Annotated in this window: 62 protein-coding genes (1 of these 62 cut by a window edge); 15 read left to right on the plus strand and 47 right to left on the minus strand. The window is 73.1% G+C overall.

Annotated features, from left to right (window positions below):
* The 7 genes in view from ACVWWH_RS15945 to ACVWWH_RS15975 are tightly spaced (at most 7 nt apart) and all read right to left on the minus strand, a layout consistent with a single transcriptional unit that may run on beyond the window.
* Positions 1 to 35 carry the 5' portion of an EscU/YscU/HrcU family type III secretion system export apparatus switch protein gene (locus tag ACVWWH_RS15945; protein WP_457317219.1) on the minus strand. Its footprint begins 1,171 nt before the window's first position, so the window shows 35 of its 1,206 coding nt (coding positions 1–35); its start codon is at positions 33 to 35; its stop codon lies beyond the left edge, outside the window.
* Positions 35 to 793, minus strand: coding sequence for a flagellar biosynthetic protein FliR (locus ACVWWH_RS15950; RefSeq protein WP_066495396.1), 759 nt, complete (start codon positions 791 to 793; stop codon positions 35 to 37). Before ACVWWH_RS15950 ends, ACVWWH_RS15945 begins: the two co-directional genes overlap by 1 nt.
* A 7-nt stretch (positions 794 to 800) precedes the next feature.
* A complete protein-coding gene (gene fliQ / locus ACVWWH_RS15955; RefSeq protein WP_457317220.1) occupies positions 801 to 1,076 on the minus strand; it encodes a flagellar biosynthesis protein FliQ in 276 nt (91 codons plus the stop codon).
* A complete protein-coding gene (fliP, locus tag ACVWWH_RS15960) occupies positions 1,073 to 1,951 on the minus strand; it encodes a flagellar type III secretion system pore protein FliP (protein WP_457317221.1) in 879 nt (292 codons plus the stop codon). Before fliP ends, fliQ begins: the two co-directional genes overlap by 4 nt.
* Positions 1,948 to 2,391 (minus strand): flagellar biosynthetic protein FliO, encoded by a 444-nt coding sequence (gene fliO / locus ACVWWH_RS15965; RefSeq protein WP_457317222.1) that lies wholly within the window; start codon positions 2,389 to 2,391, stop codon positions 1,948 to 1,950. The genes fliP and fliO overlap by 4 nt, the downstream gene beginning before the upstream one ends.
* The gene (gene fliN, locus ACVWWH_RS15970) at positions 2,392 to 3,075 is read right to left on the minus strand and encodes a flagellar motor switch protein FliN (protein ID WP_457317223.1); all 684 of its coding nucleotides are present in this window, start codon (positions 3,073 to 3,075) and stop codon (positions 2,392 to 2,394) included.
* Entirely contained in the window at positions 3,072 to 4,061 is a 990-nt protein-coding gene (locus tag ACVWWH_RS15975; protein WP_457317224.1) for a flagellar motor switch protein FliM, read from the minus strand. The genes fliN and ACVWWH_RS15975 overlap by 4 nt, the downstream gene beginning before the upstream one ends.
* Positions 4,062 to 4,165: 104 nt before the next feature.
* On the opposite strand from ACVWWH_RS15975, the gene ACVWWH_RS15980 reads away from it, so the two are divergent.
* The gene (locus ACVWWH_RS15980; RefSeq protein WP_457317225.1) at positions 4,166 to 4,405 is read left to right on the plus strand and encodes a CsbD family protein; all 240 of its coding nucleotides are present in this window, start codon (positions 4,166 to 4,168) and stop codon (positions 4,403 to 4,405) included.
* Between the two features lie 49 nt (positions 4,406 to 4,454).
* Here ACVWWH_RS15980 and ACVWWH_RS15985 read toward each other — a convergent pair whose 3' ends face one another.
* From ACVWWH_RS15985 to ACVWWH_RS16005, 5 genes are all read right to left on the minus strand, one after another.
* A complete protein-coding gene (locus ACVWWH_RS15985; RefSeq protein ID WP_457317226.1) occupies positions 4,455 to 4,754 on the minus strand; it encodes a hypothetical protein in 300 nt (99 codons plus the stop codon).
* A gap of 137 nt (positions 4,755 to 4,891) precedes the next feature.
* Positions 4,892 to 5,380, minus strand: coding sequence for a hypothetical protein (locus ACVWWH_RS15990; protein ID WP_457317227.1), 489 nt, complete (start codon positions 5,378 to 5,380; stop codon positions 4,892 to 4,894).
* A gap of 109 nt (positions 5,381 to 5,489) precedes the next feature.
* A complete protein-coding gene (locus ACVWWH_RS15995; protein ID WP_066495371.1) occupies positions 5,490 to 6,287 on the minus strand; it encodes an OmpA/MotB family protein in 798 nt (265 codons plus the stop codon).
* Entirely contained in the window at positions 6,284 to 7,084 is an 801-nt protein-coding gene (locus tag ACVWWH_RS16000) for a motility protein A (RefSeq protein ID WP_457317228.1), read from the minus strand. The genes ACVWWH_RS15995 and ACVWWH_RS16000 overlap by 4 nt, the downstream gene beginning before the upstream one ends.
* A 12-nt stretch (positions 7,085 to 7,096) precedes the next feature.
* Positions 7,097 to 7,387, minus strand: coding sequence for a flagellar FlbD family protein (locus ACVWWH_RS16005; RefSeq protein WP_066501953.1), 291 nt, complete (start codon positions 7,385 to 7,387; stop codon positions 7,097 to 7,099).
* A 488-nt stretch (positions 7,388 to 7,875) separates the two neighbouring features.
* Between ACVWWH_RS16005 and ACVWWH_RS16010 the strand changes: the two genes are divergently transcribed.
* Positions 7,876 to 8,352, plus strand: coding sequence for a hypothetical protein (locus ACVWWH_RS16010; protein WP_457317229.1), 477 nt, complete (start codon positions 7,876 to 7,878; stop codon positions 8,350 to 8,352).
* Between the two features lie 157 nt (positions 8,353 to 8,509).
* Positions 8,510 to 9,745, plus strand: coding sequence for a phophatidylserine decarboxylase associated domain-containing protein (locus ACVWWH_RS16015; protein WP_457317230.1), 1,236 nt, complete (start codon positions 8,510 to 8,512; stop codon positions 9,743 to 9,745).
* Between the two features lie 21 nt (positions 9,746 to 9,766).
* Here ACVWWH_RS16015 and ACVWWH_RS16020 read toward each other — a convergent pair whose 3' ends face one another.
* From ACVWWH_RS16020 to ACVWWH_RS16030, 3 genes are read right to left on the minus strand one after another with little or no spacing between them, the layout of a single operon-like run.
* A complete protein-coding gene (locus tag ACVWWH_RS16020) occupies positions 9,767 to 10,942 on the minus strand; it encodes a flagellar hook protein FlgE (RefSeq protein WP_457317231.1) in 1,176 nt (391 codons plus the stop codon).
* Positions 10,943 to 11,002: 60 nt separating this feature from the next.
* Positions 11,003 to 11,440, minus strand: a complete 438-nt coding sequence (locus tag ACVWWH_RS16025) for a flagellar hook assembly protein FlgD (RefSeq protein WP_457317232.1) — start codon at positions 11,438 to 11,440, stop codon at positions 11,003 to 11,005.
* A gap of 13 nt (positions 11,441 to 11,453) precedes the next feature.
* Complete coding sequence (locus tag ACVWWH_RS16030; RefSeq protein WP_457317233.1) at positions 11,454 to 12,071, minus strand: flagellar hook-length control protein FliK; 618 nt, start codon at positions 12,069 to 12,071, stop codon at positions 11,454 to 11,456.
* 442 nt (positions 12,072 to 12,513) lie between these two features.
* Here ACVWWH_RS16030 and ACVWWH_RS16035 point away from each other — a divergent pair, with 442 nt between their 5' ends.
* On the plus strand, positions 12,514 to 12,732 hold the full coding sequence (locus ACVWWH_RS16035; RefSeq protein ID WP_457317234.1) for a hypothetical protein: 219 nt from the start codon (positions 12,514 to 12,516) through the stop codon (positions 12,730 to 12,732).
* A 193-nt stretch (positions 12,733 to 12,925) separates the two neighbouring features.
* On the opposite strand, the gene ACVWWH_RS16040 is transcribed toward ACVWWH_RS16035, so the two are convergent.
* The 13 genes from ACVWWH_RS16040 to ACVWWH_RS16100 form a co-directional block, all read right to left on the minus strand.
* The gene (locus ACVWWH_RS16040) at positions 12,926 to 14,056 is read right to left on the minus strand and encodes a C40 family peptidase (RefSeq protein WP_457317235.1); all 1,131 of its coding nucleotides are present in this window, start codon (positions 14,054 to 14,056) and stop codon (positions 12,926 to 12,928) included.
* Positions 14,053 to 14,502: a flagellar FliJ family protein gene (locus ACVWWH_RS16045; protein WP_457317236.1), complete on the minus strand. Its 450-nt coding sequence runs from the start codon at positions 14,500 to 14,502 to the stop codon at positions 14,053 to 14,055. The genes ACVWWH_RS16040 and ACVWWH_RS16045 overlap by 4 nt, the downstream gene beginning before the upstream one ends.
* Positions 14,499 to 15,815 carry a FliI/YscN family ATPase gene (locus ACVWWH_RS16050; RefSeq protein ID WP_457317237.1) on the minus strand — a complete coding sequence of 439 codons (1,317 nt, stop codon included), beginning with the start codon at positions 15,813 to 15,815 and terminating at the stop codon, positions 14,499 to 14,501. The genes ACVWWH_RS16045 and ACVWWH_RS16050 overlap by 4 nt, the downstream gene beginning before the upstream one ends.
* On the minus strand, positions 15,812 to 16,477 hold the full coding sequence (locus tag ACVWWH_RS16055; RefSeq protein WP_457317238.1) for a FliH/SctL family protein: 666 nt from the start codon (positions 16,475 to 16,477) through the stop codon (positions 15,812 to 15,814). The genes ACVWWH_RS16050 and ACVWWH_RS16055 overlap by 4 nt, the downstream gene beginning before the upstream one ends.
* The gene (fliG, locus tag ACVWWH_RS16060; protein WP_457317239.1) at positions 16,467 to 17,504 is read right to left on the minus strand and encodes a flagellar motor switch protein FliG; all 1,038 of its coding nucleotides are present in this window, start codon (positions 17,502 to 17,504) and stop codon (positions 16,467 to 16,469) included. Before fliG ends, ACVWWH_RS16055 begins: the two co-directional genes overlap by 11 nt.
* The gene (gene fliF / locus ACVWWH_RS16065) at positions 17,501 to 19,108 is read right to left on the minus strand and encodes a flagellar basal-body MS-ring/collar protein FliF (RefSeq protein ID WP_457317240.1); all 1,608 of its coding nucleotides are present in this window, start codon (positions 19,106 to 19,108) and stop codon (positions 17,501 to 17,503) included. The genes fliG and fliF overlap by 4 nt, the downstream gene beginning before the upstream one ends.
* Positions 19,108 to 19,437, minus strand: coding sequence for a flagellar hook-basal body complex protein FliE (fliE, locus tag ACVWWH_RS16070; protein WP_457317241.1), 330 nt, complete (start codon positions 19,435 to 19,437; stop codon positions 19,108 to 19,110). The genes fliF and fliE overlap by 1 nt, the downstream gene beginning before the upstream one ends.
* Positions 19,434 to 19,829, minus strand: a complete 396-nt coding sequence (locus tag ACVWWH_RS16075) for a flagellar basal body rod protein FlgC (protein WP_066495332.1) — start codon at positions 19,827 to 19,829, stop codon at positions 19,434 to 19,436. Before ACVWWH_RS16075 ends, fliE begins: the two co-directional genes overlap by 4 nt.
* The gene (locus ACVWWH_RS16080; protein ID WP_447421106.1) at positions 19,829 to 20,170 is read right to left on the minus strand and encodes a flagellar basal body rod protein FlgB; all 342 of its coding nucleotides are present in this window, start codon (positions 20,168 to 20,170) and stop codon (positions 19,829 to 19,831) included. Before ACVWWH_RS16080 ends, ACVWWH_RS16075 begins: the two co-directional genes overlap by 1 nt.
* A gap of 145 nt (positions 20,171 to 20,315) precedes the next feature.
* The gene (locus ACVWWH_RS16085; protein WP_457317242.1) at positions 20,316 to 20,684 is read right to left on the minus strand and encodes a hypothetical protein; all 369 of its coding nucleotides are present in this window, start codon (positions 20,682 to 20,684) and stop codon (positions 20,316 to 20,318) included.
* Positions 20,677 to 21,102 carry a flagellar export chaperone FliS gene (gene fliS / locus ACVWWH_RS16090; protein ID WP_447421104.1) on the minus strand — a complete coding sequence of 142 codons (426 nt, stop codon included), beginning with the start codon at positions 21,100 to 21,102 and terminating at the stop codon, positions 20,677 to 20,679. Before fliS ends, ACVWWH_RS16085 begins: the two co-directional genes overlap by 8 nt.
* 22 nt (positions 21,103 to 21,124) lie before the next feature.
* Complete coding sequence (fliD, locus tag ACVWWH_RS16095; RefSeq protein WP_457317243.1) at positions 21,125 to 22,534, minus strand: flagellar filament capping protein FliD; 1,410 nt, start codon at positions 22,532 to 22,534, stop codon at positions 21,125 to 21,127.
* Positions 22,535 to 22,650: 116 nt separating this feature from the next.
* On the minus strand, positions 22,651 to 23,529 hold the full coding sequence (locus ACVWWH_RS16100) for a flagellin N-terminal helical domain-containing protein (RefSeq protein ID WP_457317244.1): 879 nt from the start codon (positions 23,527 to 23,529) through the stop codon (positions 22,651 to 22,653).
* Between the two features lie 206 nt (positions 23,530 to 23,735).
* Here ACVWWH_RS16100 and flgN point away from each other — a divergent pair, with 206 nt between their 5' ends.
* The 4 genes from flgN to ACVWWH_RS16120 are packed head-to-tail and all read left to right on the plus strand — an operon-like array spanning position 23,736 to position 26,909.
* Entirely contained in the window at positions 23,736 to 24,221 is a 486-nt protein-coding gene (flgN, locus tag ACVWWH_RS16105; RefSeq protein ID WP_457317245.1) for a flagellar export chaperone FlgN, read from the plus strand.
* 17 nt (positions 24,222 to 24,238) lie between these two features.
* Positions 24,239 to 25,660, plus strand: a complete 1,422-nt coding sequence (gene flgK / locus ACVWWH_RS16110; protein ID WP_457317246.1) for a flagellar hook-associated protein FlgK — start codon at positions 24,239 to 24,241, stop codon at positions 25,658 to 25,660.
* A 2-nt stretch (positions 25,661 to 25,662) separates the two neighbouring features.
* Positions 25,663 to 26,547 carry a flagellar hook-associated protein FlgL gene (gene flgL, locus ACVWWH_RS16115; RefSeq protein ID WP_457317247.1) on the plus strand — a complete coding sequence of 295 codons (885 nt, stop codon included), beginning with the start codon at positions 25,663 to 25,665 and terminating at the stop codon, positions 26,545 to 26,547.
* On the plus strand, positions 26,544 to 26,909 hold the full coding sequence (locus ACVWWH_RS16120; protein WP_457317248.1) for a flagellar assembly protein FliW: 366 nt from the start codon (positions 26,544 to 26,546) through the stop codon (positions 26,907 to 26,909). Before flgL ends, ACVWWH_RS16120 begins: the two co-directional genes overlap by 4 nt.
* 24 nt (positions 26,910 to 26,933) lie before the next feature.
* Here the strand turns inward: ACVWWH_RS16120 and ACVWWH_RS16125 are convergent, their stop codons facing one another.
* Positions 26,934 to 27,761, minus strand: a complete 828-nt coding sequence (locus ACVWWH_RS16125) for a hypothetical protein (RefSeq protein ID WP_457317249.1) — start codon at positions 27,759 to 27,761, stop codon at positions 26,934 to 26,936.
* Between the two features lie 119 nt (positions 27,762 to 27,880).
* Here ACVWWH_RS16125 and ACVWWH_RS16130 point away from each other — a divergent pair, with 119 nt between their 5' ends.
* Genes ACVWWH_RS16130 through ACVWWH_RS16140 form a run of 3 tightly spaced genes read left to right on the plus strand, consistent with a single transcriptional unit; the run spans position 27,881 to position 29,758 of the window.
* Positions 27,881 to 28,366 carry a hypothetical protein gene (locus ACVWWH_RS16130; protein WP_066495308.1) on the plus strand — a complete coding sequence of 162 codons (486 nt, stop codon included), beginning with the start codon at positions 27,881 to 27,883 and terminating at the stop codon, positions 28,364 to 28,366.
* Complete coding sequence (locus ACVWWH_RS16135; protein ID WP_447421097.1) at positions 28,363 to 29,325, plus strand: hypothetical protein; 963 nt, start codon at positions 28,363 to 28,365, stop codon at positions 29,323 to 29,325. Before ACVWWH_RS16130 ends, ACVWWH_RS16135 begins: the two co-directional genes overlap by 4 nt.
* The gene (locus tag ACVWWH_RS16140; RefSeq protein WP_457317250.1) at positions 29,318 to 29,758 is read left to right on the plus strand and encodes a hypothetical protein; all 441 of its coding nucleotides are present in this window, start codon (positions 29,318 to 29,320) and stop codon (positions 29,756 to 29,758) included. Before ACVWWH_RS16135 ends, ACVWWH_RS16140 begins: the two co-directional genes overlap by 8 nt.
* A 128-nt stretch (positions 29,759 to 29,886) precedes the next feature.
* Here ACVWWH_RS16140 and ACVWWH_RS16145 read toward each other — a convergent pair whose 3' ends face one another.
* The 7 genes from ACVWWH_RS16145 to ACVWWH_RS16175 form a co-directional block, all read right to left on the minus strand.
* A complete protein-coding gene (locus ACVWWH_RS16145) occupies positions 29,887 to 30,246 on the minus strand; it encodes an SPW repeat protein (protein WP_447421095.1) in 360 nt (119 codons plus the stop codon).
* Between the two features lie 154 nt (positions 30,247 to 30,400).
* The gene (locus ACVWWH_RS16150; RefSeq protein WP_457317251.1) at positions 30,401 to 30,901 is read right to left on the minus strand and encodes a universal stress protein; all 501 of its coding nucleotides are present in this window, start codon (positions 30,899 to 30,901) and stop codon (positions 30,401 to 30,403) included.
* 75 nt (positions 30,902 to 30,976) lie between these two features.
* A complete protein-coding gene (locus ACVWWH_RS16155) occupies positions 30,977 to 31,609 on the minus strand; it encodes a DUF6328 family protein (RefSeq protein ID WP_457317252.1) in 633 nt (210 codons plus the stop codon).
* On the minus strand, positions 31,590 to 31,859 hold the full coding sequence (locus tag ACVWWH_RS16160; RefSeq protein ID WP_447421092.1) for a DUF7218 family protein: 270 nt from the start codon (positions 31,857 to 31,859) through the stop codon (positions 31,590 to 31,592). Before ACVWWH_RS16160 ends, ACVWWH_RS16155 begins: the two co-directional genes overlap by 20 nt.
* A gap of 72 nt (positions 31,860 to 31,931) precedes the next feature.
* Entirely contained in the window at positions 31,932 to 32,822 is an 891-nt protein-coding gene (locus ACVWWH_RS16165) for a glycosyltransferase family 2 protein (RefSeq protein WP_457317253.1), read from the minus strand.
* Entirely contained in the window at positions 32,819 to 34,258 is a 1,440-nt protein-coding gene (locus ACVWWH_RS16170; protein ID WP_457317254.1) for a PfkB family carbohydrate kinase, read from the minus strand. Before ACVWWH_RS16170 ends, ACVWWH_RS16165 begins: the two co-directional genes overlap by 4 nt.
* Positions 34,259 to 35,734: an aldehyde dehydrogenase family protein gene (locus tag ACVWWH_RS16175; protein ID WP_169803041.1), complete on the minus strand. Its 1,476-nt coding sequence runs from the start codon at positions 35,732 to 35,734 to the stop codon at positions 34,259 to 34,261.
* A gap of 281 nt (positions 35,735 to 36,015) precedes the next feature.
* Here ACVWWH_RS16175 and ACVWWH_RS16180 point away from each other — a divergent pair, with 281 nt between their 5' ends.
* On the plus strand, positions 36,016 to 37,128 hold the full coding sequence (locus tag ACVWWH_RS16180; RefSeq protein WP_457317255.1) for a glycosyltransferase family 9 protein: 1,113 nt from the start codon (positions 36,016 to 36,018) through the stop codon (positions 37,126 to 37,128).
* 198 nt (positions 37,129 to 37,326) lie between these two features.
* On the opposite strand, the gene ACVWWH_RS16185 is transcribed toward ACVWWH_RS16180, so the two are convergent.
* The 9 genes from ACVWWH_RS16185 to ACVWWH_RS16225 all read right to left on the minus strand — a co-directional run bounded on the left by ACVWWH_RS16185 (position 37,327) and on the right by ACVWWH_RS16225 (position 47,187).
* On the minus strand, positions 37,327 to 39,225 hold the full coding sequence (locus ACVWWH_RS16185) for a DUF222 domain-containing protein (RefSeq protein ID WP_457317256.1): 1,899 nt from the start codon (positions 39,223 to 39,225) through the stop codon (positions 37,327 to 37,329).
* An 86-nt stretch (positions 39,226 to 39,311) separates the two neighbouring features.
* Positions 39,312 to 40,295 (minus strand): DUF2332 domain-containing protein, encoded by a 984-nt coding sequence (locus tag ACVWWH_RS16190; RefSeq protein ID WP_457317257.1) that lies wholly within the window; start codon positions 40,293 to 40,295, stop codon positions 39,312 to 39,314.
* Positions 40,296 to 40,315: 20 nt separating this feature from the next.
* Positions 40,316 to 41,047, minus strand: coding sequence for an SDR family oxidoreductase (locus tag ACVWWH_RS16195; protein WP_457317268.1), 732 nt, complete (start codon positions 41,045 to 41,047; stop codon positions 40,316 to 40,318).
* Between the two features lie 58 nt (positions 41,048 to 41,105).
* Positions 41,106 to 42,515: a PfkB family carbohydrate kinase gene (locus ACVWWH_RS16200; RefSeq protein ID WP_457317258.1), complete on the minus strand. Its 1,410-nt coding sequence runs from the start codon at positions 42,513 to 42,515 to the stop codon at positions 41,106 to 41,108.
* A complete protein-coding gene (locus ACVWWH_RS16205) occupies positions 42,512 to 43,273 on the minus strand; it encodes a D-sedoheptulose-7-phosphate isomerase (protein ID WP_457317259.1) in 762 nt (253 codons plus the stop codon). The genes ACVWWH_RS16200 and ACVWWH_RS16205 overlap by 4 nt, the downstream gene beginning before the upstream one ends.
* 2 nt (positions 43,274 to 43,275) lie before the next feature.
* Positions 43,276 to 44,562 carry a glycosyltransferase gene (locus ACVWWH_RS16210; protein WP_457317260.1) on the minus strand — a complete coding sequence of 429 codons (1,287 nt, stop codon included), beginning with the start codon at positions 44,560 to 44,562 and terminating at the stop codon, positions 43,276 to 43,278.
* The gene (locus ACVWWH_RS16215) at positions 44,559 to 45,563 is read right to left on the minus strand and encodes a glycosyltransferase (protein WP_457317261.1); all 1,005 of its coding nucleotides are present in this window, start codon (positions 45,561 to 45,563) and stop codon (positions 44,559 to 44,561) included. The genes ACVWWH_RS16210 and ACVWWH_RS16215 overlap by 4 nt, the downstream gene beginning before the upstream one ends.
* Positions 45,563 to 46,588 (minus strand): glycosyltransferase family 9 protein, encoded by a 1,026-nt coding sequence (locus ACVWWH_RS16220; RefSeq protein WP_457317262.1) that lies wholly within the window; start codon positions 46,586 to 46,588, stop codon positions 45,563 to 45,565. The genes ACVWWH_RS16215 and ACVWWH_RS16220 overlap by 1 nt, the downstream gene beginning before the upstream one ends.
* Positions 46,585 to 47,187 (minus strand): D-glycero-alpha-D-manno-heptose-1,7-bisphosphate 7-phosphatase, encoded by a 603-nt coding sequence (locus tag ACVWWH_RS16225; protein ID WP_066495262.1) that lies wholly within the window; start codon positions 47,185 to 47,187, stop codon positions 46,585 to 46,587. Before ACVWWH_RS16225 ends, ACVWWH_RS16220 begins: the two co-directional genes overlap by 4 nt.
* Before the next feature lie 116 nt (positions 47,188 to 47,303).
* Here ACVWWH_RS16225 and ACVWWH_RS16230 point away from each other — a divergent pair, with 116 nt between their 5' ends.
* Positions 47,304 to 48,281 (plus strand): glycosyltransferase family 9 protein, encoded by a 978-nt coding sequence (locus ACVWWH_RS16230; protein WP_457317263.1) that lies wholly within the window; start codon positions 47,304 to 47,306, stop codon positions 48,279 to 48,281.
* 146 nt (positions 48,282 to 48,427) lie between these two features.
* Here ACVWWH_RS16230 and ACVWWH_RS16235 read toward each other — a convergent pair whose 3' ends face one another.
* Positions 48,428 to 49,120: a sigma-70 family RNA polymerase sigma factor gene (locus ACVWWH_RS16235; protein WP_066495257.1), complete on the minus strand. Its 693-nt coding sequence runs from the start codon at positions 49,118 to 49,120 to the stop codon at positions 48,428 to 48,430.
* 708 nt (positions 49,121 to 49,828) lie between these two features.
* Between ACVWWH_RS16235 and ACVWWH_RS16240 the strand changes: the two genes are divergently transcribed.
* Entirely contained in the window at positions 49,829 to 50,236 is a 408-nt protein-coding gene (locus ACVWWH_RS16240) for a hypothetical protein (RefSeq protein ID WP_457317264.1), read from the plus strand.
* A 77-nt stretch (positions 50,237 to 50,313) separates the two neighbouring features.
* Here ACVWWH_RS16240 and ACVWWH_RS16245 read toward each other — a convergent pair whose 3' ends face one another.
* Positions 50,314 to 51,297: a DNA topoisomerase IB gene (locus ACVWWH_RS16245; RefSeq protein WP_457317265.1), complete on the minus strand. Its 984-nt coding sequence runs from the start codon at positions 51,295 to 51,297 to the stop codon at positions 50,314 to 50,316.
* Positions 51,298 to 51,377: 80 nt separating this feature from the next.
* Here ACVWWH_RS16245 and ACVWWH_RS16250 point away from each other — a divergent pair, with 80 nt between their 5' ends.
* Complete coding sequence (locus ACVWWH_RS16250; RefSeq protein WP_457317266.1) at positions 51,378 to 52,262, plus strand: SDR family oxidoreductase; 885 nt, start codon at positions 51,378 to 51,380, stop codon at positions 52,260 to 52,262.
* The last annotated feature ends 166 nt before the right edge of the window (positions 52,263 to 52,428 follow it).

Genomic DNA, 52,428 nt, shown 5'->3' on the forward strand with positions numbered 1-52,428 from the left:
GTGGCCTTCTCGGTGCGCTCCTGGGAGTCCGCCATCACCTCACCCCTAGCAGGAGGGAGGCGGCCTGCTCGGCGAGGGCGGAGACGACCCGGGGCAGGGCGAGGAACATGACGCCGGAGAGGCCGAGCGTGATGAGGACCTTGAGCGGGAAGCCCATCTGGAACGCGTTGAGCGCCGGGGCCACGCGGGTGAGCAGCCCGAGCCCCACATCGGCGAGGAAGAGGACGGCCATGAGCGGCCCGGCGATCTGGACGGCGGAGACGAACATGCCGCTCGCGGCGGTGACCATGGCCGCGACGGGCTTGGCCAGGTCCAGGCCCCCGCCGAGTGGGATGGCCGTCACACTGCCGGTGAGCCCGGCGAGGACCACCTGGTAGCCGTCCGAGGAGAAGAGGAGGGCGAGGGCCGCCATCTGCACGAGCCGGGTGAACTGGGCGCCGTTGACCATGCTCTGCGGGTCGTAGCCCTGGGCGAGCTGGAACCCGCCGGAGAGGTCGATGAGGGAGCCGGCGGCCTGGAGCGCGGCGAACACGAGGTAGACGAGGAAGCCGAGGGCGAGGCCGGTGACGAGTTCGAGGACGAGTCCCGTCACGAAGCCGGCCGTATCGAGCGGCTGCCGGCCGGCTGCCGCCCGGGCGGACACGGCGAGCCCGAGCCCCACGCCGAGCATGGCCTTGATGCGGGCCGGGAACGCGTTGTGGGAGAACGGGGGCGCGATGAAGAGGAACGCCGTCATGCGGACGGCGGCGAGCATGACGGCCTCGATCCAGCCCTGGTCGATGGGGATGTCCATGGTCCCCTCACGCCGATCCGAGGAGGGAGGGCAGGCGGGCGAAGAGGTCGTTGGTGAAGGAGACCATCTCGGAGATCATCCAGTGCCCGCAGACCACGAGGGCCACGGCGACCGCGACAGCCTTGGGCACGAAGGAGAGCGTGGCCTCCTGCAGCTGGGTGATCGACTGCACCAGGGAGACCGCGAGCCCCACGACCAGGGCGGTGACGAGGACGGGCGCGGAGAGCTTCGCGGCGGCGATGAGGCCCTGGAGGAGGATGTCGAGGACGGCGGAGGTGTTCATGGGCTGCCGCCGTGGTAGCTCTGGATGAGCGAGGTGATGATGAGCCCCCAGCCGTCGACGAGGATGAACAGCAGGATCTTGAACGGCAGCGAGATCATCACGGGCGGGAGCATCATCATGCCCATCGACATGAGCGCGGCGGAGACCACGAGGTCGATGATGAGGAACGGGATGAAGATGACGAACCCGATGATGAAGGCCGAGCGCAGCTCGGAAATCATGAACGCCGGGATGAGCGTCTGCAGCGGCGTCGCGGCGGCGCTGGCGGGGTTCTCGAGCCCGGCGGCCCGGGTCATGAGCGCGATGTCCTCCTGGCGCGTGTGGGCGGACATGAACTTGGACAGCGGCCCGCTGGCCGCCGAGAACGCGTGGCCGAAGTCGAGGTGGCCGCCCAGATAGGGCTGCACGGCGAGGTTGTTGATGTCGCTGACCACCGGCCACATGATGAACAGCGACAGGAACAGGGCCAGCCCCGCGAGGACCTGGTTGGGCGGCACCGAGGTGAGCCCGAGCGCGTTCCGGGTCATCGCCAGGACCACGAAGATCTTGGTGAACGAGGACATCATGAGCAACAGCGCGGGCGCGACCGAGAGCAGCGTGATGCCGATGAGGGTCACGACCGCGGAGGACGGCGCGTTGTCCGGGGTGTTGATCTGCAGCGTCAGGCCGCCGCTTCCGCCGGGCGTGGCGGGGGCGGTGGGGTCGCCGGGGCCGGCGGGCCCTGTGGGCTCGAGCGGCAGCCCGGCGGCGTGGCCTGCCGCCGCGGCGGCGAGCTGGAGCACGATCGCGGCGAGGGCCGCGAGGACGAGGAGCACGAGCGCGCGGGCGGCCCAGGCGGGCACCCGCACCCCCCGCGCGTCCGCGGCGAGGGTCACTGCCGCCGCCCGCCGCGCAGCGCGGCAGCCGCGAGCCGCCATGTGCCGGGGTCGAGGAGGGAACCTGCCAGCGGCGCCGGCTGCCCGGCGAGGCGTCCCTGCTGGGCCGCCAGCTCCGCGTCGAACGACGCCGCGTGGCGGGCCGCCCGGCGCGTCGCCGCCGTGGGGGCCTCGGCCTCGGCGGGCTCCGGCGCGGGGGCCTCGGCGGTGTGCAGGACGCTGATGCCGTGCTCGGTGACGCCGAGCATGAACCGCTTCCCGTCCGTGTCCACGAGCACCACGGAGGCCTTCGGCCCCACGCTCTGCCGGGAGACCAGGCTCAGGGGCCGGCCCTTCGCCGCCGCGGGGCCGCGGCGCAGGCGCCGGTACAGGAGCCACATGACCCCCAGCACGGCGCCGAGCGAGACGAGGACCCGCAGGCCCAGCATGAGCGAGTCCATTCAGCGCTGGGCGTCGGCCGTGTCGAGGATCCGCGAGATGCGCACGGCGTAGTCCTGGTCGACGACCACGATCTCGCCGAGCGCGATCCGGCGCCCGTTGAGGAGCACGTCCACGGGGGCCCCGGCCGAGCGGTCGAGTTCGATGATCTTCCCCGGCTCCATGGCGAGGGCCTCGCGGATGCTCATCCGGGTCCGGCCGATCTCCACGGTGAGCGCCATCTCGACGTCCTGGATGCGGCCGAGCCTGTCGGCGAAGGTCCCCGGGTCCTCGCCCTGCCCGGCCGGCTCCGTGAGCCGGACCGCGAACCAGCCGAACGGCGCGGCGCCGTCGGAGATCTCGAAGACGGCGACGCCGGGGGCGCCGGACAGGAGCCCAGCGGGGTCTCCCTCGACCAGCTCGGACAGGACGCCGTCCCCGAGTGCCGCGGCGGCGCGTTCGAGCGCGGGCCGCAGCACCGCCGTCGTGCGCGCGGCCGGGCCGCCGCCGGCCTCGGCGACGAAGCCGGTGTCCGCGAGGGCGAGCACGAGCTCGGCGGCGGCCGGCCCGATGAGCGAGGCCGAGACCACGGCCGCCGCCATCGGGGCGGGCGAGCCGGTGAGCTGGCCGGAGACGCGCAGGCCAGGGACGGGGAGGGTGGCCGCGAGCTGCTCGGCGGCGGAGGCGGTGCGGGCCGGGGTGCTCACGGGCGGTGCTCCTTGACGGGGACGATGGCGGGGCGGGGGTCAGCAGGGTGCGGGTCAGCTGGGTGCGGGGCCGGCGGGCCCTGGGACGCGGCGCCGGGCGGGGGTGCCGTGAGCGCGACGATGCGGGCCGCGGCGCGGGACCCGCTGCGGACCACCATCGCCTGGGCGAGGTCCCGGCCGCCCACGCTCACGTGGAACGGCTCGCGCTCGTGGTGCGGCAGCGGGATGGTGTCGCCGACGGCGAGGGCGAGCACCTGCTCGGGGGTGATGGTCGCCTCGGCGAGCCGGACGGCGACCTCGACGGGGACCTCGGCGAGCTGGCGGCGCACAAGCTGGGGGGCGTCCTCGGCGCTGGCCACCGGGTTCACGGCGCCCAGCTGCGGCAGCAGCGCATCGGCGGGGATCGCGACCGTCACGGCGGTGGCGGACTCCCCCACCCGGACGGTGAACGCGACCACGACCATGAGGTCCGCGGTCGCGGCGGCCTGGGCGAACTGGGAGTTGTGCTGGATGGACTCGACCCGGGCCGTCGCGGGCAGCAGCGGGCCGAGCGAGTAGGCCAGGACGTCGAGGGCCTCGTCCACGAGGTTCTTCACGAGCGCGTGCTCGAGCGGGGTGAACTTGCGCTCGAGGCCGGCCTTGTCCACGTGGCCGCCGAGCATGCGGGCCACCCAACCGAGCGCTGCGGGGGTGGGGAACTGGACGACCATCTTGGCCGGGTGCTCCCCGAGGACGCAGCGGACCATGGTGGTCACGGGCACCAGGGAGGCCACGTACTCGTCGTAGGTCTGCACGAGCAGGGACTCCGTGGTGACCGTGGACTTGGTGCGGACCTTCGCGGTCAGCTGGGTGCCCCATTGGCGGGCGAACGAGTCGAAGGCCGCCTCGAGGATGCGGCTGTGCTCGCGCGCGAGAGTGGTGGGGCGCCGGAAGTCGTACGGCTCGGCGATTCTGGCCTGGGGCATGCCGAGGTCCTGCGCAGTCACGCCCCGGACTATCGGCAGCCGGGGACCCGCGGTAAGGGGCTCTGGCCGGTTCCGCGCTCCCGGGAGTAGCGTCGTCCTCATCCACACCGTTGGGAGGATCAGCCATGGGACTCGAAGACAAGTTCGACGCGGCAGCGGACAAGCTCAAGGGCAAGGTCGAAGAAGCCGTCGGCAGGGTTACCGACGACCGTTCGAAGGTCGTCAGGGGCAAGGTGGACCAGGCCAAGGGCGGCCTGAAGGACACGGTCGCGGACCTCAAGGCCCACACGAAGGACAGCGTCGACGAGGCCGACGCGGACCGCCGTCGCACCGGCGAGGCGGGCGGGGACGGGCTCGTCCCCTAGCCCGCCCGCCCGGGCCCGCTCCTCCGGCCCGTTCCTCCGTCTACTCTCGCTACTCCTCTGGCCCCTCGTCGCCGCCGGCCGAGGGGTACTCCTCTTCCTCGGCGCCGGGCGGGTAGTCCTCGTCGCTGCCCGGGATCCCCTCGGCCTGCTCGAGCAGGTCTGCCTCGGAGGCCTCGGCATCCATGCGGGGCCGCGACGTCTCGCCGGTCGGGAGGGCCGGGGCGTGCTGCTCTGCGTAGTCTGCCTCGGGGGCCTCCACCGGCGGGGTGCCGACGGGATCGGCCTGCGCGGCGGGTTCCGCGGGCAGGGCCTGCTCGAAAGCGTCGGCCTCGGGCTTTTCCTCAGTCATCGCGATGCCTCCTGCTGTGAGTCGTGGAGAGTCCGGCGGGCTCTCCCCCTGTCCTTGACCTCCCTGAGCGTTCCCGGCCCGAGCCGTCCTCAAACCAGCGCGGGCCCATCCGGCAGAGTGCTGTCCATGACGGGAATCTAGCCTGCGAACGTCAGGCTGACGGTGAGCGGCGCCGAGGGGAACTGGGTGCCGAGGGTGAAGGACTGGGCGCCCAGAGCGGCGGCCACCGGCCCCAGCGGGCCAGCGAGCACGGTGGTGATCGAGCCGAGGACCGCGACGGCCGCCTTGGCCGCGGTCGCGAGACCGTGGTGCCACGGGCTCTTGGGGGCGTAGACCCGGGCCACGACGTAGGAGGCGAGGGCCGCCCAGGCTTGGACGGCCGCATAGCGGTCCAGCGCGCCGTCCCGTCCCAGGGCCTCGCCGCCGGACGCCTGCGGCCCGTGGGACTCGACGTCGAGCCGGCATTCCGCAAGGACCCGCGCGAGCAGCCGGACGACGTCCTCCTCGATCTCCCGGACCCACTCGCTGATGTCGGGAAGCCTCTGGTCCGCCTCCGCAAGCTCGCGTTCGAGGGAGTCGATGCGCCGCTCGACCTCGGCGCGGAGCTCCTCGCTGGGCCCGTTCATCGCAGTCCTTTCGCATCTGTGCAGCCAGAATTGTGCTCTATGTCCGAGCCGCTGGTCCAGAGGCGGACGGCCCGCCCGCAGCGGCCAGCCGGTACCGCCCTGAGGGCGCCTACTTCTGCCCCGCCCGGGCCTTGAGCGCCTCGGGGATGAGGGCCCGGACCTCCTCGGACTGGTCGGAGAGCACGACGACGTCGACGCGGCGGTTCTGCTCGTAGTCGGCATCGCTCGTGCCCGTGTTCGCCGGGCGGGAGGATCCGTAGCCGGTGGCGCCGATACGCGCCCCCGGCAGGCCGTCCCGCTCGACCATCACCCGCAGCACCTTCGTGGCCCGTTCGGAGGAGAGCTCCCACACGGACGGGTAACCCGTGATGAGGTTCGCGGCGTGGCCCTCGACCGAGACGTGCAGCGGGGTCGGGACGATCACGGGCGTGACCGCATCGAGCACGCTCACCGCGCGCGGGGTGAGGGCCGAGCTGTCCGGGCTGAAGAACGTCTGCGATCCGACCAGCCGGACGGTGAGCCCGCGCTGGTCGATCGTGAACTGCACGTCCCCGAGGAGGCCCTTCGCGTCGAGGCGCGCGGCCATCTGCTCCTTCAGGGCAGTGAGCCGGTCCACCTCCTTGGTCGCGAGCGCGAGGCTCGAGAACCCCTCGGTGTCCTTGCTGGCCTGATCGGGCGGGACCACGGTGCCCGTGGCCGTATCGATCTTCTGGGTGACGGTGGTGCCGAAGCCGGTCGCCAGGGAGTTGCGGAGCTTCTCGAAGCGGTTCTGGTCCACGGAGGACATCGCGTAGAGGACCACGAAGAGGCAGAACAGGACCGTGATCATGTCCATGTAGGAGATGGCCCAGCGCTCGTCGACGTGGAAGGGCTCCGGGGCCCTGCGCGGGGTGCGGCGTCGGCTCACGCGGCGGCCCTCATCTTCTCCTTCGCGTCCGCCCGCCCCCGGTCCTTGACGTGGTGCTCCGGGACCATGGCCCGCAGGCGGTCCGCGAGCAGCATGGGCTGGGCGCCGCCCTGCACGGCGAGGATGCCCTCCATGATGAGCGTCATGCGCTCGATCTCGAGCTCGGACAGGCGGGCGATGCGGGCGGAGATGGGGAGCCAGATGAAGTTGGCGGAGAGCAGGCCCCAGAGGGTGGCGATGAAGGCGCTGGCGATCATGGGGCCGAGCGAGGTGGGGTCGGAGAGGTTCTCGAGCACGTGGGTGAGGGAGACGACCGTGCCGATGATGCCCATGGTGGGGGCGTAGCCGCCGAGGGCGGCGAAGAACTTGGCATCGGCGTGGTCGGCCCGGGACTTCGTGCCGATCTCGTCCTCCATCATGATGCGCAGTTCCTCGGCGTCGGTGCCGTCGGCCACGTTCTGCAGGGCGCGGGAGAGGAAGGGGTCCTCCGTGTCGGTGGCCTCGGCCTCGAGCGCGAGGAGGCCCTCCGCGCGGGCCTTCTCGGCGAGCGCGATGATCTTGTCGATGCTCTCCTGCGGCTTCGGGGGCCGGCCCATCGCGGCGCGCGGGACGGCGCGGAAGGCGCGCAGGGTGTCCTTGAGGGTGTTGCCGGCCAGGCCCACCGCGAGGGTGGCGCCGAAGACGAGGATCATGGGCGGGGGCAGGATGAGGGCGGTGACGCTCGCGCCCTCCATCGACACGATCGCGACGACGGACCCGAACGCGAGGACGAGTCCGACGATGAGTGACGGGTCCATGGTGCTGTTCTCCTAGCGCTGGGTGGGGCGCAGGGGCGTGGCCCCCGGGCCGGGATCGTTCTCCTCTGTCCCCCGCACGAGGCTGAGCTGCTGCCCCTGGCCCACCGTGAGCCCGCGCGCCGTGGCCAGCACGAGGGCGCGGTAGTCCGCGATGAGCCCGATGATCTCGGCCAGGCTCTCCCGCACCACGTAGGTGGCGCCCCCGACCATCACGAGGGTCGTGTCAGGGTTCTCCTGCACTCGCTCGATGAGGTCGGGGTTGACTGCGAAGCGTGACCCGTTGAGGCGGGTGACTGCGATCATGGGGCCGTTCTTCTGCTCGGGGGCGAGGCTCACGGCCTCGCCCCCCACTATCGGCCGCCCCGTCCGCGGCGTAAGGCCAGTGCTTTGATCGACAAAGGGGTGTCTGTCTTCCCCCGAATCTGATGACATCCGGACGGAGACTCGGACGGGCGGGGTGTACGGAAGGCGTCCCAGCCGGCCAATGGCCTCCCTCCGGACCGGGCGCCAGCCGGACGCCTCCCGCACGTGCGCGCATGCGGACCGCCAAAGCAGGAGCCAGGGGCCGTCGCACGCTCGGCACCGTGTCTACCAGAGCGGCGCCGACCGGCGACAGGGCGGGACGGGCGTGTCCCGGTGTGTCGCACCACGGGCGCCGAGCCCCGCACGCGCCAGCACGCCCTCCGAGGGGGACCCGACAGCAGCCGGGTGCGTGCTCTCTGTTCATCGTTCTGCGGCTCCGGTTCGCGCGCGTCCCCTGCCACGGGGCGCCTGGTGCGTAGGATCCGGGCGTGAGCACGACCCAGCCCCGCCGCCCGACCCTGAAGGACCTCGGCCTCGATGCCGCCTGGCTCGCCGCCCGCATCGAGGAGAGCCCGATCCTGCTCGACCTCACCGACGGGATGCCCAAATTCGAACGCACCGTCCCCCGCACCGGCCCGGACCAGTTCGCCGTCCTCCTCTTCGACCCGGCCGACGGGACCCGCTTCATCGTCGAGGTCCAGCTCGGGGCCGCCGACACCGACCAGCTCACCCGCGCGCTCGCGCTGTGGGAGGCCGAGCGCACCCGCCTGCCCGTCGCGCACCGGGTCGTTGTCGCCGCCGAGCATATCCCCGCCGACGTCGCCCACGCCGCCGCCCTCGCCCAGGCGACCGCCCCCGTCGGGCTCCTCGAGCTCCACGCCGAGAAGACCGGCAACATCGTCATCGTTCACGGCGAACCCGTCCCCCTCCCCGGCCCAGACGACCCCATCGCCCCGGGGCCCTGACCGAGGAACAGACATCCCGCCACGGTTCAGGGACGCAACCGTCGGGTAATCCCTCTCCGGTGGAGCACACGGGTGCTCGCAGACCCGGCGCGCGTCCGCGCGTCCAGCACTCATCGGACCGCGCGCAGATGCAGTCCCTTAGGAATGAACGAGGACCATGGCGGAACAGGACCACAAGCAGCAAGGCGGATGGCTTCCGGGGCAGGAGGACCTCGAGGCATGGCTTCAGGGGCATGCCGAGCGCACGGCCGGCTCCGAGGCGGAGACCCAGTGGCATCCGGCCGTTCAGCGGTTCCACCGGCTCGTGACGTCGGACCCGATCCTGCGCATGTACGCGACGCAGATGATCGAGCAGGTGCCCTCCGCGAAGCCGTACCAGCAGCGGCACCTGCACAGCTTCGAGCAGATGCTGTCCCTGGTCAACGCCGTCCTGACCATGGCACCGGAGTTCAGCGACGGGTCGATGGTCACGACCCCGATGGCCGGCATCCTCGACTGGACCATGGGCACGCCCGCCGGCTTCGCGTTCTACCGCGACCCGCGGGTGAATGAGAGCCTCAAGGACGTCCTCAACGCCTGGTGCGCCTTCCTGGACAGCGAGGAGTCCTTGTACGTGCTCAACGACTCGGACACGGGCTGGAAGAGCGACACGGCCCAGCGGGTCGTGGGCATGAGCCAGTTCGCCCATGACCCCGACGACCCGCACTGGGGATTCACGTCCTGGAACGACTTCTTCACCCGCCGCTTCGCCGACGGGCAGCGGCCGGTGGACCGCCCCGACGACGACCGGGTGATCGTCAGCGCCTGCGAATCCACGCCGTACAAACTCAGCACCGGGGTGCAGCGCCGGGACGAGTTCTGGGTCAAGAGCCAGCCCTACTCGCTCGAGGACCTGCTCGCGAACGACCCGGCCGTCGACGAGTTCGTCGGCGGGACCGTCCACCAGGCGTTCCTCAGCGCCACGAACTACCACCGCTGGCACAGCCCGGTCGCGGGCACCGTGGTCCGCGCCTACGTCCGGCCCGGCACGTACTTCTCCGAGGCCGACTCCGAAGGCGCGGACGCGGTGGAACCGACCAACTCCCAGGGCTACCTCGCCCACGTCGCCAGCCGCGCCATCATCCTCATCGAGGCAGACAACCCAACGATCGGGCTCGTCGCCGTGGTGCCCGTCGGGATGATCGAGGTCTCCTCCTGCGTCATCGGCGAGCAGGTGGTCCCCGGACACCACCTCGAGAAGGGCGAGGAGCTCGGATACTTCCAGTTCGGCGGCTCCACCCAGTGCCTTCTCTTCCGGCCCGGCGCCGTGGAGTCCTTCGCCCTGCAGGCCATCCCGCAGACCGCCGCCGCACCCGTCCACGTCCGCTCCCACGTGGCCACTGCTGCCCGCTGACGTCTCCGGTTCGCGTCCTTCTTAGCGCTTGAGGTCCACGAGCTCCTGGAGCACCTGGTCAGAGGTGGTGATGATGCGCGCGTTGGCCTGGAAGCCGCGCTGGGCCACGATGAGGTTGGTGAACTCCTGGGACAGGTCCACGTTGCTCATCTCGAGCGCTCCCCCGGCCAGGGTGCCGAAGCCCGGGTCGCCGGCCTGGCCGATCTGGGCGGTGCCGGAGTTCGCGGTGACCGTGTAGGCGGAGTCGCCGGTCTTCTCGAGCCCGGAGGGGTTGGTGAACTTCGCCAGGGCGATCCGGCCGACGGTCTGCTTCAGGCCGTTGCTGAAGGAGCCGATGAGGGAGCCGTCCGAGCCGAGGGTGAACGCCTCGAGCGTGCCGGCGGAGGAGCCGTTCTGGCTCGTGGCGGCCACGGTGGTCATCCCCGCATAGCCGGTCACCGTCCCGAGGTCCACCGTGATGCCGCCGACGGCGAGCGTCCCTCCCGCCGTCTGCCTGCCGCCCGTGAAGGCGAGGGAGCCTGCCCCGGTGGCCCCGTCGGCGTCGGCCGCGGCGACGTTCCACCCGCCGGCCGTCTTGGTGAAGGTGAGCGCGAGGTTCCGGGCGGTGCCGGTCGCGTCGAAGACCTTGATGTCCCGTTCGAGGGAGGTGCCGGCCGCGGCGTCGGAGGGCAGGTTGCCGTCCACCCCGACCTGGCTCGTGGCGACCGCGGGGATCGTGGCTGTCGGCGAGAGCGCGACGTCGCCGATGGGCGAGCCGGTGTTGACCACCCCGGCGGCGTCCGCGGTCCAGCCCTGGAGGATGCCGCCGTCGGGCCCCGCGAGCCGGCCGCCGGCATCGAAGCCGAACGAGCCCGCGCGGGTGTAGAGCTGCTGGCCGCCGCGGCTCGTGATGAAGAACCCGTCCCCGGAGATCATCATGTCGGTGGCCTTGCCGGTGGTCTGGGCCGAGCCCTGGGTGAAGTTCGTGGTGACGGCCGCGACCTTCACGCCGAGGCCGATCTGGGCGGGGTTGGTGCCGCCGGTGGCCGGCTGCGGGCCGCTCGCGCCCTGGGTGAGCTGGGAGAGCGTGTCCTCGAACTGGGTCGAGGAGCCCTTGAAGCCGGTGGTGTTGACGTTGGCGATGTTGTTGCCGGTGACATCCAGCATGGTCTGGTGGGCGCGCAGGCCCGAGATGCCGGAGTAGAGCGAGCGGAGCATGGTGGCTGCCTTTCGTCGGGCGGTCGGGTGGTGAGGGGAGGGCGGGGAGGCGATATGAGGTCAGGCGGTGGCGATGCCGGTGATCGCATCGAGCGGGACCGAGGCGCCGCCGATCGTGACCGTCGGCGCGGAGCCGGTGTAGGAGACGCTGCTGGGGGTGCCGACGGAGGAGGTGCCGTCCGCGGCGAGGTAGGTCACGGCCCTGCCGACGAGGGCTGCCGCGGCAGCGCGCTGCTGCATGCTCAGGCCCTGGGCGCTGTCCGTGGCGAGCTGGGTGAGCTTCTCCATCATGGACAGCTGCGTGGTCTGGTTGATCATCGCGTTGGTGTCCATGGGCGAGCTCGGGTCCTGGTTCTTCAGCTGGGTGACGAGCAGGTCCATGAAGACGGTCGAGTCCATGGTCTGCTTCGGTGCCCGGACGGCCGCCGAGGAGGTGAGGCTCGTGCTCCCGACGGTGCCGATGGGGCTTCCGACCGAGCCGATGGGGCTGGTGCTCATGCGTGCCTTTCTCTCAGACGAGGATGTCCAGGCCGGCGGCCGTGGGCGCTGTGGTGGGCGATGCGGTGGGCGACGCCGCGAGGCCCGGCGGCCCGCCCGGGTCTCGGAGGGTGCCGCCGCTCCCCCGCCCGGAGCCGTGGCCTCCTGGCTGGCTGCCGGGTTGGCCCTGTCCCTGGCCGCCCGGCTGCTGCGGCGCGCCGCGCTGGGAGAGGTCGAGGCTTGCGCCGAGCCCGGTGCCGGCGAGGTCGCGGCGCAGGTCGGCGAGCACGGAGTGGACGGCGGCGCGGCCAGCGTCGGTCGGGGCGAACAGCTCGATCCGCACCCCATCGGCACCGATGCGCGCCTGCACGGTGACCGGGCCGAAGTTCTCCGGGGTCACCTTCACGGTCATGAGGTGCTCGCCCGGGCCGGCCTGCGCAAGCGTTGCCACGGGCCTGGAGAGCTGGTCCGCGAACCCCTGCGGCGGCGCCGCCGGCGGAGGCACGACGGCGGCCGGCGGCGCCGCGTCGGGCCTCGCCGCCGGGAGGGGCACCGCTGCGGGGAGCCCGGCGGCGGCCGCCGCGGACGACGCCGCGGGGTCGCCCGCGGCACGACCCGCCAGAGCGGGACCGGCCAGAGGAGGACCGGCCAAAGGCAGACCGGAGCCCGTCGAACCGGCCACGGCGGATCCCCCGATAGCCGAACCGGACACCGCCGGACCGGAGACCGTCGAAATGGATGCAGGCGCACTAGGCAGGGCCGAGCCAGGCGCCCTGACGGCGGGGCTCCCGGAGCCGGGCGTGAGAGCCGAGGCAGGGAGCGTCTGTGCGTCGGCACCCCCTGGCCACGCGGCTCCCGCCGGCGTCGTCCCGGCGACCCCGGCGGGGCCGAGGGCGCCTGCGGTGGATGATCCCGGAGTGCCGGCCCCCATCGCCGGCACTCCGGAAGCCTGTCGGGGCCCCGCTGCGCCTGGCGCCGCTGCGGCCGCGAGCCCCGCCGCAACGGGCACGGTTCCGGAGGCGCCGGGACCGCCGGTGCCGGGCGCGCCGGCGCCCGGACCGCCGGCGCCGGGCGCGCCTGCGCCCAGGACCCCAGTGGCCAGCACCCCAGCGCCCAGCACCCCAGTGGCCAGCACCCCAGCAGGCGAGGCCGCCGCTGCGGCGAGCGCCGGCGTCGTGCGTGGAGCGCCCGAGGGGGACGCCGTGACCTGTGCCGGGACGAGCCCGGCCAGCGCGGCCGGGTCCGCGCCGCCGGCGGCCGTCTCGGTGCCCGGCTGCCCGGCGGAGCGCCGCGGGCCGGCCGGCCGGACCTGAGCGTGCGGGGCCGGAACGTGCGGGGCCGGAGCGTGCGGGGCCGGAGCGTGCGGGGCCGGCGGCCTCTGGACGTCGGCGAGCGTTGCGGCGAACTGCCCCGGCCCTCCGTCGGAGGCCGGGCCGGGCCGCTGCGGCGGCCGCATGGACGCTGCGGCCACGGGGACGGCGGACGCCGCGGACATGAGCGCTGCCATCAGGCGGCTCCGGGATACAGCGCGGCGACGACCGCGCGGGCCGTGGGTTCCCATCTGGCGTAGGCCTCGGGGTAGGCGGAGCGCTGCACGGCCTGGTCCGCGGCGGTGACGGACATGCCCTGCCACCCGGGAATCGCGGTGAGGCGGTCCAGGAACATCCGGGTCGAGGTCCGGGGGTCCATGGCATCCGCGACGCTGCCCCACGAGAACTGGGCGCCGTTGACCTGCTGCTGGAACAGGCCCACGGAGTAGCCGTCGGCGCCCACCGCGGAGGGGTCGGGGGCGAGCGCCTGCGACCCGGCGACCTTGGGGTTCCAGTACATCCTGAGCGAGGACTCCTGCAGGGCGGTGGAGATCGCGTTGACGGCCGCCTGGGCGGGCAGGCCGCGGGCCCGGACCTCGCCCACGATCGTGCGGGCGTAGCCGAGCTGGGACGCGTCGAGGCCGGCCACGCCCGAAGGCGCGGACCCTCCGGCCACGCCGGCCGGACCGGCCGCGCCCGCGGCGCCGCTGTCCGGCACGATCCGCCGGATGGCAGTGAGGCCCGTGTACTTCTCCCACGCGTCGCGGACCTGGATGGTCTTGCCCGGCTCGGGCGCGTCGATGGCCTTGCCGTTGCCGAGGTAGATGGCCACGTGCTCGCCGCCGAAGTCGATCAGGAGGTCGCCCGGCCTGGCGTCCGCGAGGGAGGCGACGGGCGCGCCCTGGGTCATCTGGTCGTGCACCACACGCGGCAGGGAGATGCCGAGGTCCTGATAGACGCGCTGGACGAATCCGGAGCAGTCCATCCCCCGGGCCGGGTCCGTGCCGCCCCACACGTACGGCACGCCCACGTACCTCTGCGCCGCGGCCGCGACTTGGTCCCCCGTGACGCCGCCGGCGCTCCCGGCGGCGAGGGGACCGGCTGCGTCAGCGGCGGAGGTCGGGGCCGCGTCCGAGGAGGCGGGGGCGAGGAGGCTGGCGAGCGTCTGGGCGAAGGCCGCGCCGGTCTGGGGCGTGGCCGCCGTGCTGGCGGCACCCTGCGCGCTCGAGGGGGCGGACGACGCCGTCCGTGCGGCCGCCGTCGGGTCGAATCCCGCGATGGTGGTCTGGATCTGGGCCACGCGGCCCATGGCCTCGGTGATGCTCATGCGTCCGCGCCTCCGGGTCCAGGCTCGTGGGCGCCGCGGAGCCGGGCGGCGGACCCGAGCTCGTCGAGGACCACCTGCTCGGCGGCGAGCGCCGAGGCCGCGGCGGCGGCCGCGTGGCGCGCCTCGAGCTTCTCCAGCCCCACGGTGCGGGCACGCGCGGCGCCGAACTCGCGCTCGGCCTCGGCCCGCTCGGCCTCGGCCGTGGCGGCGAGGCCGCGCAGCTCGGTGAGCATGCTCATCGAGGAGGCCCGGGCGGCGGCGACGGCCAGCAGCGCGGCCGAGGTGTCGGCGTCGGACGGGATGAGCTCGGTTTCCGCCACGGCCCGGCCCTCGCGCGCGGCGAGGGCGGCCAGGCGGGAGTTCGCGGCGCCGAGGTGGCCGGCGGCCTGGTCCTGCTCGAGCCGGCGCAGCCTGAGCAGTCCGGCGAGGGGGAAGGGTGCCGTCATCGGGGACCTCCGAGGGTCGTGGCGAGTCGGGAGAGCCGGGCCCACGCGTCCTCGGACGCGGTGCGCTCGTCGAGGCCCTGGCGCAGGAACGCGTCGATCTCCCCTGCGTGGTCGAGGGCGGCGTCCACGAGGGGGTTGCCGCCGCGCTGGTAGGCGCCCACGTCGATGAGGTCCTGCGCGGCGGTGCGGGCCGCGAGCACTCGGCGCAGGGCCGCGGCCCAGGCCGTGCGCTCGGGCGGGTTGACCTTGGCCGCGACGCGGGAGACCGAGCCGAGGACGTCGATGGGCGGGAAGTGGCCCATGACGGCGAGCCTGCGCTCGAGCACCACGTGCCCGTCGAGGATCGAGCGGGCGGCGTCCGCCACGGGCTCGTTGTGGTCGTCGCCGTCCACGAGCACCGTGTAGATGCCGGTGACCGACCCGGTGCGGGCGGTCCCGGCCCGCTCGAGGAGGCGGGCGAGGAGAGCGAAGGCCGACGGCGGGTAGCCACGCGTGGCGGGAGGCTCGCCGGCGGAGAGGCCGATCTCGCGCTGGGCCATCGCCACGCGGGTGAGGGAGTCCATCATGAGCAGGGCATGGGCCCCCTGCTCGCGGAACGACTCGGCGATGCGCGTGGCCGTCGAGGCCGCCCGCAGCCGCATGAGTGCCGGCTCGTCGCTCGTGGCGACCACCACGACCGAGCGCGCCAGGCCCTCGGGGCCGAGGTCGTCTTCGAGGAACTCGCGCACCTCGCGGCCGCGCTCCCCCACGAGCGCGATCACGGAGACCTCGGCCTCGGTGCCGCGGGTCACCATGGACAGGAGCGAGGACTTGCCCACGCCGGACCCGGCGAACAGGCCGAGGCGCTGGCCTCGGCCCACGGTGGCGAGCGTGTCCAGGGCGCGGACCCCGGTCTGCAGGGGCGTGTCGATCCGGGCCCGCTCGAGGGCGGACGGGACGCTGCCCTCGTCCGCGACCCGCGGGCCGGCGAGGCGGCCGCGCCCGTCGATCGGGCGGCCGAGTCCGTCGAGGACGCGGCCCAGCAGCGCCGGGCCGGTGGGGACGAGGGAACCGCCGCGGCGCGCGCGCACGGGATGGCCCACGCGGAGGCCGCTGAGGGGACCGAGCGGCATGCAGGTCAGGGTGCCCCGCGCGGAGGCGACCACCTGCGCGCCGGTGACCAGGCCGGCGTCGCCCGTGATCTCGACGAGGTCCCCGACCGCGCAGCCCAGCCCGGCGACCTCGAGCCCGAGGCCGCGGACGGCGGCCACGGTGCCGACGCGCTCGGGGGCCGCGGCCGCGACGGCGGCGGGGAGGCCCTGCAGGAGGCTCATGGCCGGGCCTCAGCTCTCGCCGGGTCGTCGGAGCCCGTGAGGGCCGCTGCGGCGCGAGCGAGGGCGGTGCCGATCCGGGCGTCGAGCTCGCCGTCGGGGTAGACGGCCACGGCATCCCCGCGGGCCAGGGACGGGTCCGGCTCGAGGGCCACGCTGGCGGGGACAGAGCCCGCGGCCTCGCCGAGGAGGGCGAGGTCCGCCGGGTGGAGGCGGACGGCGAGGACGGCGGCGGCGTCCGATGCGGACAGGGCGCGGGCGAGGGCGGCCCGGGCGCCGCCGGGGGCGTCGCCCAGTTCCCGCCCGATCGCGGCCTCCGCGACAGCGAGCGCCGCGGCGGCGATCTGGGACTCGGCCTCGGCGAGGACGGGGGCGGTGCGGGCCTCGAGGGCGCGGGCGGCCGCGGCGAGGACGGCCACGGTGGCCTCGGTCCGCGCGCGGGCGGCGGCGAGCGCGGCCGCGTGCTCGGCCCGACGCTGCTCCTGGCACGCGGCAGCCTCGGCGGCGGCCCGGCGCAGTCCCGCGGCGTACCCTGCCGCGTGGCCGCGCGCGTAGCCCTCGGACTCTCCGGCCGGATCCAGGTCCGGGAAGACGACCGGGCGCACCGGCGCCCCGGGGACATGCGCACTGGGCAGCGGCGCGCCGGTCACGGTGTCAGTAGACAAGGTCGTCCTCCTCGCCGCGGCGCATCGTGATGGCCCCGGTGGCCTCGAGCTCGCGGATCGAGCGCACGATCTCGGCGCGCGCCTCCTCCACCTCGGAGGCCCGCACCGGCCCGAGGGCCGCGATCTCGGAGGTGAGGATGTCCCGGTTGCGGTCGGAGACGTTGCCCGTGATGGCGTCCAGCACCGGCTGGGTGGCGCCCTTCATGGCCCGGGCGAGCACGCCGGCGTCGACCCCGCGGAGGATGAGCTGGATGTCCTTGCGCTCGAGCTTGACGATGTCCGCGAAGGTGAGCATCTTCGATCGGACCTCCTCGGCCAGCTCGGGGTCCCGCTCGGCGAGCCCGTCCAGGACCGTGCGCTCGGTGGCCACGTCGGAACGGTTGATGATGTCCACGAGCGGCTGGACGCCGCCCATGACCTCGGCCTGCCGCTGCCCCGGGGCGAGGGCCGTCCCCGTGCGGGCGCGCAGGCACTCGGCCACGACGCTCACGGCCTCCGGGGTCGCGGAGCCCATGGTGGCCAGGGCATGTGCCACGTCGGTGGCTTGCGCCGCGCCGAGCCCGGCGACCACCTGGGAGGCCTGCTCGGGGCGCAAGTGGGCGAGCACGAGGGCGATCGTCTCGGGCAGCTCGCCGTCGAGGAGGGTCAGCAGCTGCGCGGGGTCCACGGTGTCGAGGAACTCGAACGACTTCCCGGCCATGGTCGAGGCGAGCCGGTCCATGACCCCCGCCGCCCGGTCGGGGCCGAAGGAGGACTCGAGGAGGCCGACGGCGAAGTCGCGGCCTCCGCGCGCCATGCGCCGCCCCGAGACCGCGATCTCGTGGAACTCGGCGATGACCTCGTCGGAGACGGCCGGGGCCACGCGGCTGAGCCGGACGATCTCGGCCGCGATGTCCTCCGCCTCCGCCTCGGTGAAGTGGGCCATGACCTTCGCGGCGGACTCGGGGCTCATCTGCATGAGCACGATCGCGACCTTCTGCGTCCCGGTGAGCCTGAGCTCTCCGGGCGCTGCGAGCGCGGGCGTCATACGGTCTGCCTCTCGTCCATGAGCCCGCGCAGGTACTCGGCGGTCTTCTGCGGCTCGGTGGCACCCAGCCGGTCCACCTGGGCCCGGCGCCGCTCGGCGTCGAGCACCTCCTCGGCCGGGTCGGGCAGCGCGGGGACGAGCGGCTCCACCGCAGGGAGGGCCGTGGTGACCGAAGGTTCGATGGCCACGGGGACGGGCAGCTCGTCGAGGAGGATGTCGCCGCCGAGCTCCATCGGCTCGCGGGCGGCCATGCGGCGCCGTCGCATCCACAGCAGCACGGCCGTGACGATGAGCGCCAGCAGGGCCACCCCGGCCCAGATCATGGTGGTCAGCAGCTGGCCCTGGAGCCTGGCGGCCTCGTCGGCCTGCTGCTGGGCGAGCGCGGCCTTGGCCTGGTCCGCGGCGGCGGTGCTGAACGGCACCACCTGCATCGAGAGGACGTCCCCGCGGGTCGTGTCGATCCCGGCGGCGGCGGAGACGAGCGCGTTGAGGTTCTGGATGTTCACCCCGCCGGCGGCCGTGGAGTTGACGGCGACCGAGACGGACTGGCGCTTGAGCGCCCCGGCAGGGATGGTGCGGTCCTCGGTGACCTTGTTCACCGCGTTGTCCCGGGTGTCCTTGGTCGAGTCGTAGGTGCCGTTGCCGCCGGCCCCGCCCGAGGGCACGGCGATGTTGTCCGGTCCGAGCACCCCGGAGGCGCCCGAGGCTCCGGTGCCGCTGTACTTCTCCGTGGTGGTGGACTGGCTCAGCGGGGCTGCCGAGGCGCTCGCGTACGTCTCCGACTTCTGCTGCGCGGACTGCTGGTCCACCTCGGGCACCACCGCCACGGTCGCGTTGCCGGGGCCGAGCACGCGGTCGAGCACCGCCTGGACGGCGGCCTGCGTGCGCTGCTGGTAGTCGGCGGCCTGCTTCGCGCCGTTCGCGCTCAGGCCGGCGCCGACGGCGGAGAGCACGTTGCCCTGGGCGTCCACCACGGAGACGTTGGCGGCCTTGAGGCTCGGCACGGCCGCGGAGGTCAGGTGCACGATCGCCTCGACCTTGTCCGCCGAGAGGGTCTGCCCGGGCACGGTCTCGACGAACACGGACGCCGTGGGGTCGACCTGCTGGGACGTGAAGACCGTCTTCTGCGGCAGGGCCAGCTGCACCGTGGCCGTCTTGACCCCGTCGAGGTGCGAGATCGTGGTGCCCAGCTCCCCCTCGATGGCCCGCTTGTAGGTGACGTCCTGCTGGAACTCGGAGGAGGTCACGCCCATCTTGTCCAGGAGCGAGTAGCCCGTGGCGGGCGCGGCCGGGAGGCCCGCGGAGGCGGCCTTGAGCCGCTCGTCGTAGACCTTCTCCTGCGGCACGAGCACGGTCGCCCCGCCGTCCGCGAGCTGGTACGGCACGTTGTCCTTGCCGAGCTGGGCCACCACGGCGCTCGCGTCCGAGCTCTGCAGGCCGGTGAACAGCGGGGCGTAGGTGGGCCGGGTCAGCCACGCGACGAGCGCCACGGTGCCCAGGGCCAGGACGGCGATGCCGATGACGGCGAGGGTCCGCTGCCCGGTCGTGAAGCCCCTGACGGTGACCGCGAGGCGCCTGCCCGCGGCCAGGAGGAACGGCGGCATCAGCCCTGCATCCTCATGATCTCGTTGAACGCGTCCACGCCCTTGTTGCGCACGGTGGCCGCGAGCTCGAGGGTGACCTGGGCCCGGGTCGCGGCGATGGTCGCGTTGTGGATGTCATCCAGGTTCCCGGTCACCGCCTGGACGGAGAGCTGGTTGGAGGTGGACTGGAGCTGCTGCAGGTTGTCCACGGCGCCGGCGAGGCTCGCCGCGAAGCCGCCGCCCGCCGTCGTGTCCGCCGTCGTGCCGGTGACCCCGGCGCTGCCGGTGACTCCGTCGAGGCCCTGGACGCCCTGCAGCGGGGAGACCGGTCCGATGGGTGCGATGCTCATGATGACTTGCCGATCTGCAGCGCGGACTCGTACATGGTGCGGGCCCGGTCCACGACCTGGGCGTTGGCCTGGTAGCCGCGCTGGGCCATGATGAGCGAGCCCATCTGCTCGTTGAGGTCGATGTCCGGGTAGCGCACGTAGCCCTGCGCGTCGGCGACGGGGTTGGAGGGCTCGTACACCATGCGCCCGGCCGCGCTGCCCTGCGGGGTGCTCTTGACGTACACGCCGGAGGTGCCCGGGCCGGCCTGCGCCTCGATGAACCTGGCCTGGAACGCCGGCCCGCTGGTCGGGGAGGCGTCGTTGACGTTGGCGAGGTTGTCCGAGATCGCATCGAGCCACTTGCGGTGAACGGTGAGGGCGGTGCCGGCGATCCCGATCGCGTCGAAGGTCATCAGGCCGTCCTCATCGCCGTGCGGACCCCGGTGAACTGCGCGTTGATGGCCTGCGAGGCGAACTGGTAGCGCAGCACGGTGTCGACGTTGGAGAGGGTCTCCGTGTCGAGGTTGACGTTGTTCCCGTCCGTGCGGGTCGGCTCCGCGGAGATGGAGGTGGTCGCGGACGCGCGCCCGTCCCCGGCCTGCACGGAGGCGGCGAGCGCGGACTCGAAGGACACGCGCTGGGCGTGGTAGCCCGGGGTGTTGACGTTGGCGATGTTGTCCGCGATGGCGCGCTGGCGCTGCGAGAGTCCGTCGAGGGCGCTGGTGAGCGCGGCGGACGTCACGGATTCGAGCACAGTTCTCCTGCCACAAGGAAACGTGAGGGAGGCCGATCCGTGGCCTGGTCTGCGAGCAATCCGTGCTCGCAGGGGACTATCGGCAGGGGGTGCCGGGGCGTTAGCCGGTGATGTCTGTGATGCCGGATCAGCCCGTGATGCCGGATCAGCCCGTGACGTCGAGGTACACCGGGGCGTCCTGCCGTGCCGACGGCACGGCGCGCAGCGCGGCGAGGTGGGTGGCCGCGCTCGAGCGCGCCGCGGCCAGCCGGGCGGCGAGGCCGCGCTGGGCGGCCTCGAGGGCGCGGGCGCGCGCCGCGAGGGACTCGGGCAGCGGTCCGAGGCCCGGAGGCGGGGCCCAGTGCACGACGGCGGGTGGGAGCCCCGCGTGGTCCGGCCCGCCGGCGTCGTGCCCGCCCACGGGAGGCCCACCCACGGGTGGGCCGCCGAGCAGCCGCTCGGAGGCGGCGAGGTCCGCCTCGAGGGCCGCGAGGACCGACTCCCAGCCGTCGGGGCGAGCCGCGGCCTCAGCCAACGGCGTAGCCCCGGGTCGCGTCGACGCCAGTGGAGTCCTCCTCGGCGACGACCCCTGCCGCGGCGTGCCAGGACTGCTGGAGCGGCTCGAGCAGGGTGATGGCCTCGCGGGTCCGGGCAGGATCACGGTGGATGTTCGCGTTGACGAGGGCCACGCGCACGTACTCGTAGATGGCGCGCAGGCCATCCGCGCCGTCCCACACGCCGGGCCTGAGCGTGGCGGTGAGCTCGGCGATGATGTCCTGCGCGTGCAGGAGGTGGTCACTGGCCGCCTGCCAGTCCGCGGACCCCTGGGCCAGCTCGGCGCGGCGCAGGTCCAGCAGGAGCCGGTCGTAGAGCATGGTCAGGAGCCGGGCCGGGCTCGCAGACAGCACGGCGTCCCGGGTGTACTGCTGGCGGGCGAAGGCTGCGCTTCTCACGGATGGTGTCCTTTCTTCGGACTCACTTCGACGTCGGGCTGTAGCTGGGGAGCCCGGCGATCTGGCTCGTGAGCCACGTCTGCTGGGACTTGAGCGTGCCGAGCGCGGTGTCCATCGCGTTGTAGACCGCGGTGAGGGAGGCCCTGCGGTCGGCGAGCCTCAGGTCCCAGTCGCTGATCTGGGTGCCGAGGTCGCTCACGGTGCTCTGGTGCCCCTGGATGAGCGACGTGATCGATCCGGTCACGGGGTCCGAGGCGTTCTTCGCGGCGGTGGCGACGCGGCCGGCGATCTCCGCAAGGGCCGACTGCGTGCCTGCCGGGTCCGCCGCGAGCGCGGCGGAGAACTTCGCCGAGTCGAACGTGAACGTCCCGTCGCGCTGGATCACGATCCCGATCTGCGACGGGGACTGTCCGTTGGACGTCGGCAGGTAGAGCGCGTCGGTGACCGAGTCCCCTACGCCCCGCACGCTCGAGTCGCCGGTGAAGAGGCCGCCGCTGGCTGAAGAGGTGCCGGAGGAGGTGCTGGTCGTCGTGACGGCCGAGTTGCTCGCGATGGTGCCGAGCAGGTCGTTGACGGAGGCGACGAGGTCGCTGGCCTGCTTCGAGATGCCTGCTGAATCGCTCGCGACGGTGACGGTCACGCTGCTCCCCACGGCCCCCGCGGCGGCGGTGACGTTCACCCCCGGGAGGAGGTTGGTGAACGTGTTCGTGGACGAGGTGATGGTCTGCTGCGCGGCGGTCCCCGCGTAGAGGGTCGCCTTCGCGTCCTGCGCGGTGGTGACGACGGCGGCACCCGGCTGTGACATGAGGTCGGTGGCCGTGCCGGCGCTCACGTCGGCGGACGTGCCCTGGTACGCCGTGAACGCGCCCGCGGCGCCGGACTGGGTTGCCGTGAGCTGGAGCCGGTAGAGCGGGTTGCCGCTCGCGTCGGTGCCGGCCGCGACCTTGAGGGCCTTGGCGGGGCCACCGGAGGCGTTGATGGCCGTGACCACGTCATCGAGCGAGGTGCTCGCGGGGGTGATCTGGGTCTGCTTCCCGGTCGAGTCCACGATGGTCAGCGCAGAGGGCGCTCCCGTCGAGTCGGTGGGCCACGAGGTCATCGCGGCGGTCACGTCGACCTGGGTCTGCGCGAGCTGGTTGACCGTGAGACTGAAGGTCCCCGCGGTAGCCGTGGTCCCGGCGGTCGCGGTCACGGCCGTGTTGTCCGTCGTCGCGGTGAAGAGGTTGGTCGCCCCGGGCGCCGAGATCTTGGTGGCGAGGTCGCTGAGCGCAGACGCCTTGGTGTTGAGGCCCTGGAGGGCCGTGATCATGCTCTGCTCGTCCGACTGGGCCTGCTTGAGCTGCTGCTGGGGCAGGGCCTCGACGTTCATGAGCGAGGTGATGATGGAGGTGATGTCCAGTCCGCTGCCGAGTCCGTTGACCGAGACTCCCATGGTGGTGCTCCTTGGGTCCGGCGCGGTGCCGGGCGATGCCGCGCCGCGTCAGGGGTGGGACGCCGAGGGCGGCCAGGCCGTGGAGGGCCTGGCCGCCGCCGGCGCTACTGCACTGATCAGCCGAGGAGCTTGAGGATGCCCTGGCCGGACTGGTTGGCCTGCGCGAGCATCGCCGTGCCGGCCTGCGAGAGGATCGAGTCCTTCGTGTAGTTGACCATCTCGGACGCCATGTCGGTGTCCGTGATGTGCGACTGCGCCGCGGCGAGGTTCTGCGCCGAGACGTTCGCGATGTTCATCGCGTGGCTCAGGCGGTTCTGAGAGGCGCCGAGGTCGGAGCGCTGGGCAGAAATGTTCGCGATGGCGGTGTCGATCTTCGCAATCGTTGCTTGAGCGTTCGTGCTCGCGGTTCCGTCTCCGGCCACCGTGTCGGTCACCTTGAAGTCAGTCCCGGCGGTGGTCCCGTCCGCAGAGGCGAGGGCGCCCACGCCCGTGGTCGCATTGGCCACATCCGCGAGGTTCACCGTGATCGTGGAGTTCGCATCGCTTCCGGTGCCAATCTGGAAGTTCTCGGTTCCACCCTTGAGCAGGTTGTTGCCGTTGAAGTTCGTACCGTTGGTGATGCGGTAGAGCTCCTTGCTGAGAGCATCCGCCTCCTTCTGGATCGAGGCTCGCGAATCCGCGTTGTTCGAGTCGTTGGCCCCCTGCACCGCGAGGTCGCGCATGCGCTGCAGGATGGAGTGGACCTCGCCGAGGGCGCCGTCGGCGGTCTGGATGACGTTGATGCCGTCCTGGGCATTCCGGGCGGCGACACCGTAGCCGTTGACCTGGGACTTGAGGCCCTCGGAGATCGAGAGGCCCGCGGCGTCGTCGGCGGCGGTGTTGATGCGGAGACCGCTCGAGAGCTTGGCCATGGAGCTGGCCATCTCGATGGAGGTCTTGTTGAGGTTCTGGTAGGCCTGCATGGCCGAAAGGTTGGTGTTGACGGTCAGTGCCATCGTGGGTTCCTCCGTGACTGGTGATGTGTACTGCTCCGGGTCCATCCGTGGACCCTCAACCGCACCTATCGGCGGGCTGCACGAATGCGTTAGCTGGGAGTTCGCCTAAAGATTCCGGCCGCCCTGCCGACAGGTACAGATACACGGCGCGCATGTGCGCCACGCACCCGGCACTGTTGCCTCATGGATGAGGAGTTGGCCAAGGAATGGCGATCCACGACCTGTCGGCCCAGCTCTGGCGTGAACGCGAGCTGCTGGACCTGCTGACGTTCAAGCTCGAGGAAGAGCAGCTGCTGCTGACCGCGGGCAAGACGCGGTGGCTCTCGCACGCGACCCGCGAGGTCGAGCACGTCCTCGAGCGACTCCAGGCGGTGGGGCTCGAGCGCGCGGTGACGGCCGCCGCCGTCGCCCGCGAGTGGGGCCTGGCCGAGGAGGCGACGCTCCGCGACCTCGCCGCCGGCGCGCCCGACGCCGCGTGGGCGGACATCCTCTCGGCCCACCTCAAGGCGATGACGGACCAGGCGGCGCTCATCCGGCAGCTGCGCGACGCGAACGCCCAGTTCCTGCGCGCCGCCGCACGGTCCACGCAGGAGACCCTCGCGGAGACCGAGGCCTCCGCCGCAACCCTCTACGACGCCCACGGACGCTCGGCTGCCCAGGGCAGCGCGCGCCTGTTCGACCAGGAACTCTGAGCGGAAAAGGATCCCCTGTGAGCACCTTCGGCGCCCTCAACACCGCCTACCGCGGGCTCTCCGCCGCGCAGCAGGCCATGGACCTCGCCGGCCACAACATCTCCAACGCCGGCACCGACGGCTACACCCGCCAGCGGATCGAGCAGTCCGCCGTGGCGGCGCCCGCGGCGATGGGCCTTGCAGCGGCCGGGCCGCAGGTGGGCCAGGGAGTCTCGGTGGACCGGATCGCCCGGCTCGGCAATGCCCTGCTGGACGCCTCGGCCCGCACCACCGCGGCCACGGCCGGGTACACGGCGCAGCGCTCGTCCGCCTACCAGCAGATCGAGGCGACCCTGAACGAGCCCGGTACCGACGGCCTCTCCGCGCGGCTCCAGTCGTTCTGGTCGGCGTGGCAGGACGTGGCCAACCAGCCCGGCGCGCCGGCCCCGGCGAGCGCCCTGATCCAGGCCGGCAACCAGGTGGCCTCGACGCTCTCCGCCGGCTACGCCGCGCTGGACGCGCAGTGGACCGCCACCCGCTCGGACGCGCAGTCCATGGTCGCCTCGCTCAACGACGCCGCTGCCCAGGTCGCGGCCCTGAACAAGAGCATCCGCTCGACACTGGGCGCGGGCGGCTCGGCGAACGAGCTCATCGACGCCCGCGCGAGGCTCACCGAGACCATCGCCTCCCTCGCCGGCGGCACGGTGCGCGAGGAGGCCGACGGCACCGCCACGGTCTATCTCGGCGGGAACGCACTCGTGAGCGGCGACTCCGCCCGCGCGGTGCAGCTCGCGGGGGCGAGCACGATGGCGGACGCGGCCTCGGGCGCCCCCACCCTGGTGTGGGCGGACCGGCCCGGGCAGGCGGTGGGGCTCGACGGCGGGTCGATCGCCGGGGCGCTCTCCATCCTCGCCCCCGCGAACGGCGGGAAGGGCGGGGCGATCGCCGAGGCAGCCGCCCAGTACAACGCGGTCGCGGCGTCCCTGGCCTCCTCGGTCAACGCCGTCCACGGCGCGGGACAGACGCCCACCGGCGCCGCGGGCGGGAACTTCTTCGCCCTCTCCGCCTCGCTGCCCGCCGCGCAGGGGCTCTCCGTGGTGCCGGCCGGCGCCGCGGGGATCGCTTCCGGCGCCGCCGGGGCGGGTGCGCTCGACGGCTCGACCGCGGATGCGATCGCCCAGCTCGGCCTCGCCCCGGGATCACCGGACGCGAGCTGGGCCGCGTTCGTCACGGCCACGGGGTCGGCGTCCCGCGCCGCCCAGCAGCAGGGCGACCTCGCGGACACCGCCGCGGCGAACGCGAAGCAGGCGCAGACCTCGAACGCGTCGGTCAGCCTCGACGAGGAGAACGTGAACCTCCTCGCGGCGCAGCACGGGTACCAGGCTGCGGCCCGCGTCCTGACGGCGGTCGACCAGGCCCTCGACACGCTCATCAACCACACCGGAACGGTAGGACTGTAGCCATGCTCCGCGTGACCGACCAGACCATGACCCTCGCGGCCCAGCGCGCCCTCGGCGCCCGGCAGGCGAGGCTCGCCGCGGCCCAGGCCACCGCGTCCTCCGGCACCCGCATCACACGCCCGTCCGACGACCCGGTGGGCACGGGCGAGGCGCTGCGGGTACGGGCACAGCTCGCCGCGGGCGCGCAGTACCAGCGGAACATCGACGACGGCACCGCCTGGCTCAACACCCTCGACTCGGCCCTCGGCTCCGCCACCGGTCTGCTCCGGCAGGTCCGCGACGCCGCCATCCAGGGCGGCAACGGCTCGCTGAACCAGGACGGCCGCAACGCCCTCGCGACCCAGATAGACTCCCTCCGGCGGGACCTGCTGGCCACCGCCAACACGCAGTACATGGGCCGCAGCGTCTTCGCCGGGACCTCGGACGCCGCGAGCGCGTTCACGGACGGGACCCCGCCCACCTACAACGGCACCCAGGGAGGCACCGTGCAGCGCCGGATCGGCCCCGACCAGACCGTCCGCGTGGACGCCGACGGCGGTGCCGCGTTCGGAACCGGCCCCGGCTCCGTCTTCGCGGTCCTGGACGGCATCGCCGCCGATCTCCGCTCTGGCGCCGACCCGACGTCGCGCCTCACCGCCCTCGACGCCGGGATGAGCGCGGTCGCCGCCGCCCGCTCCGACGTGGGCGGCCGGCTCTCCGAGCTCGCCCGCGCCGGCCAGGCCACCGCGGACACCGCCACCTCGCTCGAGGCGCGCCGCAGCGGCATCGAGGACATGGACCTCGGCAAGGCCGTGCTGGACCTCCAGCTGCAGCAGACCGCCTACCAGGCCGCCCTCGCGGTGACCGCCAAGGTGCTCCAGCCGAGCCTGACGGACTTCCTCCGGTGAGCGCGCTCGCCTTCGCGGAGCCCCTCCCCGGCCTCGCCCCGCACACGGACTACCTTCTCGAGGCGGTCGACGGCGCCCCCGGGCTCTTCAGCCTCTGCCCGCCGGGGGATCCCGAGATCCGGCTCTTCGTCCTCGACGCCGCGGTGTACGTGCCGGGCTACTCCCCCGACATCGCGGCGCAGGCCGCCCGGATCGGCCTCGGCGAGCAGGACCGCCCGCGGATCCTCGTCGTCGCGACGCCCGCTGGGGGCGCGACGACGGTCAACCTCGCGGCCCCGGTGCTGGTCAACGAGGTGGACGGGCGGGCCGTCCAGGCCGTGCTCGAGGGCTGGCCCGTGCGGGCCGGACTCGGCGCGCAGTAGGCCCGGCTTTTCTGCTGGTCCGGGCTAGTCCTGGTGTCCCCGGCCGCCCTGGCCGTTGCCCTTGCCCTGGCTCCGGCCGCCGCCCTGGTTGCCCTGGCCGTTCCCTTTGGCCGGCGCGTTTCCGCTCCCCTGGCCCCCGGAGACCGAGATCCCGTAGGGGTCCGTCAGCCCGAGGATCCGGTCGAGGGTGCTCGTGAGCGCTCCGGCGGCAGACACGTTGCCGTCGCCCTGCCCCCTGCCGCGGCCGTTCGCACGGCCCTGGCCGTTCCCGCTGCCCTGGCCGATCCCGCTGCCCTGGCCGCTCGCATCCGCTGCCGCCGCACCGTCCTGGCCTCGGCCGCTCGGCCCTGCGCCGTCCCGGCCGCTGCCCTTCGTGTCATCGCCGTTCGAGCCTGCGCTGTCCTGGCCCTTCCCCACCGCGAGGGGCTGGCCACCCGGGGAGTCGGGGCCCTGACCTGACGCGCCGTCCGTCCCCGCGTCGTTGGCATCGCCGTCGGCGCCTGCCGCGTCGCCGCCTTGGCTGCCGCTCTGGGCTGCGGCGGCCGGGGCCGTCGCCGCCGGGGTGAGCACGACGGCGGGGCGGGCGCCGCAGAGGGCATGGATGCAGGGGTCGATGGGCGGCATCGCCGCGGCGTCAAGGCTGCCGGCAGCGTTCGCGGCGCGCGCCGACGAGGCGGAGGCGGGTATGGCACGGAGCGCGGCGGCCGATGCGCTGGCCCGCGCCGACTGGACGGTGGCACCGTACTGCTGGAGCGGACCGTTCATGGCCGCCTGCAGGGTGCTGACGCCGCAGAATGTCAGAACAGCTGTCCCGCCGACCACGGCCGGCAGCTGCCACATCAACTTCTTCATTTTTCAGCCTTGATGTCGCGCGGCCGTTCATCCGGCCCCCACGCAGACCTTACACTGTGTCGAGTGGTGCTGGTGCCACTGGTGCTGGCGGGACCACGGGGGACTAAGGGGGTTGTGTCATGGACACAGGTGTTCTCCGGCGGCAGGCGGCCGCCGCGTTCGAGGCGCTCGGGGCGCCGGACCATCTCACGCTCGACTCGCTCGCCGAGCGCATCGAAGAGCATCGCGGCCGGAAGATCGTGGTTCGCGCGGTCGACCATCTCGGCGCAGACAAGATCTCCGGCCTGTGGCTCTCGCTGCCCGCGGCCGAGCTGGTGCTCCATGCTAAGACCGGTTCCGAGCTGCACCGCGAGCAGATCATCCTCCACGAGCTGGCCCACATGGTGCTCCAGCACGACCTCCTGGTCGGCGAGGACCGCCATGTCGCCTCCCTGCTGCCGGACCTGGACCGCAGCATCGTGTCCCGTGTCCTGGCGCGCTGCCGGCGGCAGTCGGAGCCGGAGATCGTCGCGGAGTCCCTGGCCGACCTGTTCGCCGGGGCCATCGCCCGCGGCCGGCGCGCCCGCCGGGACGAGCCCCTCAACTTCCGGGGCGTGTTCGGATGACCCCGCTCGCGGCCGCGACGGCGGCCCTCTGGATCCTCGTCCTGACCCGGCTCGGGCCGTTCCTGCGCAAGCGCGGGGACCTCGTCTTCTGCGCGGCCCTCGCCGGGGCCGCGGCCGCGGTACTCATGGCGCCCGCGGTGAGCAGCACGGTCTTCGGCGGCGGCGCGGCGGTGCCCACGGTCGGCTCCCTCATCATGCTCGCGCTCGGGCTCGTGCGCGCGGCGATCGTCCGCGCCGTCGTGCTCCCTGCGGACCAGGGCCCGGTGCTCCAGCGCGGTCTCCTCCAGACGGCCGCGGCCATGACGGCGTACTGCTCCGCCTACACCTGCGCGGCCCTCGTCGGCGCGGTCCCGCTGCGCGGACTCCCTGCGGTTCCCGAGGCCCAGGTGGACGTCGGGGTGTTCGTGTTCACCACGACCCTCTCCATCTACGTCATCTTCGCCGCCGTCCAGATCGCGCTCGTGTGCCTCCGCTACGTGCCGCAGATGGCCTCGGGCCTGTTCAGAATCGGGTTCACCACGGTGGCCGTGGGATGCGGCTCGGCGATCGCCGGCATGGCGGCCAACGTGCTGCGGGAGGCTGGGGACCTCACCTCGATGGGCCTCGATGCCGGGCCCGCCCTCGAGGCCTCCTTCGAGTGGTTCGCCGGCTGCGCCGGGGTGCTGCTGCCGCTCGGCCTCGCGCTCCCCTCGCTGACGCGGTGGGCCGATGCCTGGCAGGTCTATGAGCGGTACTGCCTGCTGCGGCTGGACCGGGTCTGGCGGCGCGCGGCCGACTCCAACCTCGTGATGGACGCCCTCACGGCGCCCCTCAGCGGCGTCGTCAGCAGGGATCCCAGGTCGCGCCTGCACCGCGCCCTCGTCGAAATCATGGACAGCGAACTCGCCGCCGGCGGCTCGCTCCTGACATCATCTGAATCGAGACTCGTCAAGAAATCGGAGGAAGCCTTCTATGCCTGAGAATCTCCCGCCGGAGCCACAGGAAGTCTTGGCGGAACGCCTCAACACGCTCCTCGACGTCGTGGCTGCCGAGGGCGGCAGCCGCTACACGTTCCCGGAGATCAAGACCGCCATGGAGGCCCGCGGCGTCCACATCTCCCGCCAGCGGTGGCACTACATGCGCGCCGGCACCGGCCCCATGACCACGGACACGCCCCTCCTCGAAGCCCTCGCGGACTTCTTCGGGGTCCCCGTGTCCTTCCTGACCGAGGCCGACGCCGAGGTGCCCTCGCGGGTCACAGCCCAGCTCGAGCTGCTCCGCACGCTCAAGGAGGCCGAGGTCAAGAACTTCGCTGCACGTGCCCTCACGAGCGACCTCTCCCCCGAGACGCTCCTCGAGATCCGCGACATCATCGACCAGACCCTCAACCGCCAGTCCCACGACCAGGACTGAAGGCGGCAGAACGGCCTCGAGGATGTGAATCGGCGCCAAGGATCTGAAACGGCCGGAGGCGCCAGGGGCAGGACATGAAAGGGCCGCGGCCCCTGCGGGGGCCGCGGCCAGTGTGTAGGATGACTCGCTCAGTGCGAGGGCATCACGCGGTGGTGCCTGGCGTCGTTGGCCGGTTTGAAGGCCGCAGCTGTCACTCCAGCGGCGATGATGCCGGCGATCCACGAGGTCCAGGACGCTCCCGTGTGATCCGTGTACGCGCCCATCCACGGGGACACGAACAGCAGGACGCCGAGGGCGCACTGCACATATTCGAGCCACGGTGTGCCGGGCAGCGACAGGTTGAGGACGCCCGAAACGATCAGCAAGATGCCGAACACGAGCATGAGCGAGGTCGACGACGCGGTCTGCGCCGTCCACATCACTGCAAGCGCCGCGTAGAGGCCGCACACGATCGCGACGTAGTCCTCCCAGCGCGTCCACTTGTTCATGGGTTGCACTCCTCCCAACTTTCCATACCCCCGGTCCCCCCGGGGAACGGCGGTCAGTGCTCGGGCTGGTCGGTGCATCCGCGCCGGCGCGAGAGGCGCTGGCCACTTCCAGTACACGCCGGAGAACGCAGGCTGTAAAGGGCGCAAGTCCCTCCTAGCTGCGGGTCAGCTCCTGTGCGTCGAGAGACTCGCCCGCCTGCTCGTCGCCCTGCGCATGCAGCACCATGACAGGGCACGAGGCGTGCTCGGCCACCGCCCGGCTCACCGAGCCGAGGAGCATCCCCATGAAGCCGCCGAGTCCGCGGGAACCGACCACGAGCATGGTGGCATCCTGGCTGGCCCGGACGAGGACCTGCGCCGGGCGCCCCTCGACCGTGAGCGCCCGCAGCCCCTCCGGCTGCTGGTCCCCGTAGGCCTCCTTGAGGGCAGACTGCAGCACCGTCGCCGCGTCCTCCTCGGGATTCCAGTCGATGCCGGGGTAGGAGACGTACCCGGCGCTGCTGGCGGGAATGTGCCATGCGGCGATCGCGGTGATCGGACCGCCCACCGTCGGCTGGAGCCGCGCGGCCCACTTGAGGGCCTCGATCGAGAGAGGCGAACCGTCGACGCCGACGACGATCCCTTGGACGGGGGCAGGAACCTGTGCTTCGCTCATGGCCAGAGCCTAGGTCCGCGGGTCCGGCCGGACTAGGGAACTTGTGCCCGCAAGCAGGGCCCGCCGCTCCCGGCCTCACTCCGCCGGGCTACCCTCGGCCCCGTGGCCGCGCGGCTCGTGTGCCTCTCGGGTGCCGTGGCCCTGTTCGGCGTCCCGCTCCCGGTCCGCAACCTCCGTCTCGGGCAGCTTGGTCGGCTCCGGAAAGCGCGAGATCGCGGCCGGCACGGCGAGGAACATCATGATGCACAGCAGGCACAGGACGCCGCCCGCCACGAGGGACTGCCACCGTCCCAGCACCACATCGAAGATCAGCGACGAGGTGCCCATGATGAGCAGGGCAGCCAGCCCGAGGGCCACCTTCGCTGCCCACGCCCCGCTCGCCACGAGGCGGTCCTTGACCTGCTTGCGGAAGAGCCACCGGTGCACGCTCAACGGCGTGAGCACGACGAGGAGGGCTACGGCAGCGATCACCACCAGGACGAGGTACAGCGTGCGGGCGTACTCGTCCAGCATGGTGAAGCGGGCCTGGAACGGCAGCGTCATGAGGAAGCCCGCGATGAGCTGAAGGCCCGTCTGCAGGATGCGCAGCTCCTGCAGGATCTCGGCCCAGTTCCGGTCCAGCTTCTCCGCGTAGGTTTCGCGCCGGTGGTAGAGCAGGTGCCGCTGGGACTTGCGTTCGGTGGCCCGCTCAGTGGTTCCGGAGGGCATCGATGAGCTCACTCTTGCGCAGGGAGGAGTACCCCTTCAGGCCGAGCTCCTTCGCGCGGTCCCGCAGCTCGCCCACGGTGCGATCCTCGTAGTCGCCGGCCTTGCCCCCGCGGTGCCCCACCTTCCCGCGGCCTTCCTTCGCGGCGGCGTTGGAGACCCGGGCGGCCTTCTGCTTCGAGGCTCCCTCGTCGCGCAGCTCCTCGTACATCTGTGGATCCTTGATGCTCGGAGGCGTCTTCTTCGCCGGCATGGCGGTTCTCCTTCCATCGCGGGCCGCGCCTTCCGGCCCGGTTGAGGTCTTCTTTCCCGTCCGACAGGGTGTTCACACCTCGTCGGGACCGCGGCGCGCGTCTCCCGCCAGGACGACGGACGCCTCGACCGAGCGCTCCGTGACCGTCGTGGGGCTCTCAAGGTGCACGGCCTGGGACGGGATGATGCCTGCACCGCCGTAGCGCTCCATGACGCGCCACTGCGCCACGACGTCCTCGCCGGCGTGGGCCGGCGGAAGGTCACGCCAGAACGCGAAGGCGCCGCATTCCTCGAGGGCCTCCCTCCGGTAGAGCACGCATCCCCCGACCCAGGCGATGCGGTACGGGAGCCACTCCCCCGCGCGCAGCCGGCCGGTGCGGCGGAGATCGGCTGCGAGATGGGCCAGGTTCGCCGCGTTGTGCAGCCGCCAGCGTTCGAACCCGGGAGCCTGGCGGTCCATCCGTTCGGGCTGCACCGGCCCGTCCCACACCGAGAATGCCCCGACCTCGTCGGGGCGCGGGTCGTCGAGGTAGGACAGGCCCTGGACGGCCATCCCCACGAATCCGCACCCGAGGGTTGCGAGCGCCTCTCCCAGGGTGCGGACAGCGCCCGGGGCGAGCCACACGTCGTCGTCCAGGAAGAGCACGCGCGGCGCGGAGGAGGCCTCGAGGAGGAACTGGCGATGCTCGGCCAGGCCCCTGCGGGGGTGGTGCCGGAGCGTGCGCACCGCGCGGCCCTGCGCCTCGAGCAGCCGCAGCATCGCGGCAGGCCCCTCGTACTCCCAGCCCGCCGGTCCGTCGCTCTGGTCGCTCACGACCACCCCGAAGTCGTCCGCATCCTGCCCGGCGAGCCCGGCCAACGTGGTGGCGAGCTCGGTGGGCCGGTTGCGGGTGGGGATGAGGATCTCGAGGAGCGGCTCGCCGGGCGGACGTGGCGCTGCCCAGTCCTCGGGCCCGCGGTTCACCGGTCCACCACCCTGGTGTCGATCGGGCGGCGGTCCGCACGCTCGGTCCAGCCCAGCGTCTCGAGGCGGCCGCCGACGGCCTCCACGGCGCCGGCCTCGGCCAGCATGCCCGGAAGGTAGTCGCCGCCCTTGACGTACACGTCGGGGGCGAGGGCCTCGATGAGCGGCACCGCCGTTTCGGAGTCGAAGACGAGGGCGTGGTCCACGGACGCGAGGGCCGCAACCACGGCTGCACGGTCGTCCTCTGTGGTAGACGGCGGGGTCCCGTGGAGGCGGTGCGCCGACTGGTCCGAGTTCACCCCGACCACGAGGAGGCCGCCCATCCGTGCGGCGTCCTCGAGGAACGCGGTATGGCCGCGGTGCAGCCCGTCGAACACGCCATTGGTGAGGACCACCGTCTGGCCCGCTGCCCGGGCGGCGGCCGCAGCCTCGCGCGCCGCAGCCAGAGTGCTGACGCGGCGCGCCGGCTCCCCGCGGAGCGCGGCCGCCAGTCGCTCCCCGGTGCAGGTGCTCGTCCCCGGAAGGCCGACGACGACGTCCGCGGCCGCCTGCCCGACGTCCGCGGCCGCCTCGACGGGCAGCCCCAGCGCGAGCGCGTACGCGAGTCCCGCCACGAAGGTGTCCCCGGCGCCCACCGCGTTCTGCTCGGGGGCGGGGCGGGCTGCGGTGGCGTGCACAGTGCCGGGTGGCCCGAGGAGCACCGTCCCGTCACGGTCCAAGGTCACGAGCGTGTGCTCGGCGCCGGTCGCGGAGCCGAGCTCGCGCGCGTGCCCCTCCGCCCAGGCACGGCGGTCCCCGTGCGGCGTGGGCTCGCCGAGGAGGTCGGCCGCCTCCTGGGCGTTGGGAGTGGCGACGTCGGCCCGCAGGCTCGCCCACTCGTGGAAGCGCCGGGCGTCCACCACGAGGGCGTGGGCCCCGCTGCGGACGGCGGCGCGGTCCAGCGCCGCGAGTGCGCCGAGGCCGTAGTCGCACACCACGACCGCGTCCGCCCCGGCCAGCGCGGCAAGGGCACGGTCCGAGACCTCCCGGGCCTCGTCCGGCTCTGCGGGGCGGCACGAGTCCACCCTGAGGAGCAGCTGGCCGCCCGCCAGCATGCGGGACTTCACCGACGTGGAATGCCCAGCGCGCTGCACGAGCGTGTCCCGGGTGCTGATTCCCGCACGGTCCAGGCACGCGGTGAGCGAGGCGCCGGGTCCGTCGTCGCCCGCCACCCCCGCGAGCACCACGTCGGCACCGAGCGCGGCGAGGTTCATCGCGGTGTTGCCCGCCCCTCCCGGCGCGTCGACAACGCGGGCCACGTCCAGCACCGGGACCGGGCCCTCGCGGCAGAGCCGTTCGGCCCCGCCCTCGCACCAGCGGTCCAGGAGCACATCCCCGAGCACGAGGATCCTGGGACGGCGGCGCTGAAGGGCGGCAAGGATCTCCTCGGCGTCCACTCAGATCACCAGCCCCGGGCCCGGGCGGGAGACGACGGGCGGCTCGAGGTGGATCACCTTGGGACGGCTCAGCTCGTCGAGCAGGCGTGGGCCGAACCCGACCGGGCTGCCGGTCTGCGGCAGGCCCGGCGCGTCGGTCCCCGTGGCCCCCTGCGCCACCCCGTTCACCACGACAGTCCCGACCGGCAGCTCGGCAGCGGCGATCTGGGCGTGCGCGATGTCCCGGGTCAGCACGGTTGCGGAGGCACCGCAGGGGCAGTGGGCGGCCTCGGCAATTGCCTCGCCGAAGCTTCCCACCGGGACGACGGCGGCCACCGGACCGCGCACCTCTCGCGTGAAGCATTCGAGGGCGGCGGCGGGGCCGGCGAGGATGGTCGGCGGGTAGTAGGACCCGGGGCCGTCCGGGATGGTGCCACCGGCGATCCGGCGGGCGCCGCGATCCACGGCGCGGGTCACCGCGCGGTGGACGTCTTCCCGTGCCGAGGCGTCAACGAGTGGGCCGACCCGCTCGTCGTCGCCCCATTGCCGCGCCTGGCCGGCGAAGGCCGTGAGGAAGTCTTCGGCGATGTCCTCGAGCACATAGATCCGGCTCGCGGCGGAGCGCAGCTGGCCTGCATGCCGGAAGGCCGCCTCGGCCGCGCACGCCGCGGCCCAGCCGGGATCCACCTCCCGGTCCACGAGGAACACACCGTTTCCCGGGCGGCCGCGGACCAGGTGGGCATCTGTCCCGCGGGCGAGGTGAGCGAGGCTGTCGGCCACCTCGGAGGACCCGAGGTGGACGATCGCGTCGACGCGTCCGTCCTCGGCGAGGGCCGCGCCCACGGCGCCGCTGCCCGTGACGGTGCCGATCACCCCGCCGGGGACCGCGGAGGCGAAGAGCCGGCCGAGGCGCCGGCCCAGTGCGGGGCAGCGGCCGCTCGGCTTGAGGAGCACGGCATTGCCCGCGGCGAGGGACGCCCCGACGATCGCGCAGGACACGGCGACGGGGTCGTCCCAGGACGTCAGCCCCAGCACGACTCCGCGGGGTTCGAAGACCGTGAAGTCGAGTCCGGAGAACGCCCCGGCGAGGCTCGGACCTGACCGCAGCAGGCCCAGCTCCGCGAACCGGCGGAGGGCCTCGGCTCCCGAGCGCACGCCCTCGAGCGCGTCGTCGAACAGACGGCCGGTCTCCTGGGAGTTCAGGTCGGCGAGCTCGTGCGCGGCGGACTCCACGGCTGCTGCAATCTCGCGCAGCGCCGCTGAGCGCTCAGCCTGCGGCGTGCGTCGCCACAGCGCTGAGGCCCGGCGCGCCGCCTGGAGTGCGCTCTCGACCCGCTGGGCGTCCGGCGCTGCGAGGGTCCCTGCCTCGGTGTCCGTTCCGGGGGCGGCGGCCTCTCCTGCTACGCCCATTCCGGCGGATTCCGGTCGGGGCATCTCCGTTCCTGATGGGTGCGGCGCACCCGCGTAGTCTGCCTTGCCCGGCAGGACAGCGCTCATGTCAACCTCCTGTGCGACTTCTCTGGGCCTACTACCCCTGCCTCCCTCTCCCAAGCGGCCCCTTCCGGGGACTTCTCTCGCGCGTGCTGAGGACTTCTTTGAGCGCGTTTGCACATCGGCGGTGGGGGTAGCGGATCCGCACGGTGCCGTCTGCGGCGGCGCGCGGACCGGCGGACCGGCGGACCGGCGGACCGGCGGACCGGCGGATACCAGCGGACCGATGCTGGCCGGCGCTGGCCGGCGCTGACGGGTGGAGAACCGGCAAGGACCAAGGAGGAATGATGGCGCGAGCCGCCCACGGTGAGGACGGACCCTTCGACGACGTGGACCGCATCGCGGTGCTCCGCGGCGGCGGGATCGGCGATCTGCTCTCGGCCCTCCCCGCGCTCGACGCGCTGTCCCAGACCTACCGGCCGGCGCACCTGACCCTGCTCACGACGCCGCTGCTAGCGGCCCTGCTCGAGGACCGGCCGGGCCCGTGGGACCGCGTTGCCGTCGTGCCGACCTTCCCCGACGCGCCCGACGCGTCCGGGCACACGTGGAGGGACGACCCGCGCACGGGCGAGCTCGTCTCGGCGCTGCAGGCCGAGCAGATCGGGCTCGCCGCCCAGCTGCACGGCGGCGGCAAGAACTCGAACCCGTTCGTCCTCGCCCTGGGCGCCGCCCACACCGTGGGCTGCTCCACCCCTGACGCGGACCCGCTCGAACGCCAGCTCACACACCTCTACTACCAGCGGGAGGTGGACCGCTGGCTCGAGGTCGTCGCGCTGGCAGGGGCAGAGACGAGCCGCCTCGAACCGCGGCTGGCGGCCGTCCCCGCCGACGCCGAGGCTGCCGCCCCGTGGCTGCAGACCGAGGCGAGGGGCCTCGTCGTCGTCCATCCCGGGGCGACCGATCCGCGGCGGCGCTGGCCCGCCCATCGGTTCGCCCATGTGGCAGCGGCGCTCGCCGAGGAGGGCTGGCAGGTCCTCGTGGTCGGCGATCCGGGCGAGCGCGAGCTCGCCGAGGGGATCGCGCACGACGCCGTGGCGACGGCTCCCAGCGCCGCGCACCGGATCGGGTCGGCGGCGGGGCAGACCGACCTGCACGCGCTGGTGGGGCTGCTCGATGCCGCGCGGCTCGTGGTCGCCAACGACAGCGGTCCCCGGCATCTCGCTCAGGCGCTGGCGACCCCGACGGCCTCCGTCTACTGGGGGCCCAATCTGGTCAACGCCGGCCCGCGCCAGCGGAGGATGCACCGCGTCCAGATCTCCTGGCGCCAGCTGTGCCCTGTGTGCGGGGCCGATGGCACCGACCCGTTCGGCAGGTCCTGCGACCACTCCGATCCGTGGGTCGCCGACGTGCAGGCCGACGACGTGCTCGACGACGCCCGGGCCCTCCTCGCCGGACGGTAAGGCGGGACCCCGCTCCTCTGCCCCGGCCCGCACGCCACCATGACTTTCCCGCGCGGCACCCCGTCCGGCGCGGCCCGCGACCTTCCCGCGCAGCCGCACAACCGTTCCAGCATTCCCCGCAGCCCCGTGACGAGGGGTGACGAGGGCTTCGGCTGCCCGGAAGTCCTTGGTGCGCCATTCCTTGGAGTGAGCCCTTTCCTAGAAGGGCGGGGGCGGGTCGTGGTGGGGGTAGGTGGTGTAGGCCAGTCCCGCTGGTGAGGTCCAGTGGAGGGTGCCCGGCGGTGTGAAGGCTCCCGGTGGACTGGATACCGGTGGATTGGGTGCCGGTGGGCTGGGTGCCGTGGGGCTCGGTGCCGGTGGGCTGTGCAGGCCGTTGCGGCTCTGGGTGGGCGGGATGGGCTGGGTGGTGGCCGGTTGGCGGAGGGTCCAGTGGCCGCGGGTCTTGAGACGGTGGTGTTCACGGCAGAGAAGGGCGAGGTTGTCTGCAGCGGTGTGGCCGCCGGCGTGCCACTCGGTGGTGTGGTCGGCCTCGGTGGTGGGGGCGGGGCGGTCGCAGCCGGGAAAGCGGCAGGTGGCATCGCGGGCGCCGAGGTAGCGGCGCATCGCGGCGGTCGGGGTGTAGCGGGCGCGGCCGATGGCCAGGGGCGCGCCCGTGGCGGGGTCGGCCCACAGCCTCGTCCAGGTGGCGGCCTGGGCGGCGAGGAGCCGTGCCGCTGCGGGGTCGAGGGGGCCGTAGCCGAGGAGTTCGGCCGGGGTCTCGGAGGTCCCGGCTGCGGTCGCGGCGGGCAGGACGAGGACGACCTCGCACCGCACCCCGGACCCGGCAGGGCCAGCGGACCCGGCTGACCCGGTTGACGTGGCTGACCCGGCTGACGTGGCTGACCCGGTTGACGTGGCTGGCCCGGCTGACGTGGCTGGCGCGCCGGGGATGGCTGGCTCCGCCGCCGTGGCGGCCCCCGGGTGCCCGGCGGCGGGTGCCGTGTCGCCGGCGCCCGTGATCCGGCCGGCGCCCGTGATCCCGCGGGCGCCCGCGATCCCGTGGGCGCCCGTGGTCCCGCCTGGGACCGCGGTGCCGGCCGGGACCGTGGTGCTGGCGGTCAGGAGGTCGGCGAGGGCGTCGGCGCGCAGCTGTGCGAGGGTGCGGGGCTCGTCGGGGGCCTGGAGGGAGCGGGCGATGGCCTCGAGGCGGGTGTCGATCGCGGCCCCGTGTTCCAGGGGCAGGTACGCGGTGAGCCAGCACATCCCGTCGGGGGCGGGGTCGAGGTCGACGCGGCGGCCGGCGGCGGCGTGGGCCTTGCGGGCGGTCAGCGCCTCGTCAGCGTGGTCCTCGACGAGGCGGCGCAGCCGACGGGTGAGGGCGGCCGGGGACGGTATGCGGTCGGGGTCGGAGGGGCAGGCGGCCTCGACGGCGGCGGCCAGGAATGCCGGCAGGCGTTCCGGGGGCACGGGGACGGCGGCGTCCAGGACCGCCTTGGCCCGGCAGCGGGAGAGCCGGCCGCCGGCGAGCGCCGCCAGGAGGGGGGCGGCGGCCGGGTCGGTCAGGGACAGGGCCTCGGCGACCAGGCCTTTGGCGGTGCGGGCGGAGACTTTCAGGGCCGCCGAGACCTCCGAGGCCGCGATCGAGGCCGCCTCCGCCGTTCGGAAGGGATCGGTGCCGTCGTCGGCGCAGAGGTCGACGAGGGCACCTAGAACCGCGGCCTGCTCGGCCAGGCGTGCGGCCTCGACCTGGTCGAGGCGGACCAGGCGGCGTACGAGCCCGGCAGCGGCCTCCTCGCGCAGCTCTGCCCGCACCACCGGGGCGGGGAAGACCTCGAGCTCTTCCGGGTCCGCGAACAGTCCCGCATCCACGGAAGCGAACAGTGCCGCGTCCGCCCCTCCCCGTACCGACACGTCGAGGTCCCCGTCCGGGACGCGCCGGAACGCTGCCGAGAGCACCGGCCCGAGCGCTGCCCGGTCAACCCCTTGCGGCCGCGCCAGATCGTTCAGCTCCCACTCCAGCCGCAACCACTCCGGCGGCTCGGACGGGAACCCGACGGACGACACGGCATCGTCGGGAGGCACCGCTGCCTCCGACTCCGACCGGCCATCTCGCTCCATGCCCCAATTTTAGTACATAGATTCGATATAAGAAAGATCATTAGTTGGTACTTTCGAAGATCAAGTGCGGTGACCGGCTGTGCATCTCAGTCGTCGGCAGGCCCCGTCAGTCTGTGGTAGCTCTGGCCGTGGGGTCCGGCGAACGCGCAGGGCCTCCCGTTCAGCGAGACGACCGTCCGCCCGAGCGCAGACTCGGCGAGCTGGGCAGCCACAGGGGGCAGGACACGCTCGCCCTCGTTGCTGACCCAGGTGACTCCGGGCAGCGACTGCACGAGATCGACGAACTGGGCCCTCCGAGCCGGATCGAGGTAGACGAGGGCGGCGCTGTGGAAGACGACCACGTGCGCACCCGGCGGGGCCTCCTCCACGAGCCCCCGGATGCTGTCCACGAGGTCGCCGCGCAGGATGGTCGCGGGATCCGCTGCCGCGACCGCCGCGGCGGCGCGCAGACGGTCGCGGCGGTCCTGGTGTTCGGGCCAGACGAGCGTCTCTAGCCACTCCATCTGTGATGGGTCGCGGACGTCGAGGGGATTCAGGTCGACGCCGGAACGCCACACCACTTCAGGCAGTCGGTCGGGGACACTCCCCGCATCGATGCGGCAGGACAGCTCCACGGTGCTCGTCCCCGTGGCGGGGTCGAGGGACACCGTGCGGTCGCCGAGGTCGTAGCGGTAGCTGTACCTGTCCGGGTAGAGGCACAGTCCTGCGGAGGCGCCGGCCTCGATGAGCGCCAGGGGTCCCACCAGGCGGCTCAGCACGGGGAGGAGGACCGCGCACCGGGCCGCCTCGTTGGTCTGAGTGGACCGTTCCAGGACCACGGATTCCACGGCCGGCCAGTGAGACAGGAGCCACGAGCGGAATCCCGCGTAGGGCCCCACCGGTGCCCCCTGCAGGCGGGCCGCTGCGAAGACGAGGTTGGGCTGCCGCTTGGCCTGTGGGAGGGACTCGAGGAGTCCTACGACAGCGGCGTCCTCTGCGATGGAGCTCGCCCACTCGAAGAAGACGTCGGATACCCCTCGTGCCTCGCCCTCGGCGAAGGCCCTGTAGACCTCGGCGGTCCGGTTCTCCACGGGCCCCAATCTATGCCGGCCTACGGCCAGGAATCCTCCATCGACCCGGCCACGAGCAGCTCGCGGACCTCGCAGCCCCGCGGCTGGGAGAGGGCGAAGAGCACCGAGCGGGCCACATCGGAGGGTCGGTTGAGGGTGCTGCGGTCGTGGGGCTTGTAGTCCTCTGGGCGGTCGTCGAAGAAGGCCGTGTCCATGCCTCCCGGGATCAGCGTGGTGACGCCCACCCTGCCCTTGAGCTCGGCGGCCAGAGCCCTGCTGAAGCCGATCACGCCGAACTTGGAGGCACAGTAGGCGGTGGCCCCTGCCGCCCCCCGGAGGCCGAGGGTCGACGCGACGGTCACCACCCGCCCATGGGACTCGAGCAGATGAGGAAGGGCGGCCCGCACTACGGCGGCCGTGCCGATGAGGTTCACGCGCAGCACGCGCTCCCATTCGTCGGCGGCCACCTCGGTGAGCTCGCCGCAGCGGTCGATGCCTGCGGCGCACACCACCGCGTCGAGGCCGCCCGCCTCCTCGACGGCACGGGCGACGGCGCCCTCCGCCTCCTCCCGCATGGAGAGGTCCGCGACCACGCCGGTCACGCCCTCGGGAGCAGGCTGCCGGTCGACCACGATGGGCCGGGCCCCCTGCGCCGCGGCCGCATCGACGATCGCTGCCCCGAGGCCCGAGGCGCCCCCGGTCACGAGGATCCGGGCCCCGCGCAGGGGCTCCTGGGTGGACTGCTCGACCTCTGGGCTGGTGCTCGTGCTCATCGTCGTCATGGGGTTCCTTCCTGTTGTGTGGTGATGGTCGTGGTTGGTCTCGCCAGCGTCAGCCCAGCCCCGCGATCGCGGAGGCGAGGCCCGTCGTCGACCGTCCCGGCTCGAGCGGTACGGTCACGACGTCGCCGCCCCACCCCCGCAGGAGCGCGGTCTCGGGCAGCTGCTCGGCGTCGTAGTCGGCGCCCTTGACCCAGACATCGGGGCGGAGCTCCTTGAGCAGCTGCTCCGGGGTGTCCTCGGAGAAGACCTCGACGGCGTCCACGCAGCTGAGCCCGAGGAGCAGGTCCGCCCTGTCGGCCTGGGACATGAGCGGGCGGGAGTCGCCCTTGAGGCGTCGGATGGACTCGTCGGAGTTGAGGCACACGATGAGGCAGTCGCCGAGGCCGCGGGCGGCCTCGAGGAGCCGGAGGTGGCCCGCATGCAGGAGGTCGAAGCAGCCTCCGGCGGCCACCACTCGGCCGCCGGTGGACTGGACGCGCCGCGCGAGGGCGAAGGCCGCACTCTCCTCCGGCTCGCCCTCCCCCGCCGGCAGCGCCTGGGAGCTGTCCCCGGAAGCCGCGGGCGGCAGGGGCGCCTGGCTGCCCTCGAGCGAGGAGACGCCGCCCCCGCCGAGGAACTCCACTGCTGACGAGATGGCGGCCTCGACCGCCTTCTCGAGCCCGTGACCGGCGGCGAGCGCGACGGCGAGCGAGGCGGCGAAGCGGTCCCCCGCCCCGCACGAGTCCTCGATCCTCAGCCCGGCCGCCGGGGCCGCGATGTGGGTGTCGGCCTCAGGCCCGCAGATGAGGGCACCCCGTTCGGCCAGGGTGACCACCACCGAGTCCGCGTTCCAGCGCTCCCTCAGCCGGCCCCCCGCGGTCGCGACGGCGCCGAGTCCGTTGACGGCGCGCCCCGAGAACGCGAGCAGCTCGGGCAGGTTCGGCGTCACGGCCGCAGCCCTGGAGACGGGCCGGGCGCCCTGGGGGTGCGGATCCCACACCACGGGGACGTGCCGGGCCACGGACTCGATCATGGCCCGGAGCGTGGGGGCCTCGGCGAGCCGGCGGCCGTAGTCGGCGACGACGATGGCGTCCGCGCCGCGGATCCGCTCGAGCATCGTCTCGTCGACCAGGGGGAAGGGCTTCTGGCCGCAGCCCTCGTCGATCCGCGCGACTCGTTGGCCGTCCGCGATGAGGCGCATCTTGACGGGGGTCGGGCCGCCGAGCGCCCCGGCGCTCACGCGCACCCCGCTGAGCAGGGCGCGGAGGCGGGCCGCCGCCTGGTCGTTGGAGAGCGCGGTGATGAGATCGACGTCGTGCCCGTCCTCCGCGAGCATCGTCGCCACCAGTCCGGCCCCGCCGGCCCGCTCGAGCCGCCGGCTCACCTCGACAATGGGCGCGGGCGCGTCCGGGCAGAGCCGGCTCGCGTGGCCGTGCAGGTCGATGTCCATCAGGGTGTCTCCCACCACGGCAAGCCTCATCGGGGCTCCCTTCCTGGAGCGGTTCGTGCGGCCCGTGGCTTCGGCACCGAAGCGTCCGCGATGCACGCATCGAAGCACGCGCACAGTGCGTGGATCGCCACCAGCTGGGACTCCTGGACGTGGCAGTTCCTCCCGTCGAGGAGCACCGCCTCGTCCACCGCCAACGAGAGCGGATTGGGTCCAGGGCCCGTCATGGCCCAGCTCACCGCGCCGACTTCCCGGGCGGCCGCGGCGGCGCAGAGGAGGTTGGGGCTCTTCCCGGACGTGGAGAGGAGCACGACGACGTCCCCCTCCCGGGCGTGGGCCCGGATCTGCCGGGCGAACACCTCGTCGTAGCCGTAGTCGTTCCCGATCGCCGTCATCGCGGAGGTGTCCCCGTGGAGGGCGATCGCAGAGAACGGAGCCCGCTCGCCGTCGTACCGCCCCACAAGCTCGGCCGTGAGGTGCTGCGCCTCGGCCGCGGAGCCGCCGTTGCCGGCCACAAGCAGTCTGGCGCCGTGGGAGAGCCGATGGGCCAGATCATGCCCCCAGCGCGCGAGCAGGAGGGAGTGGCGCTCGAGGACCTCGAGGGCCACCATCGACTCGGCGATGTGCGCGGCCACGCTGCGTGCGAGCGCAGCGGTGGGGTCGCTGGCGGGCCGGCCGCGCTGGGCGGCGGAGCGGAAGGCGGCGTTCGCGGCGCCGGGTACGGTCCGCAGGGCCGCCCGGGAGCGGGGCGTGGCCCGCGCGGCGTCCAGTCCTCGGTGAGCTGCACACATCCTCAGGCTCCCTCCTCGATGCGGCGCAGCCGGCGCCGGGACCGGAGGACGTCCGGCTCGGGCTGCTGCCAGTGCTCGCGCATCACCCGGTAGATGCGCTCGGTGTCGGATGCGACCTTGTCCCACGTGTAGCGGCTCCGTGCGCGCTCGACCCCGGCCGCGCCGAGTGCCGCGCGCCGCTGCGGATCGTCCGCGAGCGCGGCCACGGCGTCGGCGAGGGCGTCCGGGTCCTTGGGCGGGACGTGGAGGCCGGTCACACCGTCCACCGTGGTCTCGGCGAGTCCGCCCACGGCGGCCACGATGGTGGGGACGCCGCAGGCCATGGCCTCGAGCGGGACGATGCCGAAGGGCTCGTACCAGGGGCAGCAGACCACGGCATCGAGGCTGCGCAGGAGCTGGGGCATGGCGTCCCGGGCCACCTGGCCCGTGAAGATGACCTGGCCGCCGACCCCGAGGGAGTCGGCGAGGTCGCGCAGGCGGCGAGCCTCCGGGTCGCCGGCCACGCGCTCCTTCGCCACAGAGCCGCCGACCACGAGGAGCTCGATGTCCCTGCGCCCGGACTCGGCGAGGAGGGCGAGCGCACGGATCACCGTGTCCACGCCCTTGCGCGGCACGAGGCGGCCGATCGTGGCGATGCGAAACCGCTGTCCCCGCGCCCTGGCCGGTCCCTCGGGCGTGAAGAGCCGGGTGTCGACGCCGCAGGGCGCAAGGGAGATGTGCCGGCGGTTCACGCCCATGGCACGCAGCTCGAAGGCCTCGTCGGGGCAGGTGGCGATGACGCGGTCCACCGAGCGCGCAACCCAGGGTTCGAGCGTCTCGCGTTCGGGGGGACTCGTGTCCTCGACTCCCTGGTGGCGGCGCTTGACCACGCCGAGGGCGTGGAACGTCTCTGCCACGACGGGCGGCGTGAGACCGAGGCGCTGCACCTTCTCGGCTGCCTCGATGCAGGCGACGCCGGACATCCAGAAGTGCCCGTGCACGACGTCCGGGGGATCCTGCGCCCAGTACTCGCTGATCCGGTCCGCGAGCTCGGGGATGAAGGGCAGGAGCCTGTCCTTCGGAACCGTGCGCGGCGGCCCTGCGTCGACGTTGACGAGGCCGACGCCGGTGGGCAGCATCTGCTCCCAGTGGAGCCTGTCGCTGTCGCGGCGTGTGAACACGGTGACGGCGTGCCCGCGGCGGACGAGCGCCGCGGAGAGCTCAGCGACGTGCACGTTCTGCCCTCCCGCGTCTTCGCCCCCGATGGCGGCGAGCGGGCTCGCGTGCTCCGAGACCATGGCGATCTTCATCGTTGTGCTCCTTTCAGCGTGTTCGCGCCGCGGGTCCCTCCGGCGGCTTCAGCGAGCACCTCGTCCCACGCGGCGTGGAACCGGTCCAGCCCATAGCGGGTCTGGGCAGCCTTGCGTGCGTTGTGCCCCATCTCCGCGGCCTCGCCCGGGTGGGCAAGCAAGCGGCGGGCGGCGGCGATGAGTTCCTTCGGGTCGGAGCTGACGCAGCCTGCCTCCGGGGGGACGGCGCGCCAGGCTTCAGTGGCGCCCACCACGAGCACCGGAAGGCCGAGGAACATGGCCTCGATGAGGGCGAGCCCCAGCGAGGTCCAGCGGAAGGGGTGGAGGTAGGCGCGCCGTCGGGCGAGCTCGGCGTGCAGTGCCTCCGAGGGCAGGTCGCCTGCCCAGGCGAGGCGGTCGGGGCCCACCCCCGTCGCCTCGGCGAGGCCTCCGCCGCCCATGCCGAAGACGTCGATGGGCGCGGCCTCCGAGAAGGCCGGCAGCAGGTCCGTTCCCGCCACCCGGCCGCGGCGGACGGGCTCGTTCACGGCCACTCCGAGCCTCTCGAGCTCTCCCGTGTAGCCCAGCCCGGGATCGCGGACGCCGTGCTCGACCACGAAGACGGGCGCGCGGCCGCTGTCCCACATCAGCGCGTTGAAGTGCGTCACGTGCACGATCGGGATGTCGGTCTGGTCGGCGAGCGGATGCCGCGTGTTCGGGACCGATCCTTTGGGGGTGTTGTGCTCGACGAACACCGCGGGGACATCGACTCCCGGCCGCAGCCCCGTCAGCGACCGGACGAGCTCGATCTCCTCGGTGCGCTGGAGCACGACGGCGTCGACCTCGCCTCCGCGGGACGCGAGGTCCTCGGCCGTGGCCTCCACGGCGTGCGGCCACGGCCTGCCCGCGAGGCCGAGACCCCAGGGCCCGTGCTCCGCGTCGACAGGAACCACGTAGCGGTGCGGGCCGCGGACGAATCCGTCCATCCAGCCGCCATGGACGTGCCAGAGAAGGATGCGCATCAGGCCACCGCCCCGGTCTGCGCCGTGATCAGGTCCTGCACCGCCTCGACGACCTGCTCGGCGCGCACACCGGCCAGGCAGGGGTGGCCGGGGACCGGGCAGATCCGCGCCCGGGTGCCTGCGCAGGGTGCCTCCTGGTCGCCGAGGAGGACGCTGGGCGCTCCCCTCGGCCGCCAGACCTCGGCGGGGACCACGGGGGCGAAGAGGCTCACCACGGGCGTCCGGACGGCGGCCGCGAGGTGCGCCGGACCGGTGTTGCCGGCGACGACGACCCTGGCGCCGGCGAGCACATCGACGAGGCCGGGCAGCCCCGTGCGTCCGCCGAGGTCGATGCCGCGGGAGCCTGCCACGCGGGCGGTCAGCGCGCGCTCGTCCGGGCCGCCGGTCACCAGCACGCGCAGGCCCGCGGCCGCGAGCAGCTCGACCAGTGCCGCCGCATTCTCGGCCGGCCAGGACCGTGCGGGCGCGTCCGCCCCCGGGTGCACCACGACGTAGGGGCCGTCGGGCCGGAGGCCGCTGTGGTGCTGCGGCACGAGGGCGGGCAGGCCGTCGTCGTCCGCCGGAAGCGTGAAGCCCGCCGCAGCGGCGATGCCGAGCGCCCGGTCCACCTCGTGGGTGGCCCATGGGAGTTCTCGCGAGGTCACCCGGACGTCGAGCAGCGAGCCGGGGTAGTCCTCCGAGAGCGCCGTGATCCGGGGGACGCCGCAGAGCCGCAGTTCCAGGGCGAGGGGCAGGGGCGACTGGTGGAAGGAGGTGAAGATGACCGCCTCGTCGGGTGCGATGTCCGAGACCAGCCGCTCGAGGCGGTGGAGGTGGCGCGGCGTTGCCTCCGGCGCCGGGTTGCCGATCCAGGGGCAGTCCCATTCGTAGGTATGGCGCACCTCGGGCAGCAGGCGGGCGGCACCGCTTCCGCGGGGCCCGGTCAGCAAGTAGGGCTCCGCGTGAGCGGCGATCGCCCGGACGGCGGGGCCGGCCATGACCACGTCTCCGAGGCTGTCGAGCCGGACGGCGAGCACGCGCCTCACGCTGCGCTCCCCTGGGGGATTCCCTGATCGGGCCGGCCACTCCGTACGAGCTCCGGGCCCAGCGCGAGCATGACCGCGGAGGCGAGGTCCCCGGCAACGGCTGGAGCCGCGAGGATCTCCGGCCGCAGGGTCACCGGCGTGGGCACCAGGATGCCGCGCGCGCCGGCTCGGCGGGCTGCCTCCATGTCCTTGCCGATGTCGCCGATGACCACGACGTCCTCGGGCTGGACCTCCAGGTCGCGGCATGCGGCGTGCACGAGTCCTGGCTTGGGCTTGCGGCACTCGCACCGGTCCTCGGGGGCATGCGGGCAGACCTGCCAGGTGTCGAACGGGCCGAGGATCTTCTCGATGCGGGCGTTGACGGCTCGGAGCTCGTGCTCCGCGATGAGCCCCAGGCCCACCCCGGACTGGTTGGTCACCACTCCGCAGGCGATCCCGAGCGCGCGGAGGCGGCCGAGCGCCTGCAGCGCTCCCGGCATCGGGACCACCAGATCGGGGTCAGTGTTGTACGGAACGTCGGCGACGAGCGTCCCGTCGCGGTCGAAAAGGATCGCGGACGGCACGGGCCGCCGCTTCCTCTCGCCAATGGTCTTCCTCATAGGAGAAGCAGTGCCCTTGCAGCAGTACACTAAACGGAACTCGGGACTACTTCTTCTCCTCCTCTCGAAATCGCTCAAGCCGCGGGCGTACCGTCACCCACACTCAGGGAGCAGCCGTGGCACAGCGCGCAACGAAGCCGACCGTCCTCGCCCTGCGGGCACTCAAACTGGGCGACCTCCTTGTCGCCGTCCCGGCGCTCCGGGGCCTCCGCCGGGCCTTCCCGGACCACGAGCTCATCCTCGCCGCGCCCCGCTGGCTGGCACCGATCGTCCCCCTCATCGGCGGTGTGAACGCCCTTCTGCCCACCCCGGGGCTCGACCGCCCGCTGGCCTGGCGCCGTCCCGTGGACGTGGCCGTCAACCTGCACGGAAACGGGCCCGAGAGCAGGGGCCGGCTCGATGCCTTGAAGCCCACGTACCGGATCGGGCACGCCGCGCCCGGCTGGGCCGGACCGGAATGGAACGACTTCGTCCACGAGCGCGACCGCTGGGTGCGCCTGCTGACATGGAACGGCATTGTGGCCGATTCCGCGGACTTCCGGCTGTGCCCGCCCGAGACGCCGGCCCCGGTGGACCGTGCCACGATCCTCCATGTGGGCGCCGCCTACGGCAGCCGGCGCTGGCCCATCGAGCGGTTCGCGGACGTCGCGGCCGTGCTTTCGCTGCGCGGCCACCAGGTGGTGGTCACCGGTGGACCAGACGACGTCTTCCGCGCCACCGCGGTCGCCAAGGCGGCAGGCCTGCCTGCCTCGGCCTGCGTGGCGGGACGGTGGGAGCTGGACGAGTTCGCCGCGGCGGTTGCCGCGGCGCGGGCCGTGGTCACCGCCGACACCTCGGCGGGCCACCTGGCCACGGCCTACGGGATCCCCTCGGTGGTCATTTTCGGACCCGCCGCGCCGGAGCAGTGGGGCCCGCCCGCTGACGGCCCGCATGTGGTCCTCACGGACGCTAGCGTGCGTGCCGGCGATCCCTTTGCCGAGGACCCCGACCCGGCCCTCCTCGCGGTGCTGCCCGGCCAGGTCCTGGATGCGCTGGATGCACTCGAAGCGGACGACGCCGCTGGCCGGGAGGGCGGTCAGGTCGCCTTCACCTAGGGTCGGCGCAGCTGTCCTCAGACCACAGGGCTCCCAGACAGGAGGAAGGGCGCGGTGCACGCACCGCGCCCTTCCTCCTGGCCACGCCCGGGCCTGATGCCGCCCCCCTTTGCCCCCCGGCGTCGGCCACTGACGGGACCCGGCTCTCACGCCGCCATCCTCCTCCGCAGCCTGTCGAGCAGTCGCTTGAGGAGCCGCGAGACCTGCATCTGGCTCACCCCGAGCTCCTTGGCGATCTCGTCCTGGGTGAGTTCCTGGACGAACCGGAGCTCGAGGAGCTGCTTGTCGTTGTCTGTCGCGTCGGACATGGCGCCGGCGAGCGCGTGCATCTGCTCGACGTGCTCGTAGCCCGGGTCCTCGGCGCCGAGGACCACGTTCAGCCGGCGTTCCTCGGGATCCTCGGACGAGTCCCCGTGCTCGACGGGCTGGCCGACCATGGCCGAGTCCGCGATCTGGGCCTCCGCAATCTCCGAGGCCGGCACTCCGGCCGCCCGGCTCAGTTCGGCTGTGGTGGGATCGTGGCCGAGCTCCTGGGCGAGGCCGGGGCGCAGCCCATTGACCTTGAGGCGGAGCTCTTGGAGGGCACGGGGCGGCCGGACGACCCACGACTGGTCGCGGAGGTAGCGCTTGAGCTCGCCCGTGATGGTGGGCACCGCATAGGGTACGAACCCGTGGCCGAGGGGCTCCTGGTAGCGGTGGGCCGCCTTCAGGAGGCCGAGGCGGGCCACCTGGCGCAGGTCGTCCGCGTCGTGGCCCGCGCAGCGGAAACGGCGGGCGAGCGCGTCGGCCACCCCGAGGTACTCGACGGCGAGCCGGCCCGCTTCGGCTTCCTCTGTCACCGCCGCCGAACGCCCGTCGCCTCCGGACGGCGCGTCGTGAGCTGTGGCTCCGTCAACGGCGCCTTTGACGCTGTCCGGAGTGAGGTTTGAGCCCGGGTCGGTGGGGGCTGGAGAAAGATGATTCTGCCGGGGAACTTCATTCATGGCGAGTTCCTTCCTCGCTGGGGTCGGAGAAATCGTAGGCCGTCAGGGACTGCCGGGCGCCTCCTGGAACGGGGGCGCCGCGCAAGGTAGAAGAACGGGGACCGAGCGGCGATCTTTCGGTCCTGACATCCGGTTCTTCATGTCGCCTGGAATGAAGGAGGGGCCGAGGGTGGCTGCAAGCGCTGCGGCCGCCGCCTCCCGGTCGCCGAGACGGATTCTCGGCGGCGCTGGGTCTGCGGCAGCGTGCGCATCTGCATCGCGATGATGATGTGGATGCAACTGCATTCACCCGGCCGTCCGGCTTCCAAGTGCGGGCCAGCTGCTTGACTCCGGTTTCCACCGTAGGCACGCCTGCTCTCCAGATACAACCGGCTGAGAAGGAGCAATGCTGTCTCTTGGCATTCCAGGCGCGGATTATCTGGCGGGCTTACCGAGAGGGGCACTCCGAGTTGGGCCCGCGCGGGCGGCCGTTCGGACCGCGGTGCGCGGTTTGGATACGGGCCCCGGGCGGGTATGTACACGGGAGCGGACGAGTGCCGCCTTCCACCGATTCGAGAGGACGCCATGGACCAGCGGAATCTTCCTGACGAGCCCGAGCGACGGGACGGCGTGCCCGTCGACGACGGGGCGCGCCTCGCGGAGCGCGAGCCGGGCGAGGAGCGCCCTGAGGGGAGCTCGGGTGTGCACCCGGGCACCCCGGTCCCCCGGCACGGGGTGGACGACACCGTCGCGGACGGTCCCAGCGACGTCACCCCCTCATCCCAGGGTGCCGGAGCGGTCTGGGGCGATGCCGAGCGCACCCCCAACCCCGGCCCGGTCCGCCCGCCCGGGCCCGATGACCAGGCGCGCATCGATGCGGTCGCCGAGGAGTACGAGATCGCGACCACCGAGGAGGGCGAGCACTACCTGACTCCTCGCGAGGACGCCGAGACCGCGTCACAGCCGGCACGCGACGACTTCCCGGACCACTGATACCGACCCTCAGCGTCCGCCCGCCCGCCCAGTGCCCACGGGCCCAGTGCCCAGGGCTCTGGGCGGGCGTGCGCCGTCTAGGTGCCCGGCCCGGTGCGCGGCGTCGAGTCGAGCAGCTCGGCGAGCGCTGCGTCGGAGACCTTGCCGCCGGGCGTCGTGACTTTCCGGCCCTCGTGGTAGGCGAGGAGAAGCCGTGGGTCCACGTAGGATCCGCGGGCTACCGCAATGGTGTTGTGGAGCCAGTCCGCGGCGTCCGCGATGGCGCGCCGCCACGCCTCCTCGGCGTCGAAGCCCTGCTCCGCACTGCGGGCGAGGGATTCCGCCGCGACCACGGTGCCGCGCCACGTGCGCAGGTCCTTGGCGCTCGCGCCCATGCCGGCCCGTACGCGCAGGTACCCGTTGAGGGACTCGGATCCGATGCGCTGGAACCCCGTCGCGGACTCGTAGCCCAGGGCGGCCCGGGGCTTCGGGCCCTTCGGCAGGCTGCGGAGGTACTCGGCCAGATCGGGATCGCGCAGTTCCACCGACCACTGCATCCCGGACTTGCCCGGGAACTCCAGCGAGATCGTTTCGCCGTCGAGGCGCAGGTGCCTGCGCTGGATGGTGGTGACGCCGAAGGAGCCGTGCTGGCGGGCGTACCTGCGGTTTCCCACCCGCACTCCGAGCCGGTCCACGATGCGCAGCGCCGCCGCGAGGGCCTGTTCCTTGGGGCCGTGCTTGCCGCGGAGGTCTTCCGTGACCGCGCGGCGGATCGCGGGAAGCCTGCGGGCCAGGGCCACGGCGCGGTCGAACTTGCGGGCCTCCTGCCGCTCGCGCCACGTGCTGTGGTACAGGTACTGCTTCCGGCCGGCGGCGTCGATGCCGGTCGCCTGGACCCTGGCTCGCTGCGACGCCGCGATGCGCACGTTCCGCCAGGCCGGCGGTATGGCGAGCGCCTCGATCCGCGCGAGCACCTCCGGCGAGTCGACCCGCTGGCCGTCCGCGTCCCGGTAGCTGAACCCCTTGCCCGCGCGGCGCCGGGTGATCGTCCCGTGCGCCGTCCGCCTGCTGCGCGTCTTCATCGGCAGCTACTTACCCGCAGCCCCATGGATGGAACCAGCCCGTCCGGCCGCCGGCCGGCCCGTTACCGAAGGAGCCACAGATGAACGCATCGCACCCACAGGACCCGCGCAGCGCCCGGGTGACGGGCACCGTCCCGCCCCAGGACCTCGAGGCCCCCGGGACCACCGGGGAGACCGAGCCCCGCCCGGACCACGGTGAGAGCACCTACGAGGGCCACGGGCGCCTCACAGGGCGCGCCGCCCTCATCACGGGCGGCGACTCCGGGATCGGCCGCGCCGTCGCCCTCGCGTTCGCGAGGGAGGGTGCGGACGTGGCCATCACCGCCATGCCCGAGGAGGCCCAGGACGCGGCGGAGGCCACCGCTGCCATCTCGGAGGCGGGGACGCGGGCGGCGCACTTCGAGGGCGACCTTCGCGAGGAGGACTTCGCCTCCTCGCTGCCCGGGCGCACGCTGGAGGAGTTCGGGAAGCTGGACATCCTCGTCCTCAACGCGGCGTACCAGCAAGCGCGGGACGGCATCGAGACGGTGTCCACGGAGGAGTTCGACCGGGTGATCCGCACCAACCTCTACAGCCAGTTCTGGACCCTCCGTGCGGCGATTCCCCACCTCCAGCCGGGCGCGTCCATCATCATCACGAGCTCCGTGCAGGCGGCGCAGCCCTCGGGAGGGCTCTTCGACTACGCGATGACCAAGGCCGCCCAGGCTGCCCTCGTCAAGGCCCTCGCGCCGGAACTCGGCGGCAAGGGCATCCGCATCAACGCGGTCGCCCCGGGGCCCGTCTGGACGCCGCTCATCCCGTCGACGGGCTGGCCGGAGCACGTCCCGGAGTTCGGCAAGGACTCCCCCCTCGGGCGCCCCGCACAGCCCGCAGAGCTGGCACCCGCCTACGTGCTGCTCGCCTCGGACGAGGCCTCCTACATCTCGGGGGCAGTGCTTCCCGTCACCGGCGGGAAGGCCTTCTAGAGCCGGACCCCGCGGGAGAAAGCACTGCACCACGGAAGGAGCGCCGCTCGTGACTGAACTGGTCCCCGAGGGTTGGACTGGTGAAGTGAAAGTCTAGGCTGCGAGGGCCTGGGCCCGGTATCGGACCGGGCTCAGGCCCTCGAGCTTTGTAGAGATCCGCTCGTTG

This window comes from Sinomonas sp. RB5 (assembly GCF_054063535.1).

What these genes read in the sequence shown, in the direction of transcription:
- ACVWWH_RS16000 (WP_457317228.1), bottom strand. Translation starts at nt 7,084, where the DNA reads ATGGACCCGTCACTCATCGTCGGACTCGTCCTCGCGTTCGGGTCCGTC.
- fliO (WP_457317222.1), bottom strand. Translation starts at nt 2,391, where the DNA reads ATGGACTCGCTCATGCTGGGCCTGCGGGTCCTCGTCTCGCTCGGCGCC.
- ACVWWH_RS16045 (WP_457317236.1), bottom strand. Translation starts at nt 14,502, where the DNA reads ATGACGGCACCCTTCCCCCTCGCCGGACTGCTCAGGCTGCGCCGGCTC.
- ACVWWH_RS16215 (WP_457317261.1), bottom strand. Translation starts at nt 45,563, where the DNA reads ATGCGCATCCTTCTCTGGCACGTCCATGGCGGCTGGATGGACGGATTC.
- ACVWWH_RS16210 (WP_457317260.1), bottom strand. Translation starts at nt 44,562, where the DNA reads ATGAAGATCGCCATGGTCTCGGAGCACGCGAGCCCGCTCGCCGCCATC.
- ACVWWH_RS15980 (WP_457317225.1), top strand. Translation starts at nt 4,166, where the DNA reads ATGGGACTCGAAGACAAGTTCGACGCGGCAGCGGACAAGCTCAAGGGC.
- ACVWWH_RS16020 (WP_457317231.1), bottom strand. Translation starts at nt 10,942, where the DNA reads ATGCTCCGCTCGCTCTACTCCGGCATCTCGGGCCTGCGCGCCCACCAG.
- ACVWWH_RS16180 (WP_457317255.1), top strand. Translation starts at nt 36,016, where the DNA reads ATGGCGCGAGCCGCCCACGGTGAGGACGGACCCTTCGACGACGTGGAC.
- ACVWWH_RS16025 (WP_457317232.1), bottom strand. Translation starts at nt 11,440, where the DNA reads ATGAGCACCAGCCCCATCGGCTCGGTCGGAAGCCCCATCGGCACCGTC.
- ACVWWH_RS16155 (WP_457317252.1), bottom strand. Translation starts at nt 31,609, where the DNA reads ATGCCCTCCGGAACCACTGAGCGGGCCACCGAACGCAAGTCCCAGCGG.
- ACVWWH_RS16145 (WP_447421095.1), bottom strand. Translation starts at nt 30,246, where the DNA reads ATGAACAAGTGGACGCGCTGGGAGGACTACGTCGCGATCGTGTGCGGC.
- fliD (WP_457317243.1), bottom strand. Translation starts at nt 22,534, where the DNA reads ATGGGAGTCTCGGTCAACGGACTCGGCAGCGGACTGGACATCACCTCC.
- ACVWWH_RS16040 (WP_457317235.1), bottom strand. Translation starts at nt 14,056, where the DNA reads ATGAGCATCACCGAGGCCATGGGCCGCGTGGCCCAGATCCAGACCACC.
- fliE (WP_457317241.1), bottom strand. Translation starts at nt 19,437, where the DNA reads ATGAGCATCGCACCCATCGGACCGGTCTCCCCGCTGCAGGGCGTCCAG.
- ACVWWH_RS16195 (WP_457317268.1), bottom strand. Translation starts at nt 41,047, where the DNA reads ATGAGCACGAGCACCAGCCCAGAGGTCGAGCAGTCCACCCAGGAGCCC.
- ACVWWH_RS16135 (WP_447421097.1), top strand. Translation starts at nt 28,363, where the DNA reads ATGACCCCGCTCGCGGCCGCGACGGCGGCCCTCTGGATCCTCGTCCTG.
- ACVWWH_RS16150 (WP_457317251.1), bottom strand. Translation starts at nt 30,901, where the DNA reads ATGAGCGAAGCACAGGTTCCTGCCCCCGTCCAAGGGATCGTCGTCGGC.
- ACVWWH_RS16175 (WP_169803041.1), bottom strand. Translation starts at nt 35,734, where the DNA reads ATGAGCGCTGTCCTGCCGGGCAAGGCAGACTACGCGGGTGCGCCGCAC.
- ACVWWH_RS16225 (WP_066495262.1), bottom strand. Translation starts at nt 47,187, where the DNA reads ATGAGGAAGACCATTGGCGAGAGGAAGCGGCGGCCCGTGCCGTCCGCG.
- ACVWWH_RS16240 (WP_457317264.1), top strand. Translation starts at nt 49,829, where the DNA reads ATGGACCAGCGGAATCTTCCTGACGAGCCCGAGCGACGGGACGGCGTG.
- ACVWWH_RS16160 (WP_447421092.1), bottom strand. Translation starts at nt 31,859, where the DNA reads ATGCCGGCGAAGAAGACGCCTCCGAGCATCAAGGATCCACAGATGTAC.
- ACVWWH_RS16245 (WP_457317265.1), bottom strand. Translation starts at nt 51,297, where the DNA reads ATGAAGACGCGCAGCAGGCGGACGGCGCACGGGACGATCACCCGGCGC.
- ACVWWH_RS15950 (WP_066495396.1), bottom strand. Translation starts at nt 793, where the DNA reads ATGGACATCCCCATCGACCAGGGCTGGATCGAGGCCGTCATGCTCGCC.
- ACVWWH_RS16200 (WP_457317258.1), bottom strand. Translation starts at nt 42,515, where the DNA reads ATGAGGCTTGCCGTGGTGGGAGACACCCTGATGGACATCGACCTGCAC.
- ACVWWH_RS16250 (WP_457317266.1), top strand. Translation starts at nt 51,378, where the DNA reads ATGAACGCATCGCACCCACAGGACCCGCGCAGCGCCCGGGTGACGGGC.
- ACVWWH_RS16185 (WP_457317256.1), bottom strand. Translation starts at nt 39,225, where the DNA reads ATGGAGCGAGATGGCCGGTCGGAGTCGGAGGCAGCGGTGCCTCCCGAC.
- ACVWWH_RS16015 (WP_457317230.1), top strand. Translation starts at nt 8,510, where the DNA reads ATGGCGGAACAGGACCACAAGCAGCAAGGCGGATGGCTTCCGGGGCAG.
- fliF (WP_457317240.1), bottom strand. Translation starts at nt 19,108, where the DNA reads ATGCCGCCGTTCCTCCTGGCCGCGGGCAGGCGCCTCGCGGTCACCGTC.
- flgL (WP_457317247.1), top strand. Translation starts at nt 25,663, where the DNA reads ATGCTCCGCGTGACCGACCAGACCATGACCCTCGCGGCCCAGCGCGCC.
- ACVWWH_RS16125 (WP_457317249.1), bottom strand. Translation starts at nt 27,761, where the DNA reads ATGAAGAAGTTGATGTGGCAGCTGCCGGCCGTGGTCGGCGGGACAGCT.
- fliQ (WP_457317220.1), bottom strand. Translation starts at nt 1,076, where the DNA reads ATGAACACCTCCGCCGTCCTCGACATCCTCCTCCAGGGCCTCATCGCC.
- fliG (WP_457317239.1), bottom strand. Translation starts at nt 17,504, where the DNA reads ATGACGCCCGCGCTCGCAGCGCCCGGAGAGCTCAGGCTCACCGGGACG.
- ACVWWH_RS16075 (WP_066495332.1), bottom strand. Translation starts at nt 19,829, where the DNA reads ATGACCTTCGACGCGATCGGGATCGCCGGCACCGCCCTCACCGTTCAC.
- ACVWWH_RS16140 (WP_457317250.1), top strand. Translation starts at nt 29,318, where the DNA reads ATGCCTGAGAATCTCCCGCCGGAGCCACAGGAAGTCTTGGCGGAACGC.
- ACVWWH_RS16050 (WP_457317237.1), bottom strand. Translation starts at nt 15,815, where the DNA reads ATGAGCCTCCTGCAGGGCCTCCCCGCCGCCGTCGCGGCCGCGGCCCCC.
- ACVWWH_RS16005 (WP_066501953.1), bottom strand. Translation starts at nt 7,387, where the DNA reads ATGATCGCAGTCACCCGCCTCAACGGGTCACGCTTCGCAGTCAACCCC.
- ACVWWH_RS15985 (WP_457317226.1), bottom strand. Translation starts at nt 4,754, where the DNA reads ATGACTGAGGAAAAGCCCGAGGCCGACGCTTTCGAGCAGGCCCTGCCC.
- flgN (WP_457317245.1), top strand. Translation starts at nt 23,736, where the DNA reads ATGGCGATCCACGACCTGTCGGCCCAGCTCTGGCGTGAACGCGAGCTG.
- ACVWWH_RS16100 (WP_457317244.1), bottom strand. Translation starts at nt 23,529, where the DNA reads ATGGCACTGACCGTCAACACCAACCTTTCGGCCATGCAGGCCTACCAG.
- ACVWWH_RS16130 (WP_066495308.1), top strand. Translation starts at nt 27,881, where the DNA reads ATGGACACAGGTGTTCTCCGGCGGCAGGCGGCCGCCGCGTTCGAGGCG.
- ACVWWH_RS15990 (WP_457317227.1), bottom strand. Translation starts at nt 5,380, where the DNA reads ATGAACGGGCCCAGCGAGGAGCTCCGCGCCGAGGTCGAGCGGCGCATC.
- ACVWWH_RS16205 (WP_457317259.1), bottom strand. Translation starts at nt 43,273, where the DNA reads ATGTGTGCAGCTCACCGAGGACTGGACGCCGCGCGGGCCACGCCCCGC.